At 71.4% G+C, this 54615-nt stretch carries 60 protein-coding genes; 27 read left to right on the forward strand and 33 right to left on the reverse strand.

Annotated elements, in window-relative coordinates:
* The first annotated feature begins 230 nt into the window (after positions 1-230).
* From FLW16_RS07085 to era, 3 genes are read left to right on the forward strand one after another with little or no spacing between them, the layout of a single operon-like run.
* Positions 231-890, forward strand: a complete 660-nt coding sequence (locus tag FLW16_RS07085) for a hypothetical protein (RefSeq protein WP_142558856.1) — start codon at positions 231-233, stop codon at positions 888-890.
* Positions 887-1222, forward strand: coding sequence for a cytidine deaminase (locus FLW16_RS07090; protein ID WP_142558858.1), 336 nt, complete (start codon positions 887-889; stop codon positions 1220-1222). The genes FLW16_RS07085 and FLW16_RS07090 overlap by 4 nt, the downstream gene beginning before the upstream one ends.
* A gap of 1 nt (position 1223) precedes the next feature.
* Positions 1224-2135, forward strand: a complete 912-nt coding sequence (gene era, locus FLW16_RS07095) for a GTPase Era (RefSeq protein WP_142558861.1) — start codon at positions 1224-1226, stop codon at positions 2133-2135.
* Positions 2136-2141: 6 nt separating this feature from the next.
* Here era and FLW16_RS07100 read toward each other — a convergent pair whose 3' ends face one another.
* The 7 genes from FLW16_RS07100 to FLW16_RS07130 are packed head-to-tail and all read right to left on the reverse strand — an operon-like array spanning position 2142 to position 7536.
* Entirely contained in the window at positions 2142-2624 is a 483-nt protein-coding gene (locus FLW16_RS07100) for a hypothetical protein (protein WP_142558863.1), read from the reverse strand.
* A 10-nt stretch (positions 2625-2634) separates the two neighbouring features.
* The gene (locus tag FLW16_RS07105) at positions 2635-3537 is read right to left on the reverse strand and encodes an urease accessory protein UreD (protein WP_142558865.1); all 903 of its coding nucleotides are present in this window, start codon (positions 3535-3537) and stop codon (positions 2635-2637) included.
* A gap of 5 nt (positions 3538-3542) precedes the next feature.
* On the reverse strand, positions 3543-4268 hold the full coding sequence (gene ureG / locus FLW16_RS07110; protein ID WP_142558867.1) for an urease accessory protein UreG: 726 nt from the start codon (positions 4266-4268) through the stop codon (positions 3543-3545).
* Between the two features lie 39 nt (positions 4269-4307).
* Complete coding sequence (locus FLW16_RS07115) at positions 4308-5168, reverse strand: urease accessory protein UreF (protein ID WP_142558868.1); 861 nt, start codon at positions 5166-5168, stop codon at positions 4308-4310.
* Position 5169: 1 nt separating this feature from the next.
* Positions 5170-6888, reverse strand: a complete 1719-nt coding sequence (locus FLW16_RS07120) for an urease subunit alpha (protein WP_142558870.1) — start codon at positions 6886-6888, stop codon at positions 5170-5172.
* Positions 6881-7237: an urease subunit beta gene (locus tag FLW16_RS07125; RefSeq protein ID WP_142558873.1), complete on the reverse strand. Its 357-nt coding sequence runs from the start codon at positions 7235-7237 to the stop codon at positions 6881-6883. Before FLW16_RS07125 ends, FLW16_RS07120 begins: the two co-directional genes overlap by 8 nt.
* Positions 7234-7536, reverse strand: a complete 303-nt coding sequence (locus tag FLW16_RS07130; RefSeq protein WP_139579487.1) for an urease subunit gamma — start codon at positions 7534-7536, stop codon at positions 7234-7236. Before FLW16_RS07130 ends, FLW16_RS07125 begins: the two co-directional genes overlap by 4 nt.
* A 182-nt stretch (positions 7537-7718) precedes the next feature.
* Between FLW16_RS07130 and urtA the strand changes: the two genes are divergently transcribed.
* The 7 genes from urtA (at position 7719) to FLW16_RS07165 (ending at position 14447) form a co-directional block, all read left to right on the forward strand.
* Entirely contained in the window at positions 7719-8945 is a 1227-nt protein-coding gene (urtA, locus tag FLW16_RS07135) for an urea ABC transporter substrate-binding protein (protein WP_185949296.1), read from the forward strand.
* A gap of 8 nt (positions 8946-8953) precedes the next feature.
* Complete coding sequence (gene urtB, locus FLW16_RS07140; RefSeq protein WP_142558877.1) at positions 8954-9808, forward strand: urea ABC transporter permease subunit UrtB; 855 nt, start codon at positions 8954-8956, stop codon at positions 9806-9808.
* Entirely contained in the window at positions 9805-10857 is a 1053-nt protein-coding gene (gene urtC, locus FLW16_RS07145; protein WP_142558878.1) for an urea ABC transporter permease subunit UrtC, read from the forward strand. The genes urtB and urtC overlap by 4 nt, the downstream gene beginning before the upstream one ends.
* On the forward strand, positions 10854-11615 hold the full coding sequence (gene urtD, locus FLW16_RS07150) for an urea ABC transporter ATP-binding protein UrtD (RefSeq protein WP_142558880.1): 762 nt from the start codon (positions 10854-10856) through the stop codon (positions 11613-11615). Before urtC ends, urtD begins: the two co-directional genes overlap by 4 nt.
* A complete protein-coding gene (gene urtE, locus FLW16_RS07155; RefSeq protein ID WP_079312194.1) occupies positions 11602-12294 on the forward strand; it encodes an urea ABC transporter ATP-binding subunit UrtE in 693 nt (230 codons plus the stop codon). Before urtD ends, urtE begins: the two co-directional genes overlap by 14 nt.
* A 194-nt stretch (positions 12295-12488) precedes the next feature.
* Positions 12489-13538 carry a sigma-70 family RNA polymerase sigma factor gene (locus FLW16_RS07160; protein ID WP_142558881.1) on the forward strand — a complete coding sequence of 350 codons (1050 nt, stop codon included), beginning with the start codon at positions 12489-12491 and terminating at the stop codon, positions 13536-13538.
* A gap of 72 nt (positions 13539-13610) precedes the next feature.
* The gene (locus tag FLW16_RS07165) at positions 13611-14447 is read left to right on the forward strand and encodes an SgcJ/EcaC family oxidoreductase (protein ID WP_142558883.1); all 837 of its coding nucleotides are present in this window, start codon (positions 13611-13613) and stop codon (positions 14445-14447) included.
* Between the two features lie 170 nt (positions 14448-14617).
* Here the strand turns inward: FLW16_RS07165 and FLW16_RS07170 are convergent, their stop codons facing one another.
* Together FLW16_RS07170 and FLW16_RS07175 are read right to left on the reverse strand one after the other, a co-directional pair.
* The gene (locus tag FLW16_RS07170; protein ID WP_142558886.1) at positions 14618-15700 is read right to left on the reverse strand and encodes an N-acetyltransferase; all 1083 of its coding nucleotides are present in this window, start codon (positions 15698-15700) and stop codon (positions 14618-14620) included.
* 75 nt (positions 15701-15775) lie between these two features.
* Positions 15776-16021, reverse strand: coding sequence for a DUF2630 family protein (locus FLW16_RS07175; RefSeq protein WP_142558889.1), 246 nt, complete (start codon positions 16019-16021; stop codon positions 15776-15778).
* A gap of 278 nt (positions 16022-16299) precedes the next feature.
* Between FLW16_RS07175 and leuA the strand changes: the two genes are divergently transcribed.
* The 4 genes from leuA (at position 16300) to FLW16_RS07190 (ending at position 20788) form a co-directional block, all read left to right on the forward strand.
* Positions 16300-18024, forward strand: coding sequence for a 2-isopropylmalate synthase (gene leuA, locus FLW16_RS07180; RefSeq protein ID WP_142558891.1), 1725 nt, complete (start codon positions 16300-16302; stop codon positions 18022-18024).
* 245 nt (positions 18025-18269) lie between these two features.
* Positions 18270-18437, forward strand: coding sequence for a hypothetical protein (locus tag FLW16_RS43515; protein ID WP_185949297.1), 168 nt, complete (start codon positions 18270-18272; stop codon positions 18435-18437).
* A 168-nt stretch (positions 18438-18605) separates the two neighbouring features.
* Entirely contained in the window at positions 18606-20237 is a 1632-nt protein-coding gene (locus tag FLW16_RS07185; protein ID WP_260614973.1) for an FUSC family protein, read from the forward strand.
* An 11-nt stretch (positions 20238-20248) separates the two neighbouring features.
* Complete coding sequence (locus FLW16_RS07190; RefSeq protein WP_260614974.1) at positions 20249-20788, forward strand: MarR family winged helix-turn-helix transcriptional regulator; 540 nt, start codon at positions 20249-20251, stop codon at positions 20786-20788.
* Positions 20789-20862: 74 nt separating this feature from the next.
* Here the strand turns inward: FLW16_RS07190 and FLW16_RS07195 are convergent, their stop codons facing one another.
* On the reverse strand, positions 20863-21561 hold the full coding sequence (locus FLW16_RS07195) for a TetR/AcrR family transcriptional regulator (protein WP_142558897.1): 699 nt from the start codon (positions 21559-21561) through the stop codon (positions 20863-20865).
* A 112-nt stretch (positions 21562-21673) separates the two neighbouring features.
* Between FLW16_RS07195 and FLW16_RS07200 the strand changes: the two genes are divergently transcribed.
* The 3 genes from FLW16_RS07200 to FLW16_RS07210 are packed head-to-tail and all read left to right on the forward strand — an operon-like array spanning position 21674 to position 23901.
* A complete protein-coding gene (locus tag FLW16_RS07200) occupies positions 21674-22021 on the forward strand; it encodes a YrdB family protein (protein WP_142558899.1) in 348 nt (115 codons plus the stop codon).
* 10 nt (positions 22022-22031) lie between these two features.
* The gene (locus tag FLW16_RS07205) at positions 22032-22961 is read left to right on the forward strand and encodes an NAD-dependent epimerase/dehydratase family protein (RefSeq protein ID WP_142558901.1); all 930 of its coding nucleotides are present in this window, start codon (positions 22032-22034) and stop codon (positions 22959-22961) included.
* A 34-nt stretch (positions 22962-22995) separates the two neighbouring features.
* A complete protein-coding gene (locus FLW16_RS07210) occupies positions 22996-23901 on the forward strand; it encodes a Gfo/Idh/MocA family protein (protein WP_142558903.1) in 906 nt (301 codons plus the stop codon).
* Positions 23902-23961: 60 nt separating this feature from the next.
* Here the strand turns inward: FLW16_RS07210 and FLW16_RS07215 are convergent, their stop codons facing one another.
* Positions 23962-25314: a Glu/Leu/Phe/Val dehydrogenase gene (locus FLW16_RS07215; RefSeq protein ID WP_142558905.1), complete on the reverse strand. Its 1353-nt coding sequence runs from the start codon at positions 25312-25314 to the stop codon at positions 23962-23964.
* 256 nt (positions 25315-25570) lie between these two features.
* Between FLW16_RS07215 and FLW16_RS07220 the strand changes: the two genes are divergently transcribed.
* Positions 25571-27154 (forward strand): alkaline phosphatase D family protein, encoded by a 1584-nt coding sequence (locus FLW16_RS07220; RefSeq protein ID WP_142558906.1) that lies wholly within the window; start codon positions 25571-25573, stop codon positions 27152-27154.
* Here the strand turns inward: FLW16_RS07220 and rocD are convergent.
* The 13 genes from rocD to FLW16_RS07285 all read right to left on the reverse strand — a co-directional run bounded on the left by rocD (position 27123) and on the right by FLW16_RS07285 (position 38788).
* Positions 27123-28328 carry an ornithine--oxo-acid transaminase gene (rocD, locus tag FLW16_RS07225; RefSeq protein ID WP_142558908.1) on the reverse strand — a complete coding sequence of 402 codons (1206 nt, stop codon included), beginning with the start codon at positions 28326-28328 and terminating at the stop codon, positions 27123-27125. The two genes, FLW16_RS07220 and rocD, sit on opposite strands and share 32 nt — an antisense overlap.
* Positions 28325-29179, reverse strand: coding sequence for a dimethylargininase (gene ddaH, locus FLW16_RS07230; RefSeq protein ID WP_142558910.1), 855 nt, complete (start codon positions 29177-29179; stop codon positions 28325-28327). Before ddaH ends, rocD begins: the two co-directional genes overlap by 4 nt.
* A 107-nt stretch (positions 29180-29286) precedes the next feature.
* A complete protein-coding gene (locus FLW16_RS07235) occupies positions 29287-29736 on the reverse strand; it encodes an Lrp/AsnC family transcriptional regulator (protein ID WP_030506266.1) in 450 nt (149 codons plus the stop codon).
* A gap of 121 nt (positions 29737-29857) precedes the next feature.
* Entirely contained in the window at positions 29858-30574 is a 717-nt protein-coding gene (locus tag FLW16_RS07240; RefSeq protein ID WP_142558912.1) for a DsbA family protein, read from the reverse strand.
* Positions 30571-32034, reverse strand: a complete 1464-nt coding sequence (locus FLW16_RS07245; RefSeq protein WP_221890932.1) for a cytosine permease — start codon at positions 32032-32034, stop codon at positions 30571-30573. Before FLW16_RS07245 ends, FLW16_RS07240 begins: the two co-directional genes overlap by 4 nt.
* On the reverse strand, positions 32031-32363 hold the full coding sequence (locus tag FLW16_RS07250) for a Rieske (2Fe-2S) protein (protein ID WP_142558914.1): 333 nt from the start codon (positions 32361-32363) through the stop codon (positions 32031-32033). The genes FLW16_RS07245 and FLW16_RS07250 overlap by 4 nt, the downstream gene beginning before the upstream one ends.
* The gene (locus FLW16_RS07255) at positions 32360-33199 is read right to left on the reverse strand and encodes an iron-containing redox enzyme family protein (protein ID WP_142559075.1); all 840 of its coding nucleotides are present in this window, start codon (positions 33197-33199) and stop codon (positions 32360-32362) included. The genes FLW16_RS07250 and FLW16_RS07255 overlap by 4 nt, the downstream gene beginning before the upstream one ends.
* A 5-nt stretch (positions 33200-33204) precedes the next feature.
* Positions 33205-34014 carry a dihydrodipicolinate synthase family protein gene (locus tag FLW16_RS07260; protein ID WP_260614975.1) on the reverse strand — a complete coding sequence of 270 codons (810 nt, stop codon included), beginning with the start codon at positions 34012-34014 and terminating at the stop codon, positions 33205-33207.
* An 8-nt stretch (positions 34015-34022) separates the two neighbouring features.
* Positions 34023-34529, reverse strand: coding sequence for a DUF6190 family protein (locus FLW16_RS07265; protein ID WP_142558918.1), 507 nt, complete (start codon positions 34527-34529; stop codon positions 34023-34025).
* Positions 34519-35730 (reverse strand): aminotransferase class I/II-fold pyridoxal phosphate-dependent enzyme, encoded by a 1212-nt coding sequence (locus FLW16_RS07270; protein WP_185949298.1) that lies wholly within the window; start codon positions 35728-35730, stop codon positions 34519-34521. Before FLW16_RS07270 ends, FLW16_RS07265 begins: the two co-directional genes overlap by 11 nt.
* Before the next feature lie 443 nt (positions 35731-36173).
* A complete protein-coding gene (locus FLW16_RS07275; RefSeq protein ID WP_142558920.1) occupies positions 36174-36860 on the reverse strand; it encodes a DsbA family protein in 687 nt (228 codons plus the stop codon).
* 32 nt (positions 36861-36892) lie between these two features.
* Entirely contained in the window at positions 36893-37717 is an 825-nt protein-coding gene (locus tag FLW16_RS07280) for an MBL fold metallo-hydrolase (protein WP_142558922.1), read from the reverse strand.
* A 30-nt stretch (positions 37718-37747) separates the two neighbouring features.
* Entirely contained in the window at positions 37748-38788 is a 1041-nt protein-coding gene (locus tag FLW16_RS07285) for a DMT family transporter (protein WP_142558924.1), read from the reverse strand.
* A gap of 128 nt (positions 38789-38916) precedes the next feature.
* Between FLW16_RS07285 and FLW16_RS07290 the strand changes: the two genes are divergently transcribed.
* Positions 38917-39603 carry a TetR/AcrR family transcriptional regulator gene (locus FLW16_RS07290; RefSeq protein ID WP_260614976.1) on the forward strand — a complete coding sequence of 229 codons (687 nt, stop codon included), beginning with the start codon at positions 38917-38919 and terminating at the stop codon, positions 39601-39603.
* On the opposite strand, the gene FLW16_RS07295 is transcribed toward FLW16_RS07290, so the two are convergent.
* A complete protein-coding gene (locus FLW16_RS07295; protein WP_142558925.1) occupies positions 39557-40249 on the reverse strand; it encodes a TetR/AcrR family transcriptional regulator in 693 nt (230 codons plus the stop codon). The two genes, FLW16_RS07290 and FLW16_RS07295, sit on opposite strands and share 47 nt — an antisense overlap.
* A 64-nt stretch (positions 40250-40313) precedes the next feature.
* Here FLW16_RS07295 and FLW16_RS07300 point away from each other — a divergent pair, with 64 nt between their 5' ends.
* The 3 genes from FLW16_RS07300 (at position 40314) to FLW16_RS07310 (ending at position 42761) form a co-directional block, all read left to right on the forward strand.
* Positions 40314-41057: an ABC transporter ATP-binding protein gene (locus tag FLW16_RS07300; RefSeq protein WP_142558927.1), complete on the forward strand. Its 744-nt coding sequence runs from the start codon at positions 40314-40316 to the stop codon at positions 41055-41057.
* A complete protein-coding gene (locus FLW16_RS07305) occupies positions 41054-41782 on the forward strand; it encodes an ABC transporter permease (protein WP_142558929.1) in 729 nt (242 codons plus the stop codon). The genes FLW16_RS07300 and FLW16_RS07305 overlap by 4 nt, the downstream gene beginning before the upstream one ends.
* A gap of 70 nt (positions 41783-41852) precedes the next feature.
* On the forward strand, positions 41853-42761 hold the full coding sequence (locus tag FLW16_RS07310) for a LysR substrate-binding domain-containing protein (RefSeq protein ID WP_142558931.1): 909 nt from the start codon (positions 41853-41855) through the stop codon (positions 42759-42761).
* Position 42762: 1 nt separating this feature from the next.
* Here the strand turns inward: FLW16_RS07310 and FLW16_RS07315 are convergent, their stop codons facing one another.
* Positions 42763-43662, reverse strand: a complete 900-nt coding sequence (locus FLW16_RS07315; RefSeq protein ID WP_142558933.1) for a helix-turn-helix transcriptional regulator — start codon at positions 43660-43662, stop codon at positions 42763-42765.
* Positions 43663-43888: 226 nt separating this feature from the next.
* Between FLW16_RS07315 and FLW16_RS07320 the strand changes: the two genes are divergently transcribed.
* Entirely contained in the window at positions 43889-44383 is a 495-nt protein-coding gene (locus tag FLW16_RS07320; protein ID WP_142558935.1) for an ATP-binding protein, read from the forward strand.
* Positions 44384-44469: 86 nt separating this feature from the next.
* Here FLW16_RS07320 and FLW16_RS07325 read toward each other — a convergent pair whose 3' ends face one another.
* The gene (locus FLW16_RS07325; RefSeq protein WP_142558937.1) at positions 44470-45180 is read right to left on the reverse strand and encodes a DUF5941 domain-containing protein; all 711 of its coding nucleotides are present in this window, start codon (positions 45178-45180) and stop codon (positions 44470-44472) included.
* Positions 45177-46775, reverse strand: coding sequence for a CDP-alcohol phosphatidyltransferase family protein (locus tag FLW16_RS07330; protein ID WP_142558939.1), 1599 nt, complete (start codon positions 46773-46775; stop codon positions 45177-45179). Before FLW16_RS07330 ends, FLW16_RS07325 begins: the two co-directional genes overlap by 4 nt.
* A gap of 266 nt (positions 46776-47041) precedes the next feature.
* Here FLW16_RS07330 and recO point away from each other — a divergent pair, with 266 nt between their 5' ends.
* Complete coding sequence (recO, locus tag FLW16_RS07335) at positions 47042-47809, forward strand: DNA repair protein RecO (RefSeq protein WP_142558941.1); 768 nt, start codon at positions 47042-47044, stop codon at positions 47807-47809.
* Positions 47810-48104: 295 nt separating this feature from the next.
* Positions 48105-48902, forward strand: coding sequence for an isoprenyl transferase (locus FLW16_RS07340; protein WP_142558943.1), 798 nt, complete (start codon positions 48105-48107; stop codon positions 48900-48902).
* Between the two features lie 42 nt (positions 48903-48944).
* Here FLW16_RS07340 and FLW16_RS07345 read toward each other — a convergent pair whose 3' ends face one another.
* The 3 genes from FLW16_RS07345 to FLW16_RS07355 all read right to left on the reverse strand — a co-directional run bounded on the left by FLW16_RS07345 (position 48945) and on the right by FLW16_RS07355 (position 50459).
* Complete coding sequence (locus tag FLW16_RS07345) at positions 48945-49493, reverse strand: CGNR zinc finger domain-containing protein (RefSeq protein ID WP_142558945.1); 549 nt, start codon at positions 49491-49493, stop codon at positions 48945-48947.
* A 77-nt stretch (positions 49494-49570) separates the two neighbouring features.
* Positions 49571-49981 (reverse strand): Fur family transcriptional regulator, encoded by a 411-nt coding sequence (locus FLW16_RS07350; RefSeq protein ID WP_142558947.1) that lies wholly within the window; start codon positions 49979-49981, stop codon positions 49571-49573.
* Positions 49982-50036: 55 nt separating this feature from the next.
* On the reverse strand, positions 50037-50459 hold the full coding sequence (locus FLW16_RS07355; protein WP_260614977.1) for a DUF6703 family protein: 423 nt from the start codon (positions 50457-50459) through the stop codon (positions 50037-50039).
* 121 nt (positions 50460-50580) lie between these two features.
* Between FLW16_RS07355 and FLW16_RS07360 the strand changes: the two genes are divergently transcribed.
* Together FLW16_RS07360 and FLW16_RS07365 are read left to right on the forward strand one after the other, a co-directional pair.
* Positions 50581-50898, forward strand: coding sequence for an antibiotic biosynthesis monooxygenase (locus tag FLW16_RS07360; RefSeq protein ID WP_142558949.1), 318 nt, complete (start codon positions 50581-50583; stop codon positions 50896-50898).
* A gap of 164 nt (positions 50899-51062) precedes the next feature.
* Positions 51063-52448, forward strand: coding sequence for a glycine--tRNA ligase (locus FLW16_RS07365; protein WP_142558951.1), 1386 nt, complete (start codon positions 51063-51065; stop codon positions 52446-52448).
* A gap of 321 nt (positions 52449-52769) precedes the next feature.
* On the opposite strand, the gene FLW16_RS07370 is transcribed toward FLW16_RS07365, so the two are convergent.
* Together FLW16_RS07370 and FLW16_RS07375 are read right to left on the reverse strand one after the other, a co-directional pair.
* Positions 52770-53234, reverse strand: a complete 465-nt coding sequence (locus FLW16_RS07370; RefSeq protein WP_142558953.1) for a hypothetical protein — start codon at positions 53232-53234, stop codon at positions 52770-52772.
* A gap of 118 nt (positions 53235-53352) precedes the next feature.
* Positions 53353-54456 carry a hypothetical protein gene (locus tag FLW16_RS07375; protein ID WP_185949300.1) on the reverse strand — a complete coding sequence of 368 codons (1104 nt, stop codon included), beginning with the start codon at positions 54454-54456 and terminating at the stop codon, positions 53353-53355.
* Between the last annotated feature and the right edge of the window lie 159 nt (positions 54457-54615).

Genomic DNA, 54615 nt, shown 5'->3' on the forward strand with positions numbered 1-54615 from the left:
TTGTCCCAGGCGCTCAGAAGGGGTTCGGGGCGCCTCGTTGGGGAGTCCGGCGCGCCGGGAGGGGTTCGCGGCGCACCGGAGCCTCCCATGGGGGATCCGTAATCGGTGCGGGGCTCCCACCCGGCTCGGGTGGGAGCCCCGTATTGATGAGAGCTCCGTATTGATTACGCAATGTGATTACCCGCTCGCGGTCCGGGGAAGGAAACCTCCGGCAAAGCGGGGAGGCGGGTATGCGCATCGTCCACGCGGCCGTCGCGGGCTGCCTGGTCCTGGCCACCGGTGCCTGCGGCACGGGCAGGGTCACGTACGCCGCCGTCCGGGCCTCCGGCAAGGCGGCGGACGCGAACCGTCCGCGGACGGCGCTCGGCAGGATGGACGGCCTTCCCGAGGGGTTCTTCAGCCACGCGCGGGCGCCCTGGCGTCCGCCGTTCCGTCCCCGCGCCCGCGCGTGCCGCCTGCTGTTCGACGCGGCCGCGGGCAGGCCCCCGCGTGCGGGGCTCAGCGGCGCGACCGCCGCCACCTACCAGGGCGCGCACGCGGGCGAGCTCGCCGGGGTCGGCGTCGCCGTCTACGACAGCGGTGAGACGGCCGGGCATCTCGCCGCGCTCCGCGACGCCCTCTCCCGCTGCGCGACGGCCGACGGCGGGACGCCGTACGACCGCCTGGAGGCCGCGCGGACGCCGCTGCCCGGCGTCGGCGGGCCGGACGCGGCGGGCCGGGCCCTGTCCGGGAGGGTCGGCGGCTACCCCTACCGCATGCACGTGGTCGTCGCCCGCTCCGGTCACACGCTGATCGCGCTCGTGCACGCGGGCCTGACCCCGCCCGACCCGGCCCGCACGGCCGAACTGACACGGCTGCTCGTCCGCGAGGTCGGTACGCTTGACGTGTGACACAGACGCTGGACCCCGAGGACAACAAGATCATCACGCTGGCCAGGTCGGCGCGGGCGCGCGGCGGCACTCCCGAGGGCGCCGCGGTGCGCGACGAGACCGGCCGGACATACGCCGCGACCACGGTGGCGCTGCCCTCGCTCCGGCTCTCGGCCCTCCAGGCGGCCGTGGCCATGGCCGTGTCCAGCGGAGCGAAGTCCCTGGAGGCGTCGGCGATCGTCACCGAGGCCGACGACCCGTCAGAGCAGGACCTGGCCGTCGTCGAGGACATGGGCAACGGCACGCTGTTCCTGGCCGCCCCCGACGGTTCGCTGAAGGGCCGGTACATCTGACGTGGACGCCGAATCGAGCGGTTTCCGTGCGGGCTTCGCCTGCTTCGTCGGCAGGCCCAACGTCGGCAAGTCCACGCTGATGAACGCCCTGGTCGGCACCAAGGTGGCGATCACCTCGTCCAAGCCGCAGACCACGCGGCGGGCCATCCGCGGCATCGTCCACCGGCCGGACGCCCAGCTGGTGATCGTGGACACCCCCGGATTCCACCGTCCCCGCACGCTCCTGGGGGAGCGGCTGGACAGCCTGGTGCTGTCGACGCTCACCGAGGTCGACGTGATCGGGTTCTGCGTCCCGGCCAACGAGCCGATCGGCAAGGGCGACCGGTTCATCGTCGACAAGCTCGCCGCCGTCAAGAAGACCCCGGTGGTGGCGGTCGTCACCAAGTGCGACCTGGCCACCCGTGAGCAGGTCGCGCACCAGCTTCTCGCGGTGTCCGCGCTGGCCGAGTTCGCGGAGATCGTCCCGGTGTCCGCGCAGGGCGGCGAGCAGCTCGACGTCGTCGCCGACGTGCTCGTCAAGCGGCTGCCGGAGTCGCCCCCGCTGTACGCCGGCGGGGAGCTGACCGACGAGCCGGAGCAGGTGCTGGTCGCCGAGCTGATCCGGGAGGCGGCGCTGGAGGGCGTGCGCGACGAGCTGCCTCACTCGATCGCGGTGGTCGTTGAGGAGATGCACCCCCGGGAGGGCCGCGACGACCTCCTCGACGTGTACGCCCACATGTTCGTCGAGCGCCCCTCGCAGAAGGCGATCGTGATCGGCCCGGGCGGCACGAGGCTCAAGGACGTGGGCACCCGCGCCCGGCAGCAGATCGAGGCGCTGCTCGGCACCCGGGTCTACCTCGACCTGCGGGTCAAGGTCGCCAAGGAGTGGCAGCGCGACCCCAAGCAGCTGCGGCGTCTCGGCTTCTACGACTGACGGCCGTCACCGGCGGCGCAGCAGCGCGGCGGCGGCCAGGACGGCCAGCGCGACCGAGGCCAGCAGCCCGGCGAACCAGCCGTACTGGATCGTCGGGTGCACCCGCAGCAGCCCGGAGACCTGGAAGTCGAGCCGGCCCACGAGGTCGCGCGGGTCGGCGAGGAACATGGCCAGCGCGAAGGCGGCCACCGCGCCGGGCAGGATCGCCAGCCCGGTGAACAGCCAGTTCCGCGTCGCGCCGAGCACGCCGAGCAGCATCGCCGTGATCCCGGCGCCCAGCACGAACCAGCCGGGGCCCGCGTCCACGCCGCGCACGGCGTGCGTGAGCGACGCGTCGAGGATGCCGAACTCGGCGGTGAGGCCCGCCCACGGGAGCAGCGCGGTCACGGCCAGCGCGAACCCCGCGACGAACACGCCGGCGGCCCGCAGGACGCCGGCCACGCTGGTGCCTCGCCGCGGCCCGCCGGGATGCTGCGTGGGTTCCGACACGATCACCAGGCTACGGCCCGAGGCGGCCGGTTTCAGCCCTGAAATCGCCGGTTGACGGGACGCCGGGTGCTTGGGCACGTGGGGTGCGCGCCGAGGCGGCACCCGGGGTGGCCGGTGGCATGGGTGCTCGGGCGGTCTCCGGTTCGGGTGGTGGCGGCGCGGTGGCCGCGGCCTCCTCGCCGCGCCGCAGCCGCTCCCTGAGCTGGACCGCGTCCGCGCCGAGCGCGCAGACCTGCACGCCAGGACCGGCCAGCGGCAGCGCCGCCCAGCCGTCCCCCAGCACGGCCCGCCGCTCGCGCTTGACGTCCGGCACGGCGGGCGGGGCCCAGGCGGGTCCCGCGATCAGGGTCGAGCCGACGCACCGGGCGTCCCCGTAGACGGCCGGGCCGCCGTCCACCGCCTCCTCGCCCACCAGGAGGTCCTGGCGGAGCAGGGGCCGCCCGGCCACGGTCGCGTCGAACCGCGCGTGGCCGCGTCCCGGCCGTTCGCCGTGCCGCCCGAAGACGATCTCCTCCCGCCAGAAGACCGTGGCGTCCTCGGCGAGCGAGAGCCGTACGACGAGGTGGTGGGCGCACCCGGCGGCGAGGACGGTCGGCTCGGGGGAGAAGTGCAGGGTGGCCCCCGCGCCGACCCGCGCCCGCACGACCATGACCGAAGGGGCGTCCGCGAGACCCGGCAGCACCAGCGTGGCGCCCACCGAGCGGACCTCCAGCGAGGTGCCGGGGGCGACGTCCAGGCCGAGTTCGAGGTGGTCCCCGCGCAGCGGTCCCGCGCCCGTCGAGACGAGGTGGACCCGACGCGGGCCGGTCTGCCGCAGCGTCAGCGGCGGGTCGGACCGCAGCGTCTCCAGCCGGGTCAGGCCTCCGCCCGCGGCCTCCGTCCTGATCAGCGCACGCGCGGTGACGGCCGTCATGCCGGTCAGGACGCCGGGGCCTGAGGGACGGCGCTGTGGACGGCGCCGTGGGCGGCGTGGTGGTGCGGCTCGCCGTGCTCGCGCCGCCAGGCTGCGACCATGTGCGTCACCCACTCCGCCACGCTGTGAGCGCCTCTGTCCTCCCTGATCGACGTGAACAGCACCGGCTTGCCGTCCCGTACGGCCGCCGCGTCGCGGGACATCACGGTCAGGTCGGCGCCGACCATCGGCGCGAGGTCGGTCTTGTTGACCACGAGCAGGTCGGCCGAGGTCACCCCCGGCCCGCCCTTGCGCGGCACCTTGTCGCCGCCCGACACGTCGAGCACGAAGATCTGCCGGTCCGCCAGGCCCCGGCTGAACGTGGCGGTGAGGTTGTCGCCGCCGCTCTCGACGATCACGAGGTCGAGCGGCCCGAACCGCTCCTCCAGCGTCTCGACGGCGTCCAGGTTGGCCGCGATGTCGTCGCGGATGGCGGTGTGCGGGCAGCAGCCGGTCTGCACGGCGAGGATCCGCTCGGGGTCGACGACCCCCGCGCGGCGCAGGAAGTCGGCGTCCTCGGTGGTGTAGATGTCGTTGGTCACGACCCCGAGCCGCAGCGACGGCCCGAGGCTGCGGCACAGCGCCGCCACCAGGGCGGTCTTGCCGCTGCCGACAGGCCCGCCGATGCCGAGGCGGAGCGCCCGCCCGTGTGGCTCGGCCGCGTCGTGGAGGTCGTCGTGGTGAGCGCCCATATCGGATACCTGCTCTTTCTCGTGGCCGGTGCGGAGACGTCAGGAGACGAAAAGCTTCATCGGGTTGGTCAGGTGTCCCTCCGCCAGGAGGTCGAGCGCGGGCGCGCCGTGCCCCGGCAGCCCGCGCCATCGGGCCTGCCACGCCGCATGCCGTCCGGGCTGCCGTCCAGGGGGCTGTCCGGGGTGCTGTCCCTGGTGGTGTCCGGCCCCGCACTCCTCGGGCTCGTCGTCCTCAGGGACCGCGTCGCCGAGCGACGCGCAGGCGGCGCGCGCCGTGCCGTCGAACGCGGGGGCGAGATCGGCGAGCAGACGGTGGACGGTGACCGGGTCGAGACCGAGGAGCCGCACGGCCGCCGTTGCCGGGCCGGTGACCGAGGTGTAGGCGGCGGCCAGCGCGGCCTGGCGGGGAGTGCAGCCCGCCGAGGCAGCCGCCGCGCCGAGCGCGACGGGGTGGTGCGAGCCCTCCGGCAGGGCCCGCGCGAGCGTGTCCAGGGCGGCCGAGGGCCACATCCGGCGGGCCGTGCGCAGCAGGAGCCGCCCCTGCGTGCGGGCGGCCTCCCGCTGGGCGGGCGAGGCGGTCCTGGCGTCGGCCTCGGCGTCCAGCCGCCGCCACAGCTCGATGCCGCCCGAGGCGTCATCCACGGGAGGTGCCCCGGGGGCACGGATGGCGCCGACTTCTCGGTCGCCGCCGTCGGTGGCGGCCAGTTCGCACGCGGCGGCGGCGAGGGCGGCGGTGACGAGGCCGGCGGTGGCGAGCCTGCCGCGCAGGAACCGCGCCAGGTCGCCGGCGCCCGTGACCGCGCCCCGTCGTACGGCCTCCTCCACGCCGCCCGAGTGGGCGTGCCCGCCGGCCGGGAGCCGGGAGTCGGCCAGCAGCAGCAGCGCCGCGTCCCCGTTCATGTCAGAAGAGGAAGTAGCGCTGCGCCATCGGCAGCGACTCGGCCGGGGCGGGCTCGATCAGCTCGCCGTCCACGTGGACGGCGAAGGTGTCGGGGTCCACCCGGATGTCCGGCAGGGCGTCGTTGAGGGGCATGGCGTCCTTGCGCCGGGCGCGTACGTCGGCCACGGGGACCAGCCGCCTGCCCACGGCCAGGCGGCCCGCCAGGCCGTCCTCCAGCGCGAGCGGCGCGACGAAGTGCAGCGAGGTCGCGGCGGCGGTGGCCGGGGCCGCGCCGAACATCGGCCGGGGGAGCACGGGCTGCGGCGTCGGGATGGACGCGTTCGCATCGCCCATCTGCGCGTAGGCGATGACGCCGCCCTTGACGACGAGGTCCGGTTTGACCCCGAAGAAGGCCGGGCTCCACAGGACGAGGTCGGCGAGCTTGCCCGGCTCCACCGAGCCGATCTCCGCGTCCAGGCCGTGGGCGATCGCCGGGTTGATCGTGTACTTGGCGACGTAGCGGCGGGCGCGGAGGTTGTCGGCCGGGCCGTCGCCCGGCAGCGCGCCGCGCCGCCGCTTCATCACGTGCGCCGTCTGCCACGTACGGATGATCGTCTCGCCGACCCGGCCCATGGCCTGGGAGTCCGAGCCGATCATCGAGATCGCGCCCATGTCGTGCAGGACGTCCTCGGCCGCCATCGTCGTCGGCCTGATCCGCGACTCGGCGAACGCCAGGTCCTCAGGGATGGCGGGGTTGAGGTGGTGGCACACCATGAGCATGTCCAGGTGCTCGTGGTGGGTGTTGACCGTGTGCGGCCGGGTCGGGTTGGTGGACGACGGCAGCACGTTGGCGTGCGAGGCCACCGTGATGATGTCCGGAGCGTGGCCGCCACCCGCGCCCTCCGTGTGGTAGGCGTGGATCGCCCGGCCGCCGATGGCCCGCAGGGTCGACTCCACGAACCCCGCCTCGTTCAGCGTGTCGGTGTGGATGGCGACCTGCACGCCGGTGGCGTCGCACACCCGCAGGCACGCGTCGATGGCGGCCGGGGTGGTGCCCCAGTCCTCGTGCAGCTTGAAGCCCGACGCCCCGGCCCTGAGCTGTTCGAGCAGCCCCTCCTCGCTGACCGTGTTGCCCTTGCCGAGCAGGGCCACGTTGACCGGATAGGTGTCCAGCGACTCCAGCATCCGGCCGAGATACCAGGTGCCGGTCACGGTGGTGGCCTTCGTGCCCTCGGCGGGTCCTGTGCCGCCGCCGACGATCGTGGTGACGCCCGAGGCGAGCGCCTCGTCGAGGATCTGCGGGCAGATCAGGTGGACGTGGGAGTCGACGGCGCCCGCGGTGACGATCTTGCCGTTGGCCGCGAGGATCTCGGTGGACGGGCCGATGACGAGGTCCGGGTGGACGCCGTCCATCGTGTCGGGATTGCCGGCCTTGCCGATGGCGGAGATCCGGCCGTCGCGCACGCCGATGTCGGCCTTGACCACGCCCCAGTGGTCGAGGATCACCGCGCCGGTGATGACGAGGTCGGCCGCGCCCTCGGCCCTCGTGGTGCGCGCCTGCCCCATCGACTCGCGGATGACCTTGCCGCCGCCGAACACGGCCTCGTCGCCGGCCCCGGCGGGCCCCATCGACAGGTCCTCGGTCACCTCGACGTACAGGTCGGTGTCGGCCAGGCGCACCCGGTCCCCGGTGGTCGGGCCGTACAGCGCGGCGTAGCGGGAACGTTCGACGCTAGACATCGGTCCTCCCGTCGAGGGGCCCGGCCCACTCGGGACGAAGGCCCGGTACGACCCGGTGGCCGGCGATCGGGACCAGCGTGACGTCGCGCTCCACCCCCGGCTCGAACCTGACCGCGGTGCCCGCCGGGATGTCGAGGCGGGTGCCCCAGGCCGCCTCGCGGTCGAACTCCAGCCCGGGGTTGGCCGCGGCGAAGTGGTAGTGCGACCCGACCTGCACCGGCCGGTCGGCCGTGTTGACGACTCTCAGGGTGATCCGCTCCCTGCCGGGGTTCAGCGGCACGTCGCCGTCGCCGCACACGATCTCGCCCGGGACGCCGTGCTCACCGGTTCGCTCGCTTCGCTCGCTCATGTGATCGGGTTGTGGACGGTGACGAGCTTGGTGCCGTCGGGGAAAGTGGCCTCGATCTGGACGGACTCCAGCATCTCGGGCACGCCCTCCATGACGTCCTCGCGCCGCAGGACCTTGCGGCCGGCGTCCATCAGGTCGGCGACGCTGCGGCCGTCGCGGGCGCCTTCCAGGAGGAAGGACGCGATGAGGGCCGTCGCCTCCGGGTGGTTGAGGCGAAGGCCGCGCTCCTTGCGCTCGCGGGCCACGCCCGCGGCGACGTGGATGAGGAGCCGTTCCTGTTCGTGTGGAGTGAGCCGCATGGCGGGACGATAAGTACCCGGCGTTTCCCCCGCGTTACCCGCTGATTTCGTATGCGTATCCGGACGGCGGTGAGCCTTCGCTAATGAGTTGTTAACCGCCGGGATTCCGGCGGGAAATACCGCGCGCTCACCTTGGCGGCAGACGGATCGGCGCGGGGACCGCGGCGGCAAGGGAGAGGCATTTGCGTAACTCATTATGGCGCACCGGAGCGGCGTTCACGCTCGCGGCCGTGACGCTCGCGGCCTGTGCCGGACAATCGTCCACGAATGACACAGAAGCCTCGTCCGGCGGCTCTGACACCATCAAAGTGGGCATTCTTCACTCGCTCAGCGGCACGATGGCCATCAGCGAGGTCACGGTCAGGGACGCGGAACTGCTCGCGATCGAAGAGATCAACGCGGCGGGCGGCGTGCTGGGCAAGAAGCTGCAGCCCGTGGTCGAGGACGGCGCGTCCGACTGGCCGACCTTCGCGGAGAAGGCGACCAAGCTCATCGCGCAGGACAGGGTCGCCACCGTCTTCGGCGGCTGGACGTCGGCGAGCCGCAAGGCGATGCTCCCCGTCTTCGAAAAGCGCAAGGCGCTGCTGTGGTATCCGGTCCAGTACGAGGGACTGGAAAGCTCGCCGTACATCTTCTACACGGGCGCGACGACCAACCAGCAGATCGTCCCCGGGCTCGACTATCTGAAGGAGAAGGGCAAGAAGAAGCTCTTCCTCGTGGGCAGCGACTACGTCTTCCCGAGAACCGCGAACAAAATCATCAAGGCGTACGCCGCGGCGAACGGAATGGAGGTGCTCGGCGAGGAGTACACCCCGCTCGGGCACACCGAGTACAGCACGCTCATCAACAAGATCGTCGAGGCGAAGCCGGACGCGGTCTTCAACACCCTGAACGGCGACAGCAACGTCGCGTTCTTCAAGCAGCTCAAGAGCACCGGGATCAGCGCCGACCAGATGCCGGTCATGTCGGTGTCCGTGGCCGAGGAGGAGGTCAAAGGCATCGGGGTCGACAACGTCGCCGGGCAGCTCGTGGCCTGGAACTACTACCAGACGACCGACACCCCGGCCAACGAGAAGTTCGTCGCCGCGTTCAAGGCGAAGTACGGCGCGGACAAGGTGACCTCCGACCCGATGGAGGCCGGATACAACGCCGTCTACCTGTGGGCCGAGGCCGTCAAGAAGGCCGGGACCACCGACGTGGAGGCCGTCAAGAAGGCCGCCGGCGGCGTGTCCCTGGACCGCCCCGAGGGCAAGGTCACCATCGACGGCGACAACCAGCACGTCTACAAGACCGCGCGCATCGGGGTCGTCCAGCCGGACGGCCAGATCAAGGAGGTCTGGAACTCCGGCGAACCGATCAAGCCGGATCCCTACCTCAAGACGTACTCCTGGGCCGGCGGCCTGGTCTGACGGCCGACATGGAGGGAGTGCTCAACCAGCTGCCGATCGGGCTGTCGATCGGAGCGGTCCTGCTGCTCATCGCCCTCGGCCTGACGTTCACGTTCGGGCAGATGGGCGTGGTCAACATGGCCCACGGCGAGTTCATCATGGCGGGCGCCTACACGGCCTACCTGCTCCAGGGCGTGGGCTTCCTGATCGCCCTCCCGGCCGCGTTCGTGGTCGCCGGGCTCATGGGCCTGGCCCTGGAGCGCACGCTGATCCGGCGCTTCTACGGCCGCCCGCTCGACACGCTGCTGCTCACCTGGGGCGTCAGCCTGATGCTCCAGCAACTGGCCCGGGACCTGTTCGGGGCGCCCAACGTGCAGGTGGCCTCGCCCGCCTGGCTGCGCGGCGGCATCGGGATCCTGCCGTACAACCGGCTGTTCATCACGGCGCTCGCCGCGGCGTCGGTGCTCGCGATCTGGGCGTACCTGAACAGGACCGGGCAGGGGCGGCGCATGCGGGCGGTGATGCAGAACAGGAGGCTCGCGGCGACGAGCGGCATCGACACCGGGCGGGTCGACCAGCGGACGTTCTTCATCGGCTCCGGGCTCGCCGGGGTCGCGGGGGTCGCCCTCACGCTGATCGGGCCGGTCGGCCCGGCGCTCGGGACGTACTACATCGTGGACGCGTTCCTCGTGGTCGTCGCGGGCGGCCTGGGCCAGCTTCGCGGGGCGGTGCTGGCCGCGGCCGGCCTCGGCCTGCTGAACTCCTACGCCGAGTTCTGGAGCGACGCCAGCCTCGCCAAGGTGGTGGTCTTCGTGGCGATCATCGGCTTCCTGCAGGTCCGGCCGCAGGGGCTGTTCTTCGTCCGGTCGCGGGCGCTGACATGACGGCGCCGGAGCAGTCCGTACGCCGATGGCAGGGCCCGGCGGTCTTCGCGGCGGTCGCGGTGCTCGCCCTGGTGGCGGCGCCGCTGCTGCTGGAGCCGTTCCGCCTCGGCCTGCTGGCCAAGTATCTCTGCTACGCGATCGTGGCGCTGGGCATCGGCCTTGCCTGGGGACAGGGCGGCATGCTCACGCTCGGGCAGGGGGTGTTCTTCGGCCTCGGCGGCTACGCGATGGGCATGTATCTCAAGCTCAACGACGCCGCCGGGGACCTGCCCGACTTCATGGTCTGGAGCGGGGTGGAGAAGCTGCCGGCGCTGTGGAAGCCATTCGGCAACCCGGTTTTCGCGCTGGCCATGGTCGTCGTGCTGCCGGTCGCGGTCGCGTTGCTGCTCGGCGCGCTGGTGTTCCGCCAGCGCGTACGCGGGGCGTATTTCGCGATCCTCACCCAGGCGCTGGCGGCGGCGCTGGTGATCCTGCTGGTCGGGCAGCAGGGGCTGACCGGCGGCACGAACGGCCTGACCAACTTCTTCGACTTCTTCGGCCAGGATGTGGCGGCCGACGGCACCCAGCGGGGGCTCTATCTGCTCGTCGCGGTCGTGCTCGGGGCGCTCTATCTGGGCGCCGGGCAACTCGTCCGCAGCCGGTTCGGACGGCTGCTGCTGGCGGTCAGGGACGGCGAGGACCGTGTGCGCTTCCTCGGTTACAACCCGGCCACCGTGAAGACGCTGACCTTCGCCGTCTCGGCGGGCATGGCCGGCATCGCGGGGGCGCTGTTCGTGCCCGTGGTCGGCATCATCTCGCCGGCCCTGCTCGGCGTCGTCCCCTCGCTCGAACTCGTCGTCGCCGTGGCGGTCGGCGGTCGGTTCGCGCTGGCCGGCGCGGTGCTCGGCGCGGTCGTCATGGGATACGCGCGGACGTACTTCAGCGAGGAGCTTCCGGACGCCTGGCTCTACCTGCAGGGCGCCCTGTTCGTGCTCGTCATGACGCTCGCGCCCAAGGGCATCGCGGGCCTGACCGCCAATCTCGTACGGAGAAGGGAGGCGAGGACGTGACCGAGTCGCTCCTGGACATCAGGGGGCTGGAAGTCGCCTTCGGCGGCTTCCGGGCGCTCGACGGCGTGGACCTGACCGTCGGCCGGGGCGAGCTGCGCTTCCTGATCGGGCCGAACGGCGCGGGGAAGACCACCCTCATCGACGTGATCACGGGTCTGACCAGGCCCACCGCGGGCTCGGTGCGGTTCGAGGGGCGCGACCTCGTGGGCCGCAGGGAGCACGAGATCGTCCGCCTCGGCGTGGGCCGCACCTTCCAGACCTCGGTGGTCTTCGAGGAGCTCACCGTGCTGGAGAACCTCGACCTGGCCGCGTCGTTCCGCCGCCCGCTGTGGTCGCTGCTGCGCCGCAGGCGCGGGGTGTCGGAGGAGGTCGCGGCGGCGCTGGAGACGACCGGCCTGGCCGGGCTGGCGGGCAGCAGAGCCGGGGTGCTGTCCCACGGGCAGCGGCAGTGGCTGGAGATCGGCATGCTGATCGTCCAGCGGCCCCGGCTGCTGCTGCTCGACGAACCGGTCGCCGGCATGTCCTCCGGCGAACGCGAGCGCACCGGCGAACTGCTCACCGAGGTCGCCCGCGACCACACCGTGGTCGTGGTCGAGCACGACATGGACTTCCTGCGCCGCTACGCCTCCCAGGTCACCGTGCTGCACGAGGGCAGGGTGCTGACGGAGGGCTCGGTCGAGCAGGTGCGGGCCGACCCGCGCGTACAGGAGATCTATCTGGGACGGGCGAGAGAGGGTGCCGAGGATGCTGTCCGTTGAGGGACTGGAGTCGGGGTACGGCCGGGCCCGGGTGCTCTTCGGCGTCTCGCTGGAGGTGCCCGCCGGTCGCCTCGTCTGCGTGATGGGCCGCAACGGGGTCGGCAAGACGACCCTGCTCGACACCGTCATGGGCGTGCTCCCGGCGACCGGCGGGAGGGTGACGTTCGAGGGCAGGGACGTCACCCGGCTGCGCCCGGACCAGCGCGTACGGCTCGGCATGGGCTACGTGCCGCAGGGTCACGACACGTTCCCCCAGCTCAGCGTGATGGACAACCTCCTGGTCACGCTGGAGGCGTCCGCGCACCGGGACCGGGCGGCGCTGGAGGAGGCCCTGGAGGTCTTCCCCCGGCTCAAGCCGCTGCTCAAACGTCCGGCGGGCTTCCTGTCCGGCGGCCAGCAGCAGCAGCTCGCGATGGCCCGGGCCCTGGTCACCCGGCCGAAGCTGCTGATCCTGGACGAGCCGACCGAGGGCATCCAACCGTCGATCATCCTGGAGATCGAGGAGGCCGTCGAACGCCTGCACGCGACCGGTCTCGCGATCCTGCTGGTGGAGCAGTATCTGGACCTCGCGCTGCGGCTGGCCGACGGGTTCGTGATCCTCGACGCCGGCCGGGTCGTCAGGTCCGGCCCCGCACGGGAGCTCCAGGACGAGGAGGTTCACCGCCTGTTGTCCGTCTGAGGCCTGTCGCAGGTCCGGCCCCGCGCTTACCCTGGAGGGGAGGAAGCGATCGCACGTGTGAACGCCTTCGGCCGAGCCGGAGGCTCCGCACCGCCCGCGCGGTGGGGGCCCGTCCGGACCCGGCATTGCGCGCGGCCCGACCGCTTCCTCCACTGTCTCCGGCGCCGCCTCCCGAGCCGGGGCAGGATGGGCGAATGGGTGAGGAACGGATCGACCGGACGGGGCAGTCAGGCGCCGAACTGCTGGCCGCGGCCCGTTCCGGTGACGGCGACGCCTTCGGGCGCCTGGTCGGGCCGTTGCGGGACGAGCTGCGCGCGCACTGCTACCGGATGCTGGGGTCGGTCCACGACGCGGAGGACGCCGTCCAGGACACGCTGGACCGGGCATGGCGCGCTCTGCCGCGGTTCGAGGACCACGAAGGGGACCGCGGATCCGTACGGCCCTGGCTGTACGCGATCGCCACGAACAGGGCGCTGACACTCATCGAACGGCGCGGGCGGCGCGAGCTGCCCGCCGACCTGAGCCCGGGAGGCGTACCGCCGGTCGAGGCGGCGTGGGTCGAGCCGTTCCCGGACCGGCTGATGAGCTGGACGGCGGAGCTGGGCCCGGAGGCCCGCGTCGTGGCGCGGGAGACCGTGGAGCTGGCCTTCGTCGCCGCGCTGCAGCACCTGCCGGCTCGGCAGCGGGCCGTGCTGCTGCTGCGCGACGTCCTCGGCTACGGCGCCGGCGAGGTCGCCGGCCTGCTGGAGACGACCGTCGCCGCGGTCAACAGCGCACTACAGCGGGCCCGCGCCACGCTCGGCCGCCTGGTCCCGCCGGCCACCCAGCAACGGACTCTCGGGCTGCTCGGCGAACCGGCGTGGCGGGAGACGGCCCGGCGGTACGCCGCCGCGTGGGAGGACGCGGACGTGGACGCCATCGTGGCGATGCTGACCCACGACGCGAAGTACTCGATGCCGCCGCTGACGGCCTGGTATCAGGGGCACGAGGGCATCCGCGGCTTCCTGCTGGAGACGGCGGGGAACCGGCGCTGGCGCTTCCTGCCGGCGCGGGCGAACGGGCAGGTCGCGTTCGGCACGTACCTCTGGGACGACGCCCGCGGGGTCTACGCCGCCGCGGGCCTGGACCTGCTCGCGCTGCGCGGGCCGCTGATCGCCGAGGTGGTCTCGTTCCTGGACGCCCACCTGCCGGCCTTCGGCCTGCCGGCGGAACTGACACCCGCCGAGGCGGCGGCGGAGCGATGAGTCCGGCGGTTCCGGCGGGTTGTAGGTGCTGACAGGAGACATCGGCGCGTCAACCCGGAAGGACCCAGCCAGATGACCGACGACCACGAGCGGATCCGCGACCTGATCGAGCGCTGGGCCGAGGCGGTCCACCGCGGCGACATCGACGGGGTCGTCGCCGACCACGCCGGCGACATCGTGATGTTCGACGTGCCGCCGCCGTACGAGGGCGTGCGCGGCCTGGACGCCTACCGCGAGACGTGGCCGCCGTTTTTCGCCTGGCAGGCGCGGGGCGCCTGCTTCGAGATCGAGTCGCTGGACGTGACCGCGGGGGAGGACGTCGCGTTCGCCCACGCCCTGTTGCGCTGCGGCGGCCCGGAAGAGCTCGCGGCGAACCCGCGGATGCGCCTGCGGCTGACGCTCGGCCTGCGCAGGCAGGACGGCCGCTGGGTGATCGCCCACGAACATCACTCGTTCCCGTACGTCGAGCCGGACGCCGATTCCGGAACGGCCGAGGAGGAGGTGCGCGAACTGCACCGCCGGTGGTTCGCCGGCACCGCCGCCGGGGACCTGGACGGCCTCATGACCGGCATCGCCCGCGACGTCGTCTCCTACGAGCACGACGAGCCGCTGCAGCACCGCGGCGTCGAGGCGGTGCGCGAGGTCTGCGCGCGCGGCCTCGACGCCGCCCAGGACGGCGTGAGCTGGGACGTCCCCGACCTCAAGATCCTGGCCAGGCAGGACCTGGCGGTCGCGTGGGGGCTCAACCGCATCCGGGTCGAGCAGGCCGGCGGCGGGAGCACCGAGACATGGTCACGCGGAACCCGCGTGTTCGAGAGGCGAGAGGGCGCGTGGGTGATGATCCACCAGCACCTCTCCTTCCCGTGCGATCCGGACACCGGCGAAGCCAGGACCGACCTGCGCCCGTGATCGGATGTCGAGCCGCCGCGTGGCGTGCGCCGGCTCAAGGGGCCTGAATCTTGCGCAAGGCGTCGGCCGCGCCCGTACTGGCCCTGACCGGCGCGACGGCGGCCGCGACGGCGCCGGTCACGGCGACGGCCACACGGACCCAGAGCGCATCCGCCGGCCCGCGCCCATGGTCAGATGTCGAGCTGCCACTGGTGCCAGGTGTCGAAGACCTCGAAGCCCATGGCCTCGTTGATCGCCAGCATGCGCGGGTTCGCGACCGAGTTCCATGTGATCACCCGCTCTACGGACGGCTCGCACGCGCGGAACCAGGTGATGTTGGCGAGCTTGAGCACCAGGCCGAGTCGCCGGCCGCGGTGCGGCGCGAGGACGGTGGTCGAGCTCTGGCGGGCCCATCCCTCCGGCCGCTCGGCGTCCACCACGAGCTGGGTGAACCCCGCAGGCTCCCCGCCGGCCGTGTGCCGGGCGATCATCGTGTACGTCCGCTGGCCCGCCCGCGCGAGCATCTCCTCGCGGGCGCGCACGCGGTCGGCGGTCCACCGCTGGTCCTCCATCGCGAGGTCGCCCAGCGGCTCGTCGTTCATGCCCTCCGCCAGGGCGGCCATGTCGTCGAGCAGGTCGTCGGGGGTCGGCCCGGCCCACCGTTCGAGCGAGTAGCCCGTGGCGTGCCGTACGGCCCGGGCGCGGAGGAGTTCGAGGCCGGACCAGTCGGCCGTACGCAGATCGAGCACCAGCCGGGTCTCGGTGGAGGCGGGGGAGAATCCACAGGCCTTGGCGAACGCCGTGCCCGGGCCGTCCGCCGCGGCCTCGGCGATCAGGACGCGTCTGCCCTCGTCGCGCGCCCGGCCGATCGCGTGGTCGAGCAGCGCGACGCCGATTCCCTCGCGCCTGCGGCCCGGATGCGTCATCAGCCGGAGCAGTGCGAGGTGCGTGTTGTCGTCCTGAGGCAAATGAAGGATGTAGCCGCCGACGACCTCGTCACCGCCGGCCTGGCCGCCGATGGCCTGGCCGCGGCCGGCGGGGTCGCCATCGGTTCGGCTGCCGTCGCACGCCGCCCAGGCCTCGGCCCGCTCGCCGCCGGACCCGCTCCGGACGCTCGCCGTGAAGTGCCGCCACGACATCGCCGGACCCGGATGGTCGCACGCGCGCGCGATGTCGTACAGACCGGCCAGAGGGGAGTGGCCCGCCGGGCCGTCCGGGTCGTCCTCCCCCTGCTCGGCGCCGTTCTCGATGGGGGCGACGCGCTTCATGTGCATGCCGACAAGAATTCCGCACCCCTTGTCAGGAGCGCGACTGATTTTCACATCGTGGAACGGCGGCGGGTGAGGGCTCTATTGCATGTAGTTCTCGACCTCGTCGACCGGGCGGGGGGAGGCGAAGTCGGGGTCCTCGCCGACGTCGCGCCGGGCGCGGCGCTGGCGCAGCAGGTCCCAGCAGCGGTCGAGCTGCTCTTCCAGCGAGGCGATCCTGTTGTGCTCCTCCTCGGAGGTCAGCTCGCCCGCGACCAGCCGTTCCCGCAAGGAGTGCTCCTCGTCGACCAGCTCGCTGATCCGGCTCAGGATCTCGTCGTCCTTCATGTGGCCTCCTTCGTCACGAGTCACCCTAACCTGGTGCTCCGTCTCGGAATGTGATCGGGTGTCTCGTCCGGCTGAGGGCGTCTGCTAGTCTGCTTGGCATGCTGCGCGGACTCCTTCTTATCCGCCGCGGCGAGGGCCTGTAAGAGGCCGGCTCCCTCGCCGCGGTGCGAGAGTCATGCGCGTCGGCCGCCCTGGTTTCATCCAACGGCGCCCCCTTCCTAACGAACCGACGGCAACGTCGTGCCCGGGGCTCGCCGTGCGCCCGACGAGGAGCAACCATGAATGAGCAGCAGCCCAGTCCCATGCCGTTCCGGCGCTACACGCCGTTCGAGCCCGTACGGCTGACCGACCGCACCTGGCCCGACAAGGTCATCACCGAGGCGCCCCGCTGGTGCGCGGTGGACCTGCGCGACGGCAACCAGGCGCTGATCGACCCCATGGACGCCGACCGCAAGCTGAAGATGTTCGATCTGCTGGTCCGGATGGGTTACAAGGAGATCGAGGTCGGCTTCCCCGCCGCGTCGCAGACCGACTACGACTTCGTCCGCCAGATCATCGAGGAGGAGCGCATCCCCTCCGACGTGGTCATCCAGGTGCTGACGCAGGCCCGGCCCGAGCTGATCGAGCGGACCTTCGAGTCGCTGCGCGGCGCCCGCCAGGCGATCGTCCACCTGTACAACTCCACCTCCACCCTCCAGCGCCGGGTCGTCTTCGGCCAGGACAGGGACGGCATCACGGCGATCGCCGTCGAGGGCGCCAAGCTGTGCAAGAAGCTGGCGGCCGAGATGGAGGGCACGGACATCTACTTCCAGTACTCGCCCGAGTCCTTCACCGGCACCGAGCTGGAGTACGCCGTCGAGGTCTGCAACGCCGTCAACGACGTGTGGCAGCCCACCCCCGACCACAAGGTGATCGTCAACCTGCCGGCGACGGTCGAGATGGCCACCCCCAACGTGTACGCCGACCAGATCGAGTGGATGCACCGCAACCTGGCGTACCGGGACTCGGTGGTGCTGTCCCTGCACCCGCACAACGACCGCGGCACCGCCGTCGCCGCCGCCGAGCTGGGCTACATGGCCGGCGCCGACCGCATCGAGGGCTGCCTGTTCGGCAACGGCGAGCGGACCGGCAACGTCTGCCTGGTCACGCTGGGGATGAACCTGTTCTCGCAGGGCGTCGACCCGGAGATCGACTTCTCGGACATGGACGAGATCCGGCGCGTGGTCGAGCACTGCAACCAGCTGCCCGTGCACCCCCGCCACCCGTGGGGCGGCGAGCTGGTCTACACGGCCTTCTCCGGCTCCCACCAGGACGCCATCAAGAAGGGCCTCGAGCACCTGGAGCGCGACGCGGCCGCCGCCGGAGTGCCGGTCGACGAGTTCACCTGGGCCGTGCCGTACCTGCCGATCGACCCCAAGGACATCGGCCGCACGTACGAGGCCGTGATCCGCGTCAACAGCCAGTCGGGCAAGGGCGGCGTCGCCTACATCATGAAGGCCGACCACCAGCTCGACCTGCCGCGCCGCCTGCAGATCGAGTTCTCCCGCGTCATCCAGGCCCGTACGGACGCCGAGGGCGGAGAGGTCACGGCCGCCGAGATGTGGGAGCGGTTCGCCGACGAGTACCTGCCGAACCCGGCGAGCCCCTGGGGCCGCCTGGGCCTGCTGGCCCACCGGCACACCTCCACCGTGGACGACAAGGACGCGATCAACGCCGACGTGCGGGTCGACGGCCAGATCCGGGAGATCGAGGGCGTCGGCAACGGCCCCATCTCGGCCTTCTGCGACGCGCTGGAGAGCATCGGGGTGCCGGTGCGGGTCCTCGACTACACCGAGCACGCGATGAGCGCGGGCGCCGACGCCAAGGCCGCGTCGTACGTGGAGTGCGAGGTCGGCGGGCCGAACGGCACGCAGGTCCTGTGGGGCGTCGGCATCGACGCGAACACGACGACCGCCTCGCTCAAGGCCATCATCTCCGCCGTCAACCGCGCCACCCGCGCCTGACAGCCTCCTGAATCTCACAGTGATGCGGCAGGACCTGCTGTCTCGCTGCCCGTGATCTTGCGCAAAAACGCAAGCGCACGCCCTGACCGGCCCACAAGGCCGTCGTGAAACACGCGAAAGGCGGCAACCGGGAGATCCCCGACTGCCGCCTTTCGCATGTCTCGTGACCGACACGGTTGCTTGACGCGGGTGCTCACCATTCGCCGGCGCTTGCCGCTGGTTGATCCGCGTACCATGATCTGTTCATGTTCGCCCTGATCACGCTGCTCCTGATGCTGGGGGGATTCATCTGCCTGGCCCTGGCCGTCTTCAAGGAGAACGACCGAAGCAGGCTGATAGCCGCCGGCCTCGCGTGCTGGCTACTGCCTGAACTGATCCAACGCGTCTACGAGCTGCTGATACTGCAGCAGTAGATCCCTGGCATGCCTCGTGCGCGGCTTGCCGCCGGTGGTGGCTGCTCCGGGCACGGGCTCGATGGCGTCGCGGCCAGGAGGACCAGGGCACAGGCGGGGTCGTTTGGCGCTCTGATATCTTTCACGAGTAAAACACTTGCGAAAGAACGGGGGATCATGAGGCCGGCGATGCGAGGGCGGCTGCCGTTGCGAGGGGTGTTCCGGATCGGCGGGCTGGGGGACGTCTGGCACAAACACGCGCTCAGCTCGGTCATCACCCTCGCCGTGCCGGACACGGTCCTCCTCCTGCTGGACCGTCTGGACCTGGCCGTCTACACCTCCGCCGGAGCCATGTGCGCCCTCTACGCGCACGGCCTGCCGTACCGGGTCCGGGCCCGGACCCTGCTCGGCGTCGCGACGGGCATGGTCGCCAGCGTGGGTGTCGCGCTCACCGCGGCCGGGCTCACCCGGTCGGCCCCCGTCCTGGTCCTGGTGGCGGCACTGCTCGCCGCCGCGCACAAGGTGGCGTGCGACGCGGCCCGGATCGGGCCGCCGGGGAATCTGATCTTCACCTTCACGAGCGCGACCTGCGCGTTCCTGCCGCAGCGGCTCGGAGAGATCCCCCTCCACCTCGCTCTCGTCGCGGCCGCCGCCGCGCTCGCCTGGCTGGTCTGCATGGCGCCCGCGCTCATGCGGCCAGAAGGGCCCCAGCGAACGGCGGTGGCCCGCGCCCTGGAGGCGGCCGCACGGCTCGCCCACACGGAGGGTCCGGCGGCCGCCCGCGCCCGGCACGACGCGGCGGCGGCGGTGAACGCGGCCTGGCACACGCTGCTCCCCTCGCCCGAGGGGCCGGGCAGGCACGCGCTCGAACGCCTCCTGGCCGGCGTGGAGGCGTCCCTCCCCGCCGTGTCCCGCGACGAGGCCGCTCGCTTCGCGAGCTGGGCCGCCGAGGTGCGCCGCAACCGCCCGGTGCCCGAGGTGAGTCTCGGTGAGAAGGGCGCCGCCGGGCTCGCGGGCGTCGCACTGGAACGGGCGGCGCCGGGCGGGCCCGGCCCGCTGCGCATGTTCCACCCCGCCTCGCCGCTTTTCCCGATCGGCGTACGCGTCGCCGTCGGGTCCTCCCTCGCCGGGCTGGTCTCGCTGGCGGTGGGAGTCGGCCACCCGTACTGGGCGGTGGTCACGGCCGCATCCGTCTTCCAGGCCAACGCCACGCTGTCGTGGCAACGGGCCCTGCAGCGCGCCCTGGGCAGTGTGGTCGGCCTGCTCGTCTTCACGGCGCTGCTTCCGGTCGGCCGTACGGGCGCGCTCGCCCTCATCCTGCTCACGCTGGTCCTGCAGTTCTGCACCGAGGCGCTGATGACCCGCAACTACTGGCTGGGGACGGTGTGCGTGACGCCGATGGCCCTCCTGCTCACCGAGTTGCCCGGGTATCAGCCCGGGTGGCGGCTGATCAGCGACCGCTGGCTGGACACGGCTGTCGGCGTCGCGGCGGGCCTGCTCGGCTGCCTGCTGGTCACCAACCGGCGCAGCGCCGGACGGATCGACGCGGCGCTGCGGCGCGTGGCCCATGCCCAGGCGGCTGCCCGGCGTCTGCTGGCGGTCGGCACTCATGAGCCGGGAGAGACCGCGCGGGTCCGCGGCGCGCTCGTCGACGCCCTGGTGGAGCTGCGCCGGGCCGCCGACGTGGCGGCCGGCGAGTGGTGGCAGCGCGCGCTGCCGGAGGAGCAGGTCGCCCGGGCCGAGCACGAGGGGCACCGCCTGCTGGCGAGGCTGGCCGCAGCGGCTCGGGATAGAGTCGGCTGCGAACGGACCCAGAGCTGAGGAATCGGGGCGTGGAGGACATCGCCGAGGAGGCGCCCGAGAGCGTCGCAGAGGACGTCGTCGCGCAGGTGATACGTCAGTGGCGACGCGTCCACCCCGAGCTGGACACCGCGCCGATCGCCGTGATCGGCCGCCTCACGCGGTGCGTGTTGCTGCTCCAGCAGGCCGGTGACGCGCCCCTCCGGGAGTACGGGCTCACCCGGCCGGAGTTCGACGTCCTCGCCGCCCTGCGGCGGCTCGGCCGGGAGCTCACCCCGGGCCGGATCGCCAAGGAGACCTTCGCTTCGGGGGCGGCCGTCACCAAGCGGCTGCGGGCACTGGAGGAGCGCGGGCTGGTGAGCCGCCGCCTCGATGACCGCGACCGGCGGGTCTCCCACCTCGCGCTCACCGACGAGGGCCGCGCGCTCACCGACCGGCTCCTGCCGCGCCAGCTGCGTTACGAGAGCGATCTGCTGGCGGCGATGAGCGGCGACCGGCGGCGTGAGCTGGGAGACCTGCTCGGCGAGCTGCTCCTCCTGCTGGAAGGACGCCTCGGCGCCCGCCAGCTCTGACCGCGAGCGACCCGCTCGTGGTCGGCACACCGGGCCGATGCGGTCGAGGACGGCACGAGGCCGAGCGGTGTCGCCTACTCGGGCAGGCCGAGAAGGCGGCCCAGGCAGGTCATGTTGTGCTCGAACAGCTCGGTCCGGTGGGTGATCGTGTTGTTGAACTGGCCGAAGATCTCGAAGCTGACCATCCCGAACAGGCCCGTCCAGACGACGATCGCCCGCGTGACCACGTCGTCCGGCACGTCCGGCATCAGCGACCGTACGATCTCCGCGTCCTCCGCCAGGATCGCGGGTGGCGGCGGGCAGATCGGGGGAGGGGCGAGCCTGCCCGCGCGGTGGGCGTCGGCGACGATCCGCCCGTACACGGCCGTGTCCCGCACCGCCGGCGCGACGGTGTCCTGCGGCGCGGCGTAGCCCGGCACGGGTGAGCCGTACAGCAGGGCGTACTCGTGCGGATGGGCCAGGGCCCACTCGCGGACGGCCCGGCAGGCGGCGAGCCATCGTCCGGTGAAGTCGTCGCGCGCGCAGGCGGCGTCGGCGCGCTCGACGGCCTCCCCGAGGGCGTTGTATCCGTCGATGATCAGCGCGGTCAGCAGGTCGTCGCGGCTGGGGAAGTAGCGGTAGATCGCCGAGGAGACCATCCCCATCTCGCGGGCCACCGCCCGCAGGGACAGGCCCGTGGCCCCCTCCGTCGCCAGATGCCGCCGGGCGATGTCCGTGATCTCCCTGATCAGCTCCGCTCTCACCCGCTCCCGCGCGGTCCTGCTCGCATTCATGTGGTCAGGTTAACAGAGCACCTGAGCGATTGGAGAGCGGTGCTCTTGACGGAAGCCGCTCCAATGAGAGAGCATTGCTCTCGTAACGGAGCGATGAATGCAAGGAGTGCCGATGCTCACCGTGGCCAAGGGCGTGATCCCCGCAGTGATGTTCTTCCTGGAACTGGGCGTGCTGATCTCGCTGGGCTACTGGGGGTTCACCCTTGAGGCGAACGTCCTGGTGAAGATCCTTCTGGGACTCGGTGGGCCGGCCGTGTTCGCCACGCTCTGGGGGTTGTTCATGGCGGGCGGCAAGGCGCCGCACCAGCTGCACGGCATCGCCCGGGCCGGCTTCGAGGTCGTGTGGTTCGGCGCGGGGGCGGCCGCACTGGCGGCCTCCGGGCTCGTCACCGCGGGTGTGGTGTTCGCGGTCGTGTACGTCGTGGACGGCGTGCTGCGGCTGCTGACGGATCAGGTCTGAAGGAGAAACGATGGGCAGGCATGTGATCGTCGGGGCTGGACAGGTCGGCGGCGGGCTCGCCGAGACGCTGGCGGAGCGCGGGCACGAGGTGATCCTCGTCACCCGCTCGGGCTCAGGCCCGAAGCGTCCGGGCATCTCGCCGGTCGCCGCGGACGCGGCGGACGCCGCCGTCATGCGGCGGCTCGCCGAGGGCGCGGACGCGCTCTACAACTGCGCCAACCCGCGCTACCACCGGTGGCCCCTGGACTGGCCGCCGATCGCGGCCTCGCTGCTGGCCGCCGCGGAGTCGTCCGGGGCCGTCCTGGTCACCCTGGGCAACCTGTACGGGTACGGCCCGGTGGACGGGCCGATGACCGAGGACCTGCCGCTCGCGGCGACGGGCACCAAGGGCAGGGTCAGGGCACGGATGTGGGAGGAGATGCGGGCCGCCCACGAGGCCGGCCGGGTGCGGGTCACCGAGGTGCGCGGCTCGGACTACTACGGGCCGCGGTCGTCCGACCAGTCGTACGTGGGGCCGCGGCTCCTGGAGCCCCTGCTCGCGGGCAAGACCGCCATCGTCATCAGCGACCCCGACATCCCGCACAGCTGGACGTACCTGCCCGACGTCGTGCGGGCGCTGGCGGCGGCCGCGGAGGAGGAGCGCGCGTGGGGCCGGCCCTGGCACGTCCCGACCGCGCCGCCCTTCACCATGCGGCAGTACGCCGAGACGGTGTGCGCCGCCGCGGGCGCCCCGGCGCCGCGCCTGCGGCGGCTGCCGTCGTGGATGCTGAAGGCGGGGGGCCTCGCATCGCCGTTCCTGCGCGAGCTGGGGGAGACCCGTTATCAGTTCGACCGGCCGTACGTGCTCGACTCCTCCGCCTCCCAGGCGGTCCTCGGGTTCGCGCCGACGCCGGTCGAGGACGGGGTGAAGGAGACGGTGGCGTGGTGGCGGGGGCGCTGAAAAGCGCCGGAAGGACGCCGATAGTCTCCCCGGCATGAGAGTTGGGATCATCGGCCTGGGCGACATCGCGGAGAAGGCCTACCTGCCCGTGCTGGCGGCGACGCCGGGCATCGAGCCGCTGCTGTGCACCCGCGACCGGGCGGTTCTGGACCGGCTCGGCGACGCGTACCGGATCGGCGCGCGCTTCACCTCGGTGGACGGCCTCGTCGGGGCGGGGATCGACGCGGCGTTCGTGCACGCGGCCACCAGCGCGCACGTCCCGATCGTGACCACGCTGCTGGAGGCGGGCGTGCACGTCTACGTGGACAAGCCGCTCGCCTACGACGCCGCCGCCTCCGCCGGGCTCGTACGGCTGGCCCGCGAGCGGAACAGGTCGCTGATGGTCGGGTTCAACCGCAGGCGCGCCCCCGCGTACGCCGCCTTGCGCGACCTGCCGCGGGACGTGATCGTGATGCAGAAGAACCGGCGTGACCTGCCCGGCGACCCGCGGACAATGATCTTCGACGACTTCGTCCACGTGGCCGACACGCTGCGCTTCCTCGCCCCCGGGCCGATCACCGACACCGCGATCAGGACCAGGGTGCGCGACGGCCTGCTCGAACACGTGGTGCTGACGCTCGGCGGCGACGGGTTCACCGCCGTCGGCGTGATGAGCCGCACCAGCGGCGCGGCCGAGGAGACCTGCGAGGTCATGGGCGGCGGCGGGAAGCGGCGGGTCGTCAACCTCGGCGACGTGGTGGCCCTCGGCGGGGACGAGGTCCTCACGAGGCGTGGCGACTGGGTCCCGGCGACGCGGCAGCGCGGCATCGAGCAGATCTGCCAGGAGTTCCTCGCCGCGGTCCGGGAGGGCCGGATCCTCACGGCCGACGACGCCCTGGTGACCCACGAGCTGTGCGAGCAGATCGTGCTGACCGCGACGAAGACAGCGGACTCGGCCTGACCGCCTCCCGGAAGCCGCATATTCCCGGGAGGCGGTCATCGTCGCCGTCCAAAAGGGGCGTCAGGGGTAGAGGCCCCGCATCCGGTGGGCCTCGGCCACCCGCCCCACCCCGATCGCGTGGGCGGCCTGGCGGAGCGTGAGGTCGCGCTCCGCGGCCAGGTCCGCGACCGCCCGATAGGCGTTCTCCATCAGGTCGCGGAGCTTCACCTCGACCTCCCCAGCGCTCCAGGAGTACGCCTGGGTGTTCTGCACCCACTCCAGATAGGACACGATCACTCCGCCGGCGTTGGCCAGGATGTCGGGGACCACCGTGATCCCGTTGCCGGCCAGGATCAGGTCGGCCTCGGGCGTGGTGGGCCCGTTGGCGCCCTCCACGACCAGGCGGGCCCGTACGCGCGGCGCGTTGTCCGCCGTGATCACGCCTTCGAGCGCGGCCGGCACCAGCACGTCCACGTCGAGTTCGAGCAGCTCGTCGTGGGAGAGCGGGTCGGCGTCGCGGTAGCCGTGGACCGTCCCGGTCTCGGCGGCGTGGGCGCGCAGCGCGGCGACGTCGAGGCCGGAGGGCCGGACGACCGCGCCGCCCGCGTCGGAGACGGCCACGACACGGCAGCCGGCGTCGGCGAGGTACTGCGCGGCGAGCGCGCCCACCTTGCCGAAGCCCTGCACCGCCACGGTCGCGCCCTCGGGGCTGTGCGCCCTGCCTGTCTGGGCCAGCGCCTGCAGCGCGGCGATCTGCACCCCGCGCGAGGTCGCGCCCGCGCGGCCGAGCGACCCGCCGAGCGCCGTGGGCTTGCCGGTCACCACGCCCGGGACCGAGTAGCCCGCGTTGGCGCTGTAGGTGTCCATGATCCAGGCCATGGTCTGCTCGTCGGTGCCCACGTCGGGCGCGGGGATGTCCTTTTCCGGGCCGATGAGCGGCAGGATCTCGTTGACGTAGCGCCGGGTGACGCGTTCGAGCTCGCGGGTGGTCAGCGTGGCCGGGTCCACCGCGACGCCGCCCTTCGCCCCGCCGTACGGGATGCCGACGAGGGCGCACTTCCACGTCATCCACATGGCGAGGGCGGTGACCTCGGCGAGATCGGTGGCGGGGTGGAAACGGATGCCGCCCTTGGCCGGTCCGCGCGACAGGTTGTGCTGCACGCGGTGGCCCTGGACCACCTCCAGGCGGCCGTCCTCGCGCCGTACGGGCACGGAGACCGTCAGCGAGCGGCGGGGCGTGGCGAGCATGTGGTGCATGCCGTCGTCGAGGCCGAGGAAGCGGGACGCCTCGGCGAGCTGGAAGCGGGCGGCGGCGAGGGCGCGCTCACCCAGTGACGGGGCGGCGAGGGCGCGCTCACCCAGTGAGGGGCCATGGCGGTCGGGGATCGGGGACCGAACCCCCGACGCCGTTGTCGGGAAGTCCGTGATGGTCATTCTGTTGTTCTCCTGTCGGAAGGGTGGCCGTCCCCCGGACCCCGCGTGCCGTCGTCGTTGACGGCCGCGAAAGGCGGCCCGGGAGGAGCGACATCTGGATCAAACCGTGGGCCGGGTGATCGCGATATAGGCCAATACGGAGATCGGCGGGCGCGATTTCGCCGTTCCGGCGCATAGGCGGCGCACGCTCCGTGAACGACGGTGGACGGACGGGCGCAAGTCGCGCTTTGCCGCCCTTTTGCAGTAGACAGGGTTTGTGCCGGAACTTGTGCTGGGCCCGCTGCTGCGCCACGTGGACGCGGCCGCCGCGACCGTCTGGGTGGAGACCTCCGAGCCCTGCACGGTCCGCGTGCGGGCCGGCGACGCCTGCTCGGAGGAGCGCACCTTCACCGTGCACGGCCACCACTACGCCCTGCTCGACGTCGGCATCGAGGGCCCGGTGGCCTACGAGGTGGAGCTCGACGACCGGCGGGTGTGGCCGGAGGCGGGCCTGCCGCCGAGCGTGATCCGCCCGCTGACCCGTCTCGACCGGCTGATCTTCGGCTCCTGCCGCACGAGCGTCCCGCACGAGGAGCCGTACGTGCGCACGCACGGCCCGGACGTCCTGCGGGCGTACGGCCTGCGCCTGATGGAGTCGCCGGACGAGCGGCCCGACCTGATCCTGATGCTCGGGGACCAGGTGTACGCCGACGAGCTCACGCCGGACATGAAGGAGTTCATCGCCGGGCGCAGGGACGAAGGACCCGAGGAGGTCGTCGACTTCGAGGAGTACGCCGAGTTGTACCGGCAGGCGTGGTCCGACCCTCCGGTCCGCTGGCTGATGGCCACGGTGCCCACCCTGATGATCTTCGACGACCACGACGTCAGGGACGACTGGAACACCTCGAACGTCTGGCGCGCGCAGATGGCCGAGGTGCCCTGGTGGGAGCGGCGCATCGTCTCCGCGCTCGGCTCGTACTACATCTACCAGCACCTGGGCAACCTGCCCCCGGCCGAGCGGGAGGCCGATCCCGTGCTCGCCGCGCTGCGGGCGGGCGGCGGCGACGAGGTGCTCGACGCCTTCGCCCGGCGGGCCGACAGGGAGCCCGACTCGGTGCGCTGGAGCTACCACAGGGACCTGGGCGGCACCCGGCTGATCGTGCTGGACAGCCGCAGCGCCCGGGTGCTGGAGCCGGGACGCCGGCGGATGCTCGACCCCGGGGAGTGGGACTGGTTCGACAAGCACGCCACCGGCGATTTCGACCACCTGCTCGTCGGGTCCTCGCTGCCGATCCTGCTGCCCGCGGGCATCCACCATGTGGAGAGCTGGAACGAGGCGGTCTGCGACGGCATCTGGGGCCGCAGGGCGGCGCGGTGGGGCGAGCGGGTGCGGCAGTTTCTCGACCTGGAGCACTGGGGGGCCTTCCGCCGGTCGTTCGAGGAACTCGCGCAGGTGGTGCTTGAGGTCGCCTCGGGCGGCCGGGGGAGGCCGCCCGCGAGTGTGCTGCTGCTGTCGGGCGACGTCCACTACTCCTACATGGCGTCCGTACGGCGCCGCGGCGGCGGGCGCGTCCACCAGGTCGTCTGCTCGCCGATCCGCAACCCGCTGAGCCGCACGCTGCGCTTCGCCAACATCGTGGCGTCGTTCGGGCTCGCGGGCGTGCTCGGCGGGTTGCTGGCCAGGGCCGGGGGCCTTCCCCGGCCGCCGTTGCGGTGGCGCATCAGCAAGGGACCCTGGTTCCCCAACATGATGACCGCCATCGACCTGGCGCCCGGGGAGGCCACGGTGACGTGGTTCACCGACACCGGCGATCAGGACGCGGTGCGGATCAGGCCCGAGCCTCCCGCAGCACCGCGCTGAGCTGGTCCACCGCCCAGGCCAGGTCGTCCCGGGAGACGACGAGGGGCGGCGCGAGGCGGATCGTCGAGCCGTGCGTGTCCTTGACGAGCACGCCGCGGCGCATCAGCGCCTCGCTGATCTGCCGGCCGGTGCCGAGCGAGGGGTCGATGTCGACGCCCGCCCACAGCCCGCGCCCGCGCACCGCCGCCACGCCGGGGCCGAGCTCCGCCAGGCGCGCGTGCAGGAACGCGCCGAGCTCGCGGGCCCTGGCCTGGTACTCGCCGGTCCGCAGCAGCCCGATCACCGCGTCGCCGACGGCGCACGCCAGCGGGTTGCCGCCGAAGGTGGACCCGTGCTGGCCGGGCCCGATCACGCCCATGACGTCGGCGTCGGCGACGACCGCGGAGACCGGGACCACGCCGCCGCCGAGGGCCTTGCCCAGGACGTACAGGTCGGGGACGACGCGCTCGTGGTCGCAGGCGAACGTGTCGCCGGTGCGGCCGAGTCCCGACTGGATCTCGTCGGCGACGAACAGCACGTTGTTGTCGGTGCAGATCTCCCGGACCGCGGCCAGGTAGCCGTCCGGCGGGACCAGCACGCCGGCCTCGCCCTGGATGGGCTCCAGCAGCACGGCCACCGTGTTCTCGTCGATCGCCTCCCTGACCGCCTCGGCGGAGCCGTACTTGACGATCCGGAAGCCGGGGGAGAAGGGGCCGAAGCCGTCGCGCGACTCGGGGTCGGTGGAGAAGCCCACGATGGTCGTGGTGCGGCCGTGGAAGTTGTCCTCCATCACGACGATGTTGGCCTGGTCGGGGGCGACGCCCTTGACCTCGTAGCCCCACTTGCGGGCGATCTTGACGGCGGTCTCGACGGCCTCCGCGCCGGTGTTCATCGGCAGGACCATGTCCTTGCCGCACAGCTCGGAAAGGCCGGTCACGAACGCGGCGAACCTGTCGTGGTAGAACGCGCGGCTGGTCAGCGTCAGCCGGTCGAGCTGCTCGCGGGCCGCCGTGAGGATCGCGGGGTTGCCGTGGCCGAAGTTCAGCGAGGAGTAGCCGGCCAGGCAGTCGAGATACCGCTTGCCCTCCACATCGGTGACCCAGGCGCCCTCGGCCGAGCTGATCACGACGGGCAGCGGGTGGTAGTTGTGCGCGCTGTGGCTCTCGCTGAGCCGGATCAGTTCCTCGCTGTTCATCGAATCTCCCTGTTCGGCCGGATCTCGAGGGTGCAGCACTTGGGCCCGCCGCCGGCCTTGCGCAGCTCGCTGAGGTCCACCGGGACGACCTCGAAGCCATGACGCTTGAGTTCCAGGATCAGCCCGGTCGCCTCGGCGTTGACGACGACGTTGCGGCCGTCGCTCACCGCGTTGAGGCCCAGCACCTCCGCGTCCGCGGACGTGGCGATCACGGCGTCGGGGAACAGCCGCCGCAGCACCTTCCTGCTGCCCTCGCTGAACGCCTCCGGATAGTACGCCACGTTGTGGCCGTCCAGCGGAAACAGGGCGGTGTCGAGGTGGTAGAACCTCGGGTCGACCAGGCGCAGCGTGACGACCGGCCGGCCGAGGAACTCCTGGGCCTCCATGTGCGCCGCCACGTCGGTGCGGAAGCCCGTCCCGGCCAGGATCATCTCGTCGAGCGTCAGGTAGTCGCCCTCGCCCTCGTTGGTGAAGGACGCCTCCAGTGTCTCGTATCCCCGTTCGACGAACCACCGCAGGTAGGCAGGGCCCTCGGCGGCGCGTTCCGGGTGGGCGAACCTCGCTCCGTAGACCCGTCCGTCCACGACGAGCGCGCCGTTCGCGGCGAACACCATGTCCGGCAGGCCCTCGATCGGGTCGATCAGGCTCACGGTGTGGCCCAGGCTCTCGTACGCCTGCCGGAGGCCGTCCCACTGCCGCAACGCCCTGGCCGTGTCGGCGCCCTTCTCGGGATGCATCCACGGGTTGATGGAATACGAGACCGTGAAGAACTCCGGTCGGCACATCAGGAAATGCCGGACCGTACCCGTACGACCACTTTCCGTGGCCTCGGTGGCTGGCGCGAGCGTCATCGTCGACTCCAAGCGGGAAACCGGGTGAACGGGACTTCAGCGTAGGAATCGGGAGGCGACAATCCAATGCGCCCGCGTTGCGATCACGTGTGGATCGGTTGCGTCCTTCACCCGTTCTGCAGCGATCCGTTAATCAGCCGCGACAGCACGATCGAACTCTTGGTGCGGACCACGAACGGTTCGGCCGCCAGGCGCTCGATCACCCGCTCGACGTGCCGCACGTCGGTCGCGCGGATGTGCAGCAGCGCATCGGCCTCGCCGGTGACCGTGCAGGCGGAGACGACCTCAGGGTGCCGGGACACGGCCATGCCGATCTCCGCCGGTGAGGTCTTGCCCCGGCAGTACAGCTCGACGTACGCCTCGGTGGTCCAGCCGAGGGCCGACGGCTCCACCCTGGCGCTGAAGCCGGTGATCGCGCCGCTGGCGATGAGCCGGTCGACCCGCCTCTTCACGGCCGGAGCCGACAGCCCCACTTGAGCGCCTATCTCGGCGTACGTCGCCCGGGCGTCCTCGACAAGGGCCCGGATTATGGCGCGATCAAGCTCGTCCAACCTCACGTGGACCTGTATACAGCCGCCGGGCCCGGCATGCCCCCGCGCCGGGCCCCGCGGAGGCGCGGGCATGCAGAGGGCGCGGGTCCCCTCGCCGGGCCCGCGCCCTCTCGTCGACGGCGGGTCGTCAGGCCGCCGCCCCGCAGATCAGCTCGGCCGCCCTGGACAGCAGATCCGTGTAGACGGTCGGATCGTCGGCCTCGATGACCGGGAAGCCCACGCCGAAGTCGCCGTTGACCCACCGTGCCCGCACGCCGGGATTGGCGACGTCGGTCCCGTCGTACAGGAACACGTGGGGGCTGCAGTCGACCCGGCCGTGCCGGGCCGTCTCGAACTGGTCCATCACCGCCCGCCGCGCGCGGCCGTCGTCGAGCGCCTCGGCCAGCGCCCCGACGTCGACCACCCCGGTGGAGGCCGCGACGTCGAGGATCTCGTGCCGCAGCGAGATGCACCGGCCTTCGGCCCAGAAGGCCCGGCGCAGCGCCAGGTCGAGCTGTTCGGAGGCGTGCAGGCTCTGCGCCTTGGCCGCCTGCACGGCCTCCAGGGGCGGCAGCATCGTGACCGGGTAGGTCCAGTCGGGTCCCTGCCACAGGCGCCAGCCGGCGCCGGGGTCGAGCGCGCCGACCACCGACACCTCCGAGTCCACCCCCGGGCGCTCGTTCACCGTCCGGTTGAACAGCTCCAGCGGGAAGCAGCGGTGGTCGAACCACAGCCGTCCCTCCAGGCCGAGCCGCCGGCGCGCCTCGTGCAGGCGGTAGACGGCCAGGTGGGCGAAGGAGCAGTTGAGGTCGGAGAAGACCACGATCGTGTCGGGCGAGCCGGGCAGCCGCGGATCTCTGTTCATCTCGAATCACCTCCGGTCGGTACGGCCGTCCGCTCGGGGAACAGCCGGCACAGCGCGGCGTAGAGCAGCGCCGCCGTGCAGAACGGCACCAGGCAGCTCAGGTCGACCCCGCCCGCCAGGCGGGCGAACGGGCCGGTGTAGAGCGTGTTGTCCACGAACAGCAGCCCCAGGACCACCGCGGGGACGAACGCCCCCAGGGCCCGGAGGTTGACCCCCCCGGTGAACCAGTAGCCGCCCCGGTGGCCGGGCCGCGCGAAGCCGTACAGGTCCTCGGGGTGGTACCGGCCCCGCCGCAGCGCGAACCCGACCAGCATGATCGCGGTCCACGGCGAGACGAGGACGAGCAGGACCAGCACGAACGTCGAGATCGACTCGATGGCGTCGAAGACGATCGCCCCGACGTAGAGGGTGGCGACGCCGAGTGCCCACATCAGCCACGTCGCGGCGGCGCGGGGGAGCCGCCACAGGAGGGAGTTGGCCGACAACCCCGCCGCGTACAGGCACAGTGCCGCCTGCGGCAGCGTGCCGGCGAACCCGAAGGCGATCACCACGACCGCGAACCACCGGGGCACGACGTCGGCCACCCCGAGGATCCAGGGCGCCGAGCCGTCCTTCAGCATCGTCGTGACGTAGGCGCCGCCGACGAGCGCGAGCGCGTTGCTCACGTACATCGCCGCGCCGTTGTACGCCACCGCCGCCCGGTCGCGGACCCGGGGCGACAGGTAGCGGCTGTAGTCGCCCTGGAACGTCGAGTACGACACCGGCAGCGTGGCGCTGAAGGACACGGCCAGCAGCCAGGTCCGCCAGAAGTCGCCCAGCGCGTACGGCCCGCCCGCGTAGGCCGGGTCGAAACCGGGCAGCAGCACGACGACCAGCGCCAGCAGCACCAGCCCGCCGATCACCGTCATGACCTTGTACGTCGCCAGCAGCGCGCCGTATCCGTACACCGCGACCACCACGACGGCCAGTGCCATCACCGGCATCGTGACGGCCAGCCCGGCCGGGCCGGCAGGGGTGCCGAGCACCCGCTGGCCGGCCGCGAGGATGGCCGTCGCGCCCGTCCACACCGCGATCGAGAAGAACCCGATCGCGACCACGATCGTGATGACGTTGGCGACGACCCGGCCGCGCACGCCGAAGTGGGCGCCGCTGGAGACCGCGTCGTTCGCGCCGGTGCGCTTGCCGAACAGCACGAGCGGTGCGAACACCGCCGTGCCGATCAGCAGCCCCACCAGGATCGCGGTGACGGAGGCCGTCCAGCTCAGGCCGAAGCTCACCGGTACCGAGCCGAGCACCACCGTGCCGAACGAGAACTGGGCCGAGTGCCAGATCCACAGGAACTCGCGCGGCGAGGCGGTGCGCTCGCCGTCCGGGATCCGGTCGACGCCGTGCGCCTCCACCCGCGTGCTCTGCCCGGTGACCTGCCCGGTGACCTGGGAGGGCAGTTCGCGGGTGGTCACGGAGACCCCGCCTCGGGCAGGACGGCCTCGGCGTACGCCGCCGCCTCCGCCGCCGACCGAGGAGACGCGGCGTCCTCGGGCAGCAGCGTGACGCGCAGCGACCCGCACGGCGGGCCGGCCACCTGCCGCCCGGTGAGCAGGTCGAACGTGGAGTGGTGCAGCGGGCAGGTGATCCGCAGCGTCCGCCCGTTGAGGTAGCCGTAGCGCAGCCGCCCCCTGCGGTGGGGACACTCCGCCTGGGTCAGCACCCGCCTGCCCGCCACCTCGATGAGCAGGAGGTCGGGCGCGATCTGGCGCAGCGAGACGGGCCGGCCCGTGTCCTGGGTCATGCGGGCACCTTCCTCGCCCTGTCCACCGCTGCCTCCGTGGCCTCCGCGATGACGGCGCTGGTCAGCGTGACGCCGGCCCACACCTTCGCCAGGTCGACCTCGCGGTGCTCGCCCAGCGCCCGTATCGCGGTCTGCATCTGCTTGGAGTGGAAGCTGTCGATGTACAAATGTTCTGTGTAGTACCGGTCGTTGCTGATGCCGAGCCGTTTCGCCGCGGCCGCGAAGGGCTTGAAGGCGTACAGCACGCTGGCCTCGAAGTAGGCGTACGCGCCGAGGAAGTACTCCGGCGCCGGCGCCCGGTCGGCCAGCCAGTGGAACAGGTTGACGTACGCGAAGCTGGCGTCCCCGGCCCGGTCCACGTAGTGCTCCAGGTCGGGGGGCATGCCCAGCTCGATCACCAGGTCGCGGTAGAGCCGCGAGTGCTCCATGTCGTCGTTGCCGCAGCCGAACTCGTCGATGAGCACGCGCAGCACGGCCATGCGCGCCTTCGGCGGCAGGCGCCGCAGGATCCCGATGTGGGACTGCGACTCGACCAGGCCGTCGACGGCGAACTCCGCGACCACCGTCTTGAACTGGTCGAGGGTGGCCTCCTCCGCCAGGAAGCGCTCGTCGCCGGAGGGGTTGGCCTGCTCCTTGGCCAGCAGGTCGTGGAGCGCGTCGATCAGCTCGATGCGGAACCCGAAGCGGGGAGCGCGCTCCTCGTGCTCGGCGGCGAGACGCACCACCCAGTCGCGCTCGATCTCGCACAGCTCGGCGTACATCTGGGGAGTGAGGACCGAGCGGTTGTAGACGTAGAGCCGCTTCTGGGCGGAGTCTCCGGGCCGGACCTCCAACATCCCGCTCACCCCGCCTCCTCGACGACCGCGTCGGTGTCGATGACCCCGCGGCGGTGCAGTTCCTTCTTCAGGTGCCGGTACCAGTCGTCGTTGAACAGGCCGTACCGCTCGCAGGTCGCGTCGATCTCCCCCTGCCGTCGCACGGACGGCTCGGCCAGCATGGCGTTGGCGAGGCCGGGCTCCAGGTTGGCCAGGGGACCGATGAACCCGGCGACGCCGCCGGGCCCCGTCACCTCGTGCAGGAGGTTCTCCCAGCCCTCGAACACCGGGATCCCGGGGACCGCGGCGACGAGCTTCCTGGTGAACTCGGCCGACCCGCTGGACTCCTTGATGCCGACGACGCCGGGCAGGGCGCAGACGCGCACCAGGGTGTCCAGTTCGATCTGGTTGCCCGACAGGGCCTTCTCGTTGTAGACGAACAGCGGGACCGGCACGGCCTCCCGGATCGCCCGGTAGTGCTCGTAGATCTCCTCCTGCGTCAGGTCCGGCGAGAAGGGGGTGGTGACGGCGATGGCCGCCACGCCGAGGGCCTGGGCCTCCTTCGCCCTGGCGATCACCTCCTCGGTGGTCGGCGACTGCACGCCGGCCAGGACGGGCAGCCCGTCCGCGTGGCGGACGGCGTACGCGACCACGTCGTGCCACTGCCGGTCCGACAGCTTCCACCCCTCGCCGGTGGACAGGGCGGGCATCAGCCCGGTGACCTCGCTCCTGAGGGACTCGACGAGCCGCCGTACGCTCGGCTCGGACACCTCGCCCGCCTCGGTCAGGGGCGTGACCATGGGGACGATCGTCCCCGAGTGCTTTGCTGGATACACGGGTCACCTCACAGGTCGTCGACGTCGACTCGCAGGGCCAAGGACCGCTCGTAGAGCCGTTCCAGCGGCGCCGGGAACACCGGTTCGTCATCGGCCGGCTTCGCCGGCTCCACCGGCCGGACCGGGAGGTCGGGGCGCAGGCTCAGCCGGGGGCTGGCCGTGACCACGACCGTGTCGCGGCGCATCGCCATCGCCACGAGCAGCCGCTCGTGCAGCGGAAGGTCCGCAAGCACCCCGGCATCGAGGGCGAGGCGCAGGTCCTGCTCGTCGTAGCCGATGCGGTCGATGGCCATGTCGGAGTGCAGGTTGTCCATGAACGGGTAGTACTCGTCCTGCACCAGGCGGGGGTACCGCCAGACCAGGTCGTCGCACCGCCCGACGTGCTCCAGGCTCATCAGGACGTGGCCGCCGGACAGGCGCTCGGTGAAGAAGCGCTTGCACCCCAGCCGGACCTCGTCGTCGCGGCTGTGCATGCCCATGAACAGGGCGGCGTCGAGGAAGGGCTCACCGCTCATAGCCGAGCAGCACCTCACGCATCCGGTGCATGGCGCAGGCGAAGGTGCCGGGCCGGCGGGCGAGGGCGACGCGGATGTAGCGCTCGCCCTTCGCGGGGTCGTTCCAGTAGAAGTACGTGCCGGGCAGCACGTAGATCTCGTCCTGCAGCAGCCGCTGCTGCAGCTCGCTCGCGGTGAGGTCCTCCGGCTTGATGCGGAACCACGCGACGCTCGTGTTCACCACGGGCTCGACGTACTCGAGGATGGTGCCCTCGACGGCCTTGACGGCCATCGCCCGGTTGTCGGTGATGACGTCGCGCACCGAGGCGAAGTTGTCCTCGATGGAGTCCTCGACGTACTGGGTGAGGAAGTTGAGGACGAACGGCGAGACGTTCAGCAGGACGGCCGTCTGGATGTTGTAGACGTCCTCCTTGATGTCGTCGCTGACCGTCAGCATCGCGCACTTGGCGTCCTGCACCGGCCAGGTCTTGCCGGTGTCCTCCAGCGCCATGTACGAGACGCCCGACTCCTCCAGCAGCTCGTAGATGTCGATGCGCCCGATCTTCTCGTCGCACAGCGCGAACGACGCGAAGCACAGGTCGAGCATCAGCAGCTTGCCGTGGTCCTTGCAGTAGCGGATGACCTCGCGGAATCCGTCCATCCCGTACTGCAGGAGACTGAATCCGGTCGGATTGTTCGGGTCGACCAGATAGAGCGCGTCGGTTTCCAGCGTGCTCAGGTTCGCGTAAATGCGGGCCGGATCGGCGAGCGACTCCTCCGGCAGTGCGGTGAGTTCGACCTGCATGTGCTTGAGTAGGTCGACGAGATTGTCGAAGCACGGCTCGATGAGGCCGACCGACATGTTCCGCTGCATCAGGTACATGGCGGCGACCATTGTGGAGACGCTGGCCGAATACGACAGCCAGGTTTTGCCGGCGGCCGCTGCGGTGGGCTGCCTGTGCAGCCGGAAGAAGGCGTCGATGAATCGACGCTCGAAATACGCCTGCTGGTTTTCCTCGGCCTCGTACCACAGGTCGGGGAGGCGGGAGACGATCTTGTCCTGGCCGGCGGACTGGCGCTGGTGGGTGTGTGCGTCGGCGAGGTTCCACCGCGTCTTCAGGGCCTGGATCTCGTGCTGGGTGAGGTCGACGAACCCGGTCACGTCCGGCGTTCCGGACGCGCTGAGCGGCGTCTCTTCGATTTCCGAACCGACATTGTTCATGACAGATCCCTTCACTGGTGCGGAACATGGAGTAGCGCAAGAGTGGTGCGGGAAGACATGCGTCGGAGGCGGCGACTTCGCCGCGAGCTCCTTCTTACGGAGAAGCAGGGAGGAACGTCACTCCCGTTTTGCCCGCGATGGGCGATGCGATAAAAAGGTACGTCTCACTTACGGCGGAGTCAACGGTGAGACGGGAAATGCTTCTTTCCGGATTTCCGGAATGGCCCGGGTTTCGCGTCACCGGGCACTGACTCTGGGTAATCGAAATTCGCGTCGATTATCCCAGGAATGGGGGCCGTCCATAAAGAATCGGCGCGCGTCGAAATCCCGGCGCGCGCCGATGAAAGAACCGGTCGCGTGCTGCGCCGGCGGGCCACCCGGGTCCGCCGGCGTTCCGCGCCCCCGCGAGAGGGCCGTTCTGTGTGCCCGTCAAAGGGCTTCGGTCAGGCGGCGGCGCGCTTGAGCATGTCCTCGAACACGCTCGGATCGTCGGAGGAGACGACGGGCCAGCCGATGCCGTACGAGCCCACCCAGCCGACCTCGATTCCGGGGTTGGCGTGGTCGGTGCCGTCCGGCAGGAACAGGTGCGGGCTGCAGTTCACCCGGTCGGTCGCCGCGATGGCGGCCTGTTCGGACAGTGCCCTGCGTGCCCGGCCGTCGTCGAGCGCGGCCGCAAGGGCGTCCACGTCCACCACGCCGGTGGACGCGGCGGCGTCCAGGATGACCTTGCGATGGCTGATGCACCGGGACTCGGCCCAGAACGCCTTCCGCAGCGCCAGGTCGAGCTGCTCCGACGCCGCGAACCCCTGCTCCTTGGCCGCCTGGACGGCCTCCAGCGCGGGCAGCGTGGTGGACGGGTACAGCCAGTCCTTCGCCTGCCACAGCTGCCACCCCGCGTCGGGCTCGAGCGCGGCCATCCGGCCCACCTCGCTGTCGGTCCCCGGCCGGGGACTGGGCGCGTCGTTGAGCAGTTCCAGGGGGAAGGCGCGGTGGTCGAACCGGACCCGGTCGGTCAGGCCCAGACGTTCCCGGGTCCTGTGGAGCCGGTGCACGGCTATGTGCGCGAAGGAGCACCAGATATCCGAGAAGATGATGATGGTTCCGGGCTCCGGGGTCAGTGTCGTCGTCATCGACGTTCTCCTTGTGTCGTGCCTCGTATCGCTCAGGCCGCGCCGGCGCTGAGCGTGGCCCCCTCGTGCTTGGCGAGCACGGCCTCCACCAGCACGTCCTCGTCCGGCAGCCACGGCGTCATCGAGGGCACCTCACGCAGCGTCTTCACGAGCGTCTCGGTGCCCTCCACGACGGTGGCGCCGTGCGAGCTGAGGATGTGCCGGGGGGCGAGCCGGAGCAGGTCGTCCAGCACGATGTCGAACTTGGCCGGGTCGGCCAGTGCGGTCCAGGGGGCGTTGGCCCTGGTGAACAGGGCCATCCCGGCGAGGTAGTCGCTCTCCGGGATGTCCTGGGCGTCCTCCGCCAGCGTCGGCAGGATCGCGCCGAAGCTGTCCGCGCTGAACAGTGAACGGGTGGCGTGATCGTAGAGGGCCAGCGTCGAGGGGGAGTCGTAGGCGGGCGGGCGCAGCAGGGAGACGACCCTGCCCCCGAGGTCGAGCGTGCGGCCGGGGTTGACCTGCAGGACGCGGTTCGGGGGCACGTCCCACTCCTCGCCGAGCCGCGCGACGGCCAGGCCGTTCGTGACGACCTTGGCCTGCGGCGCCGCCATGAGGATTTCCTTGAGGTTGCCCGCGTGGTCCCTGTCGTCGTGCGTGAGCACGATCCAGCGCAGGTCGGCCGGGTCGACCAGGGACCACAGGGCCTGCTCGAAGTAGCCGCGGTCGATCGCCATCCCGGTGTCGACGAGGATCGGCTGCGGGCCGCGGATCAGGTAGGCGTTCACCGGCAGCAGGCCGGCGCCGTTGATGGGGAGGGACGACGGCAGCGTGGTGACGCCGGGTGTCGCCTCGTATGGGCTGCGCAGATAGGAGGTCATGGAGGGGGGTCCTTTCCGCGGTGAGTTGACTCAGGTGAGCTGGACGAGCACCGAGCCGACGATGAGCAGGGCGAGACCGGACAGGCGCGGCGCGGTCAGCGGGCGCCGGGGCAGCCGCAGGAAGCCGTAGTTGTCGATCACGGCAGAGGCGACCTGCTGGCCGGTCACGGTCAGCGCCACGGTGGTGGCGGCGCCGATCGTGGGGATGAGCGTGAAGGTCGCGGTGACGTACGCCGCGGCGCAGGCGCCGCCGAGCCAGCCCCACCAGGGCATCGTGCGCAGGCCGCCGAGCTGCGGCCGGGGGGTGCGGCGCGTCGCCAGCAGGACGAGCAGCACCACGGCGATGGTGATCGTGGCCACGATGAAGCTGATCATCGCGGTGGTCACCGGCTCGTGGATGTCCTTGCGCAGCGCGGCGTTGACCGCTCCCTGCACCGGCAGGACCGCGCCGGCCACGATGCCCAGCAGGATCCAGCCGCCCTGGCCGAGGCCGCCGCTCCGGCGTACGGCCGCGGGCGCCGTCGCGGCCGGGGCGGTGACGGTGGCCGTCCCGCCACGGACGGGAGTGCCGGGAGTGCCGGGAGCGCCGCCGGGCGCCGGTCCCGCCGCGGGCGGCGTCTGCGCCGGGCGCTGTCCCCGGATGATGACCGTGATGCCGGCGAGGACCGCGAGCGCGCCGAGCGCGATGCCGACGCTGAGCGGCTTGCGCGCGATGCCGAACAGGCCGAACAGGTCCAGCCCCAGCGACGCGAACATCTGGCCGGTCACGAACAGGCCCGCCGCGGCCAGCGCGCCGAGGCGGGGGAAGAGCAGGATCCCGCTGGTGATGTAGAGCGGGCTGGCCAGACCCCCGAGCAGGTGCCAGAAGGGCACGCCGGGCGCGAGGCGGACGGCGCCGATCGCTCCGACCGCGACCGCGAGGAGCGCCAGCAGGGCCGTCGCCACGCCCAGTTGCAGGGTCGAGGCACCGTACGGCGTCCCCACGGCCTTGTTGAGCTGGAGATTCACCGAGGCTTGCACTGCCAGTAAGCAGCCGACCAGCAGTGCCGAGGCGAGGAACAGGGCATGCATCGCGATCCCTCTTCTAGAGAACCGGATTTCCGAGAAGCCGGACCAGAACCGGACATGGTGTCCGGATGAGCGTAAGACAAAGTGGACGCGATGTCCACATAGTTCGGCCGGGGGGCTACCATGGCCTCATGAACAACGGGTTGATGGATCCCGGCGGAAACCGGAGGAACGGCCGCGTTCCGTCGGAGGGGACCATCCCGGCCGGTGCCGGCCGGGAACTGCCCGTGCTCGACCTCGAACCGGGACGCTCGGGGCCGGTGCGGGAACGGGCGGACGCCGCGCGCAACCGCATGCGGGTGCTGAAGGCGGCCGAACGGCTCTTCGCGACGAGGGACGCGCGGCACGTCACGATGGACGAGATCGCCAAGGCGGCAGGGGTGGGGCGGGCCACGCTCTACCGGCGCTATCCGGACCCCGCGTCGATCGCGACGGCTCTCCTGGACGAGCACGAGCGGCAGGTGCAGGGACACATCCTGAACGGCCCGCCGCCGCTCGGCCCGGGGGCCTCACCGGCCGACCGGCTGGCCGCGTTCTACGTCGCCATGATCGACCTGCTGGAGCGTCACCTGCACCTCGTGCTGGGAGCCGAGACCGGCAGGGCCCGGTTCGGCACCGGCGCCTACCGCTTCTGGCGCGCGCACGTGCGGATGCTGCTGACCGAGGCGCGGGTGCCGGACCCGGAGGGAATGGCGGACGCCGTGCTGGCGCCGCTCGCGCCCGAGGTCTACCAGTTCCAGCGGCACACCCTGGGCCTGTCGCAGGCCCGCGTCACCGAGGCGCTGGTGTGGAGCGCTCGCCGGCTCGCGGGAGGCTGAGCGATCCCGGCTCGGGCCGCGGGCAGTAGCCGCCGATCCCGCGCTCCAGCAGGTCGAAGGCGCGCTCGGCGTGCTCCCTCATGTCCGCCCTGATCAGCGCCGGATCCTCGCCGGCCGTCTGCCGTATCGCGAAGTGGCGGGTCAGCGTGCGGACGGTGGCGCAGATCTGCGCCGCCACGAGACGGGGGGTCAGGTCGTCGGGGTCGGCGTCGGTCTCCTCGGAGAGCGTCCGAGCGAGCCGATCCTCCCGGTTGACGTCCAGCATGTGCACCCGCGACTGGAGCGCCACGCTCTCCCGCACCCGCTGCACGAACAGGTCCAGGCCCTCGCTCATCCCATAACGCCAGTCGCCGGCGTCGAGGGCCTCGAAGAAGTCGCGCCGCACCGCCTCGACCGCCGTCTCGCCCGCGCGGCGCTCGCGCACGGCCCGGGCCAGCATGTCTTCGCTCTCCTCGCTGCGGTCGAGGAACAGGTCCTCCTTGGTCCGGAAGTAGTTGAACACCGTGTTGACCGACACGTCGGCGGCTCTGGCCACCTCGGCCACCGTGACGTTGTCGAAGCCCCGTTGCAGGAACAGCCCCATCGCCATGTCGGCGATCCGCTGCCGGGTCTCCCGCTTCTTCCGCTCCCGCAGGCCCTCTTCCACACCTCGATTGTAAGGGCGAGAACAATATTTAAGCGACTCCAAATTTGGTGTTACTCTACTCAACATGATTCACGCCAGAGGGCTCACCAAGACCTTCGGCCCGGTCGAGGCCGTCCGGGGGATCGATCTCGACGTCTCCGCGGGGGAGATCGTCGGCTTCCTCGGACCGAACGGCGCGGGCAAGACCACCACGCTGCGCATGCTGACCACGCTGCTGCGCCCGACCTCCGGCACCGCCACGGTCGCGGGCGCCGACCTGTTCGCCGACCCGGCGGTCGTACGCCGCCGCATCGGCTACGTCGCCCAGGGCGGCGCGTTCACGCCGTTCTCCGCGGTGGGGAAGGAGCTCGTGCTCCAGGCCCGCCTGTACGGCCTCAACAGGGAGCAGGCCCGCGAACGGGTGACCACCCTGCTCGCCGCGCTGGACCTGCCCGGGGTGGAGGAGCGTACGACGGCCACCATGTCGGGCGGCCAGAAGCGCCGGCTGGACATCGCGATGGGCCTGCTCCACCGGCCCGAGCTGCTCTTCCTCGACGAGCCCACGACCGGGCTCGACCCGCAGAGCCGCGCCAACTTGTGGGACCACGTGCGCCGGCTGCGCGAGCAGGAGGGCCTGACGGTCTTCCTCACGACCCACTACCTGGAGGAGGCCGACGCGCTCTGCGACCGCGTCCTGATCATCGACCACGGCCGGCTCGTCGCCCAGGGGACTCCCGACGAGCTGAAGTCCGAGCACGGCGCGCGGACGCTCGACGAGGTCTTCCTCGCCGTCACCGGCCGCGAGCTGCGCGAGGGGGCCGCCGCGTGACCGCCCTCGCCACCCTGACCGGGCACTACCTGCGCGTCTCCTTCGGCAACAAGTTCAGCCTCGTCTTCAGCGCCCTGCAGCCGTTCCTCTACCTCGTGCTGTTCGGCCCGCTGTTCGACCGCAGTGGCGTGGGCTCCTGGGCCGTCCTCGTGCCCGGCCTGCTGGTGCAGCTCGGGCTGACGAGCGCGGGAATGTCGGGCTTCACCATCGTCTTCGACCAGCGGTTCGGCGTGCTCGAACGGCTGCGGGTCACGCCGGTGAGCAGGGTGACGCTGCTGCTCGGCCGGGTGCTCAGGGACAGCGTCGTGCTGCTGGTCCAGGCGGTTGCGATCATCGTGGCCGCGTACGCGCTGGGCCTGCGGGCGCCGCTCGCGGGGGTGCTGGCGGCGCTGCTGCTGACCACCGTGCTGTCGGTCGGCATGGCGTCGCTGTCGTACACGGCGGCGCTCACGCTGCGGCAGGAACTGTTCGCGCCCGTGATGTCCACCCTGGTGGTCCCGCTGATGCTGCTGTCGGGCGCGCTGCTGCCGATGTCGCTCGCCCCCGCATGGCTCGACGTGGTGTCGCGGCTCACGCCGTTCCGGTACGCGGTCGAGGGGTTGCGCGCGCTTTTCGCCGGTTCCTACGCGTCGTCCGCCCTGTTGTGGGGGGTCATCGTGTCCCTGGCCTTCGCCGTCCTGGGCGTTACCCTGGGCACCAGGCGTTTCCAAAGGGAAAACGCCTGATCAGGGGTAGGAAAAGGCATTCGAAGTTGATACCGGTTTGCGGGCGCCGCCGGGCACGGAGACGGTCACAATGGGTGGCGTGGCGGACGTCAACTTCACCCTCGTCCAGCTGCGTTACTTCGTAACCGCGGCCGAGCTCGGCAGCATGACCGCGGCCAGCAGAGAACTCATGGTGGCGCAGTCGGCGATCTCGGCCGCCATCGCCCAGGTGGAGCGGGAGCTGGGCGTCCAGCTCCTGATCCGCCACCACGCCCGCGGCCTGTCGCTGACCCGCGCGGGCGAGCGCTTCCTCGTCGAGGCCAGGGAGTTCCTGTCCCACGCCGCGGCGCTCGCCCAGTCGGCGCGCGGCCTCGCGGGATCGCTGACCGGTGAGCTCGCCGTCGGCTGCCTGACCACGCTCGCGCCGTTCTACCTGTCCCGGCTGCTGCGCGAGTTCGCCGAGAAGTACCCCGGCGTGCGGGTCAGCGTCGCGGAGGGCGAGATCTCCACCATGGAGTCGGCCCTGCTCGACGGGCGGTGCGAGGTCGCCCTCGTCTACGCCATCGACCTCGCCCTCGACCTCGACATCCGTACGCTCACCCGGGCGAGGCCGTACGCGTTGCTGCCACCGGAGCACCCCCTGGCCCGGGCGGAGACGGTGTCGCTGACGGACCTGGCGGCCGAGCCGATGATCCTGCTGGACCTGCCGCGCAGCCGCGACTACTTCCGGGCCATCTACCCCACCGAGCCGCGCGTGCGGTTCCGCACGTCGAGCTACGAGACGGCGCGCTCCCTGGTGGCGGGCGGGCACGGCTACTCGATACTCAACCAGCGGGCCGACAACGACCAGACCTACGACGGCGGCCGGGTCGCGTGCGTCCCGATCAGCGACGACGTGCCCGCGCTCGACGTCGTGCTCGCCTCGGTGCGCGGTGTGCGGCCCACCGCCCGGGCGGTCGCCTTCGCCGAGACCTGCCAGGCGTTCTTCTCCAGGAGGTAGTTCACCCGAGGTCGGCGAGCAGCTCCTCCAGGAACGCGCCGGTCTGCGTGGCCGGCCGTGCGTCCACGCACACCGCGTTCATCACCTGCGTGTACGCCTCGGTGTCCTCGGGCTTGTCCAGGTAGAGGGCGCTGGTGAGCTGCTCCAGGTAGACGACGTCGGGCAGCTCGGGCGCTTCGAAGCGCAGGATCGTGAAAGGCCCCCCGCACGCGGCGTGCCCGCCGTGGTCGAACGGCACGATCTGCAGCGTGATGTTCGGCTGCTTCGTCACCTCGATGAGGTGTTCCAGCTGGGCCCGCATCACCTTCCGGCCGCCGATCGGGCGGCGCAGCGCCCCCTCGTCCATCACGGCCCACAGGGTCGCCGCCTCGGGCCCGGTCAGCCGCTCCTGCCGGCGCATCCGCAGGTCCACGCGCCGGTCGACGTCGTCGGCGGACCGCCCCACGTTGCTCCGCAGGACGAGGGCCCGCGCGTACTCGGGCGTCTGCAGCAGCGTGGGCACGAACTGCAGCTCGTAGCAGCGGATGACGGACGCCGCCTCCTCCAGCCCGACGTAGAACTCGAACCAGCCCGGCAGCACGTCGCTGTACTTGTGCCACCAGCCGGGGATGTTCGCCTGCCGCGCCAGGTCGAGCAGCACGGCCCGGTCGTCGGCGTCGGTGATGCCGTAGAGGGTGAGCAGGTCGGCGACGTCCCGCTCCTTGAAGCCGACCCTGCCGAGCTCGAGCCTGCTGATCTTGGCGTGCGACCCGCGGATGGCACGGGCCGCCTTCTCGGGGGTGATGCCGCTCTCCCGGCGCAGCCGCCTGAGCTGGGCCCCGAGCAGAAGCCGCAGGGCCGTCGGGCCGCCGCGGGCGGTCCCGACCGGTACGGGGGCGGTGTTGCCCGCCTGTGCGTTCACGATCGCTCCATCGGCGGCGCTCCCGGAAGAATTCCTGGTGAACCAATCGGATTGATCATCCTACCGGACCGGGGTGAGGCCGTCTTTTCTGGGAACTTCCACGGAAAGTCGGGGGACGCGCGACATTTGCACGTGCACGCGTGCTTGCATCCGCAAGGCACAGGGCAAGATACACGACGGCAGGGAAATTCACATCATGTAATGAGTGAGACCTGAGGGATCGGCGATGACAGCAGACCTGGCGGGCCCGGGAGCCGCGACAGCGCCTCCGTGGTTGACCTCGATGTTCGAGCGCGACGACGTCGCCGGCTTGTCCCTGCCTCCGTCGGCCACGTGTACCTTTCACGGGCGCACCACGTCCGCCGCCGCGGCGCGTGACTTCACCGCCAGGACGTTGTGCGGCTGGGGCCTCCCCGGCCTCGTGCCGGATGCGCAGATCGTGGTGTCCGAGTTGGTGACCAACGCGCTGCGGCACGTTCCCGGCGACCCCGCGGACGCCCCGCCGATCCGGCTGAGGCTGGTGAAGCACCGGTTTCATATCGGCTGCGGCGTGAGCGACGCCAGCGAGCGGGTGCCGGCGGTCTCCGCCTGGAGCGACCTGTCGGAGTCGGGCCGGGGGCTGCACCTGGTCGAGGCGCTGACCGCGGCGTGGGGATGGATCCTCACCCGCGGCGGCGGCAAGGTGGTCTGGGCGCTGTTCGACGCCTCGCCCGCCTCCTGAGCGGCGCTTGCCGAGGCCGGCCGCCTGATCGACCTGCCGAGGCCGGCCCGAGCCGCGGCGCTCGGGCCGGTTCGGACCTGGTCCGGTCAGCCCTGCTCGGCCTCGCCGGTGACCTGCTCGGCCGCCTCCTCGGGCGACTGCTCCAGATCCTGGTCGGCCTGGGCCTGCGCGGAGGCCTTGTCCAGCCGGACCCAGCTCGTGACGCTCTCGACCGCGAACAGCACGAGCAGGTACGCCGTGAGGACGGCCGCAACGGGGGTCAGCCATCCGGCGGCGGCGGCCACGCCCAGGACCAGCAGGCGGACCTCCCAGCCCAGCCCGGCCTGGTAGAGCCAGGCGGGGGGCCAGATGCCCTGCCGGGTGCGGTAGACGGTGTCGTACGTGTGGTAGCCGATCACGTAGAGCAGCACGAACAGCAGCCACTTGGGCGTGTCCGCGGCAAGCCCGAGCAGGATGATCGTCATGAACTCGGCCGCACGCAGCAGCGGGGGCGTGAGCCAGTCGAAGCGGCCCAGGTGGTCGCGGCCGGCGGTGGGCAGGACCAGCACGAGTAGCACGGCGACGGGCACGAGCAGGATCGGGCCGTCGGTGAGCGTGCCGGCGACGGCCAGCGCCACGATCGCGAGCAGCGCCACCACGGTCGCGGGCACGGGCGGCAGCAGCCGGCCCAGGGAGCCCTTCAGCGCGGTGGCGAGCGGGCCGTCGTCGCGGTAGGCGAGCAGGCGCGCGGTCTGGACGCGGCGGCGCTCCTCGTCCGGGTCCGGAAGCGGCGTGATGGTCTGCGGCTGAGTGATCATGCGAGCGACCTCAGGAGACGTCCGGTGAGGGTGTAGGTGGCCGCGACGCCGCCCCAGACGATCAGCGTCAGGAACGTCACCCGGGGGTTGAAGAACGCGGCGGTGATCGCGATCGCGGCGAAACGCTCGCCGATGGGGAACACGATCATCTTGCGGGCCCAGTGGACCGGGCGGAACTTGCCGGCCTTGGTCCACAGCTTCAGCAGCCCGCGAACGCCGGTGCTCCGGCTCGCCCTGCGCTGCTCCAGCGCCTCCCGCAGCGGACGGTCGTCGGCGACCGTCAGGTCCAGCGTGGGCAGCGGCACGGGCGCCTTGCGCCGGTTGGCCGCACCGAACGAGAAGTCAAGCAGGTGCTTGACCGACTGGAGGGCCAGCGCGACCAGCGCCAGCGTCCAGATGCCCTCGCCGTCGCCGAACTGCCCGGACACCGTCGCGCCGACCGCGAGGCCGACGAAGACGGCGTACTCCTTGAACCGGTCGAACGTGGCGTCCAGCCAGGCGCCGAGCACGCCGAACTTGCGCGCGTAGCGGGCGACCTGGCCGTCCACGCAGTCGAAGACGAACGCGAAGTAGATGAGCAGCGCGCCGGCCACCGCCCCCCAGCGGGTGCCGGTGGCGAACGCGCCGGCCGACAGCAGGCCGAGGGCGATCGAGATCAGCGTCACCTGGTTGGGCGTGAGCCCCCTGCGGGCCGCCCAGCGGGCGATGAAGCGCGAGTAGGTGCTGACGAAGAACGTGGTGAAGAAGCCGTCGGCGCCCTTCACGGCGTTGTTCAGCCGGGCCCGGTCCTCGTCGTAGCCCGCCATCTCGACCAGCGCCTCGTCGGCGTCGGCCTGGCTGCGGATGCGGCGGAAGAACAGGTCGCGGCGGCCCCGCCGGCCCACCGACACGCCGCGCCGGACCAGGCCGAGCACGAGAAGCTCGGTCACGTCGTCCTCGGGGCCGAACAGGTGGGCCATGTCCGCCAGCTCGCGGGCGACCTCGGCGAGAGTCGGCAGGTGCCGCTGGTGGAGGTGGAGCGGCCCGAGCAGCGCCGCGTTCGGCCGGGTCACCGCGTGGTAGGCGGTGCCGACCGAGACGATCCGGCTCCGGCCGATGCGGGTGCGCTGGGGCAGCCCCTCGATGACCTTCTCGCCGATCTCGGGCTCCGCCTCCTCGATCGGCACCTCCTCCTCCGGAGGCTCGTTCTCGTCCTGCTCCTGGCGCTCCTGCCGGACGACCAGTGCGATGGCCCCCCGCTTGGCCTTGGTGATCTGGTAGATCAGCTCGTCGTGCACCAGCGAGTCGGCCGGCAGGATCAGCAGGTTCTCCTCGGCGCCCTCGACCGCGTCGGCCAGCGCGCGCAGGTCGCCGGCGACGTCACGGCTCTCTACCACCCGGCCGTACGGCCTGTGGTAGGCGGCGGCGTCCCCCGGCCGGGCGATCGTCGTCGGCTCGGGGTCCAGAGCGGCGGCCTGCGCGAGCAGCCTGTCGTACGCGGAGGGGGCCCCGGGCAGCGATTTCAGCGTGATGGCCGCGGGCAGGGCGGGCTGACCGCCGTGCGGCGGGGGACTGATCGGGCCGGGCGGGGCGCCCAGCAGGACCACGCGGGTCATGGCAACCTTTCACGCAACGGGGGGAGATCAGGCCCTCAGGCTTGACCGGCGCGGGGAAGTCCGCCGGAAGCCAAAGCTTAGTGACCTTTCGGTTGAACCGATGCACCCCAGGTTTACCGTACGGTCCCTGGACGTACAGCTTGAGGAGGGTTCGTCACCCGGCATCGTCGCCGGATCATTACCGAATTTTCACCATTCATGCCCCTCAACGGGGCGAATGACCGTGTGACGGGGCGGCCGCCCGCGCGCACCCATACGATGGCGGGGTGAGCCTCTACCGGGACGAGGGCGTCGTGCTGCGCACCCAGAAGCTGGGTGAGGCCGACCGCATCATCACGATCCTCACCCGGCGCACCGGCAAGGTCCGCGGCGTGGCCAAGGGCGTGCGCAGGACCATGTCGCGCTTCGGCGCGCGGCTGGAGCCGTTCTCCCACGTCGACCTGCAACTCCACAGCGGCAGGTCGCTCGACGTGATCACCCAGGTCGAGACCCTGCATCCGTACGGCGAGGCGATCGTGGCCGACTACGCCAGGTACACCGCGGGGACCGCGATGCTGGAGACGGCCGACCGGCTGACGGTGGGGGAGAAGGAGCCGGCGCTGCGCCAGTTCCTGCTTCTGGTCGGCGGACTGCGCACGCTCGCCGAGGGCGGTCACGAGGCCCGGCTGGTGCTCGACGCGTTCTTCCTGCGCTCGCTGGCCGTCGCGGGCTACGCCCCCGCGCTGTCGGAGTGCGCGCGGTGCGGCGCGGAGGCCGTGCGCGCCTTCGCGATCGTCGCCGGCGGCGTGGTGTGCGGCGCGTGCCGCCCGGCCGGCGCCGCGGTGCCCGCCGCGGAGACGATCGCGCTGATGATCGCCCTGCTGCGCGGCGACTGGGCGGCCGCCGACGCCTCCGAGTCGCGGCACCGCGCCGAGTGCAGCGGCCTGGTCGCCGCATACCTGCAGTGGCACCTGGAGCACGGCATCCGCTCCCTGCGTCACGTGGAACGGGAGTGGCCGGGTCAGATGACCGCAGGCGAAGCGAGGATCATCTGACCGGCCCTGCGGGGGTCCGGGGGTCGTCCCCCGGTGTGGAGGGGTCAGATGACCGCAGGCGAAGCGAGGATCATCTGACCGGCCCTGCGGGGGTCCGGGGGTCGTCCCCCGGTGTGGAGGGGTCAGGTGACCGCAGGCGAAGCGAGGATCATCTGACCGGCCCTGCGGGGGTCCGGGGGTCGTTCACGGTGGCGTCGGCGTGACGCGGGGGACGCACGAAATGCGCACGGTATGCGCACCGGATCCGCACGTCTCCTGCGCCTGAGGACAGGTCCGGACGCAATACCCTCGGTACATGGTCCGTCCTCCCTCTCCGCACCCGTCCGGTGTCACGCCGCCCGCCATCCCGCGCGACCTGCTGCCGCGACACGTGGCGATCGTCATGGACGGCAACGGCCGCTGGGCCAAGGCGCGCGGGCTGCCCAGGACCGAGGGGCACAAGATGGGCGAGGCGTCGCTGTTCGACGTCATCGAGGGCGCCATCGAGATCGGCATCCCCTACCTGTCGGCGTACGCCTTCTCCACGGAGAACTGGAGACGCTCGCCTGACGAGGTGCGTTTCCTCATGGGGTTCAACCGCGACGTCATCCGCCGGCGGCGCGACCAGCTCAACGCGATGGGCGTGCGGGTCCGCTGGGCCGGACGTCCCGGGCGGCTCTGGAAGAGCGTGATCAAGGAGCTTGAGGACGCCGAGCGGATGACGGTCGGCAACAGCAGGCTGACCCTCCAGTTCTGCGTGAACTACGGCGGCCGCGCGGAGATCGTGGACGCGGCCGTGCGGCTCGCCCGCGACATCGCCGCGGGACGGGTCAAGGCCGACAAGGTTTCGGAGAAGACCTTCGCCCGCTACCTGGACGAGCCGGAGATCCCGGACGTGGACCTGTTCCTGCGTTCGTCCGGCGAGCAGCGCACCTCCAACTTCCTGCTGTGGCAGTCCGCGTACGCCGAGATGGTCTTCCTCAACCAGCTGTGGCCCGACTTCGACCGGCGCGACCTGTGGCAGGCGTGCGAGATCTACGCCAAGCGCGACCGCAGGTATGGCGGGGCCGTTCCGAACGAGGCGGCCCAGAACTCCGGCACCGCGCGGCACTGAGCCACGGCGCCGCACTGAGCCACGGCGCCGGCGGGCCCGGCGTCAGACGGCGTCGCGGCGGCGGGCCCGGTACGCGGCGACGTGCATGCGGTTCCCGCAGGTGCGGCTGTCGCAGTAGACGCGGGAGCGGTTCCTCGACTCGTCCACGAAGACGTGGGAGCAGTCGGGCGCCGCGCACGTGCGCAGGCGATCCCGCTCGTTCTCCACGAGCACGTGCGCGAGGGCGACGCCGCAGTCGGCGGCCAGGTGCTCGGCGACCGACGAGCCCGGCGCGAAGTAGTGGACGTGGAGGGGGTGACCGTCGTGCTCGGCGAGGTGCGGCGTGATGCGGGTGCGCTGGAGCAGCGTGTTGAGCAGGCCGACCGCCGTCGGCTGGTCCGGCGCGGTGAACACGGCGTGGAACTCCTCGCGCAGGGCCTGGACCTCGGCGAGGTCCCGCCGGGTCACCGCCCCGACTCCGCTGACCTCCCGCCTGCGGACGAACTCCTCCAGGTCGCCGACCTCGGCCAGCCCGTCGCGCTCGCCTGCGCCGGTGTTGATGAGGTCCACCACCGTCGCCAGCGAGTACACCATGTCATGGCTGAACGGCACGCCATCTCCCTTTTGTCGCGGCGGTCCCTGTCGCGGCGCAGGCAGCGTACCTCTCGGGCAGCCCGCGCGGGGCGGGGTCAGCTCTTTCCGGCCGCCTCCGCGCGAGCCCCGGCCGCCTGCGCGCACGAGGAGCAGGTGCCGAAGATCTCCACGGTGTGGGTGACGTCGATGAAGCCGTGCTCGGCACCCACGACCTCTGCCCAGCGCTCCACGTCCGGCCCGGCCACCTCGATGGTGCGCCCGCATTCCCGGCACACGAGGTGGTGGTGATGCGTGTCGGTCTGACACGCCCGGTAGACCGACTCGCCCTCGTCGGTGCGCAGCACGTCGACCCGGCCGGCGTCGGAGAGCGACTGGAGCGCCCGGTACACGGTCGTCAGGCCGATCTTCGAGCCGACCGCGCGCATCTCGGCGAACACGTCCTGCGCGCTGCGGAACCCCCGGCTCTGGCGGAGGATCTCGTGAACGGCGTCGCGGCTCTTCGTCATCAGGACTCCTGTGTACGGCTTCGCCCTACGAGCTACCAGGTTAGGCCGGTCTGCGTCAGATCAGGCCGAAACGGGTGGCGGCGAGGAGGACCAGGAACGTCGTGACCGCCACGCGCAGCAACCGCCCCACCGGACGCAGCGAGGGCCACGACAGGTAGGCCAGGCCGACGATGAACGCGAGCACCGGAAGCACGGCCACCCCGCCACGCCAGTCGGGCACCACCAGCCCGGCGATCAGCAGGGCCACCATGACCAGAGGGACCACCCAGCGGGGCAGCTGGAACAGGAAGACCAGTGGCGCGGCGCTCTTGCGCTCGACCGCCGCGCGCAGCCCGGTGGCGCCGGGCGTGAAGAACTGCTCGCCCGGCGGCAGCGGCCGCCGCACCCGCGGGGACGCCGCGTTCCCCCGGGCGGGAGGCTTCCTCGCCAGAGGATGGGCCGGCACCTGACGGCGCGGCGGTTCGGTTTCGCTTCCCACGCGTTCGAGCCTAGTGCGCATCCGCCCGGTCTTCGCCCTGTCGCGTCTCCCGTTGTGCTCCTTCCGTCCGGGCCGCCCCCTCCCCGGCGGTGCGTACGTCAGGGGTGGCATGCTGGGCGGCATGCTCGCCGTGATCCGTTACTCGGTGCCGGGCGCCCGCGCCGACGAGTTCGCCGCCCAGGCGCGCGCCATCCTCGATCTGCTGGCCGCGCAGCCGGGATACCTGCGCGGGCAGATCGGCAGGTCGGTGGACGAGCCGGCCCTGTGGGCGGTGGTCAGCGAGTGGGAGGGCGCGGGCTACTACCGGCGCGCCCTGTCGGCGGCCCGGATGGTGATGTATCCCCTGATGACCCTTATGATCAACGAGCCCAGCGCCTTCGAGGGCGTCTACGCGCTGCCGGGCGAGGGCGCGAACGCGGGGACCGTGGGCAAGGCTTGAGCGCGGGGGCGCCGGATTCCCCTAAGCTTGAGCACGGATCCGGGCAGGTGGCCGGACGTCCCGCAGCCGCGACACGGCGGCCGGGCCGGCCCGCCCGCTTCAGCGAGCATCGCACCGCTGACCCCGATCTCAACGCCGACACCCAGCCGGATGGAGTTCCACTGATGGCACGTCGCACCGACGTCTTGGAAACGATCGTCAGCCTCGCCAAACGCCGCGGGCTCGTCTTCCCGTCGAGCGAGATCTACGGAGGCCTGCGGGCGTCCTGGGACTACGGCCCCCTCGGTGTCGAGCTCAAGAACAACGTCAAGCGCGAGTGGTGGAAGGCCATGGTGCAGGGCCGCGACGACGTCGTCGGCCTCGACTCCTGCGTCATCCTCGCCCGCGAGGTCTGGCAGGCCAGCGGCCACGTCGAGACCTTCACCGACCCGCTCACCGAGTGCCAGTCGTGCCACAAGCGCTACCGCGCCGACCACCTCGTCGAGGCGTACGAGGCCAAGCACGGCAGTGAGCCGGCGGGCGGCCTGGCCGACATCACCTGCCCGAACTGCGGCAACAAGGGTGCCTTCACCCAGCCCAAGCAGTTCAGCGGCCTGCTGAAGACGTTCCTCGGCCCGGTCGAGGACGAGTCGGGCCTGGCGTACCTGCGGCCGGAGACCGCCCAGGGCATCTTCATCAACTACCTCAACGTCCAGCAGTCGGCGCGCAAGAAGATCCCGTTCGGCATCGGCCAGGTCGGAAAGTCGTTCCGCAACGAGATCACCCCGGGCAACTTCATCTTCCGCACCCGCGAGTTCGAGCAGATGGAGATGGAGTTCTTCGTCAAGCCCGGCACGGACGAGGAGTGGCACCAGTACTGGATCGACGAGCGCCTGCGCTGGTACGTCGACCTCGGCATCAACAAGGACAACCTCCGGCTCTACGAGCACCCGAAGGAGAAGCTGTCCCACTACGCGAAGCGGACCGTGGACATCGAGTACCGCTTCAACTTCGCCGGTGGCGAGTGGGGCGAGCTGGAGGGCATCGCCAACCGCACCGACTTCGACCTCACCGCGCATGGCAAGGCGTCCGGCACCGACCTGTCCTTCTTCGAGCAGGAGTCGGGCGAGCGCTACGTGCCGTACGTCATCGAGCCGGCGGCCGGTGTGGACCGCGCGACGCTGACCTTCCTCCTCGACGCCTACACGGTCGACGAGGCGCCCAACGCCAAGGGCGTGATGGAGGAGCGGACCGTGATGCGCCTCGACCACCGCCTCGCCCCGGTCAAGGTCGCGGTGCTGCCGCTGTCGCGCAACGCCGACCTGTCGCCGAAGGCCCGCGACCTCGCGGCCCGGCTGCGCCGCCGGTGGAACGTGGACTTCGACGACGCGGGGGCCATCGGCCGCCGCTACCGCCGCCAGGACGAGATCGGCACGCCGTTCGCGATCACGGTCGACTTCGACACCCTGGAGGACCAGGCCGTGACGATCCGCGAGCGGGACACCATGGCCCAGCAGCGGGTCGCGCTCGATCAGGTCGAGTCGTACCTGCGCCAGCACCTCAACGACTGATCATCGCGACGAGGCGCCTGTCCGGAAATTTCCGGACAGGCGCCTTTTGCTATCGGGCAGTGCTGCTATCGGGGGCTGTCATCGGGCGGTGCAGGTGAGGGCGGGAACCATCGACCTGCCGGCGTCTGCTCGGTGCAGTACCGGACCGGGCCGGCCTGGCAGAACGTGCCCGGGGCGAGCGCCTGCGGCGTGGCCGCGAACACCCGAACGCCTGCCCGCAGCGCGGTCCTCGGCAGGATCGTGCCGTGGGCAGGCGTGGCCGATCAGCGGTGACGTGGGTGCCGCCGGCCCAGACGCCGCCTACCAGCGCAGGGCGGCCGGTCAGCTCCGGTCGATGTACCAGTTGCCGCAGTAGCTGCCGAGCGCGTTGCGCGCGCACGCGCGGACCGCGTAGTGCCGCTGCTGATCGGTGTTCCAGTTCATGACGAGGTTGCTGCTGCTGGAGCTGTAGAACGGACCGCACTGCTTCCAGCCGCCGTTCGCCTGCACCTGCTCCGTGGTGGGGAACATGGGCAGGCTGCTGGGCATCCCCTGCAGGCTACGGTCGACCCAGACCGTGTACCCCGAATCGCTCGGCGAGATCTGGGCGTAGCTGTAGTTGAAGGCGCCGCCGTTCATCAGCTTGACGAAGCGTGCGTTTCCCAGGTAGATGTCGGCGCCGCCGACCTCCTTGTAGTAGTCGGGAACCCAGGTCTTGTCACACTCGCCTGTGGTGGCGTTGGCGGCGGAGATCGGGCCGACCGTCGTGGCCGCCGCTCCGATGACCGCGGCGAAGAGAATTTTCATGAAGCGCTTCGCGGTCGTGTTCCTGTAAGACACGGCTGTCCTTTCCATTGGCGGATCTACGTGGTCACCGGCCCGATACCGGGCCCGGCGCGATGAGAATGACGTGGCCGTCGGGGAATCAGCTGGGATCGACCCAGAAGGCGTCGCGGTCCAGCAGCCGATCGCGGGTGACGAGTGCTCCGAACTTCCCTCCCGCGCCCGAGTTGTCCGTGTCGAGGACCATGTCCGTGCTGTAGGCGCCGCCGCTCGTCCAGGCGCCCTCCCAGGTGCGCGCCATGGGGTATTCGTCACATGTCAGTCCAGGTGGACGGGGCGTCGAGTCGGGGCAGGCCGTGTCCCGGTTCTTCTTGACCTTCGCCGGGTCGGCAAGCCGGTGAAGGGGGGTGGTGCCGGGGGCTCCCGGAAGCCCACTGGCCTGCGCACGCTTGATGTGCGCCCTGACCGTCGGGTAGGCGGACAGCCCGTCGAGCGTGGGGATGAAACCCGGGATGACGCAGCCGGCGCCGCTGAGGATCCTGTCGCAGCGGATGTCCGGCGAAGGGTACGGGCCCTTTTCCGGCGGAAAGACGTTGATCATCTCCGTGTCCCCGCCCGGATGCGTCAACTGCAGCTCGTACGTGGTGTTGACGGTGCGTATCCCGTCGATGGGCACGTTCACGAGATGGGGGACGGACGGGGTCAGGTAGCGGGTGGAGTTCTCCGGCAGTGTGATCGGAGGGCCGAAGTCGCCGGCCGTACAGCCGTAGGAACAGCTGACCGCCAGGCGGAAGCTGAGCGCGTCGTCCGGGACCAGTTCTCCCTCGGAGTAGAAGCGGACGATCGCGAAGACATCGGTGAGTTCCAGGCTGTCGTTGAACATGCCGATGAAATGCATGTAGTTGATCATGGTGCGGCCGAGCAGAGCCCTCGTGGTGGTGTCGTAGACGCTGACGGTCGCATAGTTGATCAGGCAGGCGGCGAATCGCCTGGTCTTCCACGCGCTCTTCGACTGATCGTCAGGGGGATCGATGCACCAGGCGGGCAGGGGTGGCGGGCCGTCGGCGGCGCTCGTCGAACTCAGGACCGATCTGCCCGGCGGTTGTGTCACCGGCGCGACGCACAGCACCTTCCTCTTGCCTTGACGGGCGAGTGACGGGAAGCGATCACGGATGTGATCGCAGCCGTTCTCCGTGATCGCCCTGGTGGCGGCGTGCGCGACGGCGTCTCGCGCGGAGGCCGTCATCAGCGCGCAAAGCAATAGAAGCGGCACTGTCAGAAGCGTGATTTTTCGTATGCGAAGAGTGCTCATGGCGTCCCGTTGAGGAGGAGGGGGAGTGGAGGGAAGCGAGGGTTCTGCGAGGAGGTGAATCCGGTCCCGGGAACAGGGGCCGACAAAGCATCG

The sequence above is a fragment of the Microbispora sp. KK1-11 genome (assembly GCF_006874435.1).
Classification (GTDB): domain Bacteria; phylum Actinomycetota; class Actinomycetes; order Streptosporangiales; family Streptosporangiaceae; genus Microbispora; species Microbispora catharanthi.

Bases quoted from the DNA above. Each gene is read 5' to 3' on its own strand.
- FLW16_RS07085 (WP_142558856.1), top strand. From the start codon at position 231: ATGCGCATCGTCCACGCGGCCGTCGCGGGCTGCCTGGTCCTGGCCACC.
- FLW16_RS07105 (WP_142558865.1), bottom strand. From the start codon at position 3,537: ATGACGGCCGTCACCGCGCGTGCGCTGATCAGGACGGAGGCCGCGGGC.
- ureG (WP_142558867.1), bottom strand. From the start codon at position 4,268: ATGGGCGCTCACCACGACGACCTCCACGACGCGGCCGAGCCACACGGG.
- FLW16_RS07115 (WP_142558868.1), bottom strand. From the start codon at position 5,168: ATGAACGGGGACGCGGCGCTGCTGCTGCTGGCCGACTCCCGGCTCCCG.
- FLW16_RS07120 (WP_142558870.1), bottom strand. From the start codon at position 6,888: ATGTCTAGCGTCGAACGTTCCCGCTACGCCGCGCTGTACGGCCCGACC.
- FLW16_RS07125 (WP_142558873.1), bottom strand. From the start codon at position 7,237: ATGAGCGAGCGAAGCGAGCGAACCGGTGAGCACGGCGTCCCGGGCGAG.
- FLW16_RS07130 (WP_139579487.1), bottom strand. From the start codon at position 7,536: ATGCGGCTCACTCCACACGAACAGGAACGGCTCCTCATCCACGTCGCC.
- urtB (WP_142558877.1), top strand. From the start codon at position 8,954: ATGGAGGGAGTGCTCAACCAGCTGCCGATCGGGCTGTCGATCGGAGCG.
- urtC (WP_142558878.1), top strand. From the start codon at position 9,805: ATGACGGCGCCGGAGCAGTCCGTACGCCGATGGCAGGGCCCGGCGGTC.
- urtE (WP_079312194.1), top strand. From the start codon at position 11,602: ATGCTGTCCGTTGAGGGACTGGAGTCGGGGTACGGCCGGGCCCGGGTG.
- FLW16_RS07160 (WP_142558881.1), top strand. From the start codon at position 12,489: ATGGGTGAGGAACGGATCGACCGGACGGGGCAGTCAGGCGCCGAACTG.
- FLW16_RS07165 (WP_142558883.1), top strand. From the start codon at position 13,611: ATGACCGACGACCACGAGCGGATCCGCGACCTGATCGAGCGCTGGGCC.
- FLW16_RS07170 (WP_142558886.1), bottom strand. From the start codon at position 15,700: ATGCACATGAAGCGCGTCGCCCCCATCGAGAACGGCGCCGAGCAGGGG.
- FLW16_RS07175 (WP_142558889.1), bottom strand. From the start codon at position 16,021: ATGAAGGACGACGAGATCCTGAGCCGGATCAGCGAGCTGGTCGACGAG.
- leuA (WP_142558891.1), top strand. From the start codon at position 16,300: ATGAATGAGCAGCAGCCCAGTCCCATGCCGTTCCGGCGCTACACGCCG.
- FLW16_RS43515 (WP_185949297.1), top strand. From the start codon at position 18,270: ATGTTCGCCCTGATCACGCTGCTCCTGATGCTGGGGGGATTCATCTGC.
- FLW16_RS07185 (WP_260614973.1), top strand. From the start codon at position 18,606: ATGCGAGGGCGGCTGCCGTTGCGAGGGGTGTTCCGGATCGGCGGGCTG.
- FLW16_RS07195 (WP_142558897.1), bottom strand. From the start codon at position 21,561: ATGAATGCGAGCAGGACCGCGCGGGAGCGGGTGAGAGCGGAGCTGATC.
- FLW16_RS07200 (WP_142558899.1), top strand. From the start codon at position 21,674: ATGCTCACCGTGGCCAAGGGCGTGATCCCCGCAGTGATGTTCTTCCTG.
- FLW16_RS07205 (WP_142558901.1), top strand. From the start codon at position 22,032: ATGGGCAGGCATGTGATCGTCGGGGCTGGACAGGTCGGCGGCGGGCTC.
- FLW16_RS07210 (WP_142558903.1), top strand. From the start codon at position 22,996: ATGAGAGTTGGGATCATCGGCCTGGGCGACATCGCGGAGAAGGCCTAC.
- FLW16_RS07215 (WP_142558905.1), bottom strand. From the start codon at position 25,314: ATGACCATCACGGACTTCCCGACAACGGCGTCGGGGGTTCGGTCCCCG.
- rocD (WP_142558908.1), bottom strand. From the start codon at position 28,328: ATGAACAGCGAGGAACTGATCCGGCTCAGCGAGAGCCACAGCGCGCAC.
- ddaH (WP_142558910.1), bottom strand. From the start codon at position 29,179: ATGACGCTCGCGCCAGCCACCGAGGCCACGGAAAGTGGTCGTACGGGT.
- FLW16_RS07240 (WP_142558912.1), bottom strand. From the start codon at position 30,574: ATGAACAGAGATCCGCGGCTGCCCGGCTCGCCCGACACGATCGTGGTC.
- FLW16_RS07250 (WP_142558914.1), bottom strand. From the start codon at position 32,363: ATGACCCAGGACACGGGCCGGCCCGTCTCGCTGCGCCAGATCGCGCCC.
- FLW16_RS07255 (WP_142559075.1), bottom strand. From the start codon at position 33,199: ATGTTGGAGGTCCGGCCCGGAGACTCCGCCCAGAAGCGGCTCTACGTC.
- FLW16_RS07265 (WP_142558918.1), bottom strand. From the start codon at position 34,529: ATGAGCGGTGAGCCCTTCCTCGACGCCGCCCTGTTCATGGGCATGCAC.
- FLW16_RS07270 (WP_185949298.1), bottom strand. From the start codon at position 35,730: ATGAACAATGTCGGTTCGGAAATCGAAGAGACGCCGCTCAGCGCGTCC.
- FLW16_RS07275 (WP_142558920.1), bottom strand. From the start codon at position 36,860: ATGACGACGACACTGACCCCGGAGCCCGGAACCATCATCATCTTCTCG.
- FLW16_RS07280 (WP_142558922.1), bottom strand. From the start codon at position 37,717: ATGACCTCCTATCTGCGCAGCCCATACGAGGCGACACCCGGCGTCACC.
- FLW16_RS07285 (WP_142558924.1), bottom strand. From the start codon at position 38,788: ATGCATGCCCTGTTCCTCGCCTCGGCACTGCTGGTCGGCTGCTTACTG.
- FLW16_RS07290 (WP_260614976.1), top strand. From the start codon at position 38,917: ATGAACAACGGGTTGATGGATCCCGGCGGAAACCGGAGGAACGGCCGC.
- FLW16_RS07300 (WP_142558927.1), top strand. From the start codon at position 40,314: ATGATTCACGCCAGAGGGCTCACCAAGACCTTCGGCCCGGTCGAGGCC.
- FLW16_RS07310 (WP_142558931.1), top strand. From the start codon at position 41,853: ATGGGTGGCGTGGCGGACGTCAACTTCACCCTCGTCCAGCTGCGTTAC.
- FLW16_RS07320 (WP_142558935.1), top strand. From the start codon at position 43,889: ATGACAGCAGACCTGGCGGGCCCGGGAGCCGCGACAGCGCCTCCGTGG.
- FLW16_RS07325 (WP_142558937.1), bottom strand. From the start codon at position 45,180: ATGATCACTCAGCCGCAGACCATCACGCCGCTTCCGGACCCGGACGAG.
- FLW16_RS07330 (WP_142558939.1), bottom strand. From the start codon at position 46,775: ATGACCCGCGTGGTCCTGCTGGGCGCCCCGCCCGGCCCGATCAGTCCC.
- FLW16_RS07340 (WP_142558943.1), top strand. From the start codon at position 48,105: ATGGTCCGTCCTCCCTCTCCGCACCCGTCCGGTGTCACGCCGCCCGCC.
- FLW16_RS07350 (WP_142558947.1), bottom strand. From the start codon at position 49,981: ATGACGAAGAGCCGCGACGCCGTTCACGAGATCCTCCGCCAGAGCCGG.
- FLW16_RS07360 (WP_142558949.1), top strand. From the start codon at position 50,581: ATGCTCGCCGTGATCCGTTACTCGGTGCCGGGCGCCCGCGCCGACGAG.
- FLW16_RS07365 (WP_142558951.1), top strand. From the start codon at position 51,063: ATGGCACGTCGCACCGACGTCTTGGAAACGATCGTCAGCCTCGCCAAA.
- FLW16_RS07370 (WP_142558953.1), bottom strand. From the start codon at position 53,234: ATGAAAATTCTCTTCGCCGCGGTCATCGGAGCGGCGGCCACGACGGTC.
- FLW16_RS07375 (WP_185949300.1), bottom strand. From the start codon at position 54,456: ATGACGGCCTCCGCGCGAGACGCCGTCGCGCACGCCGCCACCAGGGCG.